Source organism: Paraburkholderia ribeironis (assembly GCF_900019265.1).
In the GTDB taxonomy this organism is placed as follows: domain Bacteria; phylum Pseudomonadota; class Gammaproteobacteria; order Burkholderiales; family Burkholderiaceae; genus Paraburkholderia; species Paraburkholderia ribeironis.
Genome location: NZ_CYGX02000010.1, coordinates 112835 through 170505 on the forward strand (window position 1 = coordinate 112835; position 57671 = coordinate 170505).

Genomic DNA, 57671 nt, shown 5'->3' on the forward strand with positions numbered 1-57671 from the left:
ATCGCCACGCCGAGCGCAATCACGCGCGGCAGGATCAGCCGCAGGCCGTGCGGAATGCCCATCACGCGCATCGCGTCGAGCTCCTCGGTCACGCGCATCACGCCGATCTGCGCGGTGATCGCCGAGCCCGAGCGGCCCGCCACGAGAATCGCCGAGAGCACCGGGCCGAGTTCGCGAATCACCGCCAGTCCGAGAATATTGACGATGAACTGGTTCGCGCCAAACAGCCTCAGCTGCTGCGCGGACAGATAGCTGAGCACGATGCCGATCAGGAACGCGACCAGCGCGGTGATCGGCAACGCCCGCGCCCCCGCGTTGTAGACGTTCGCCGAGATCTCGGTCCACGGCGTCATGACGGGCTTGCGCACGATCGTCAGCAAATCGAGCACGAAGCGCCCGAGCATGGCGACGCCGCCGTACAGATGCTCGATGAACGAGAAGATTGCGAGGCCGAGGCGCGTAAACGGGTCGAACTTGACGACCGGTTCGGCCCTCTCGCGCGCCGTGTCGAGCAAAGCGATACGCTCGAAAATGTCGCGCTGGGTATCGGTGAGCTCAGTGTCGGGCGGCATCTTGCGGCCCCACACGCGCCACAGCGCCTGGCCGCCGACGTGGTCCATCCTGTCGATGCGCGACAGGTCCCACTGGCCGATGCCCTGGGCGCCGGTCAGCGAGCGCAACTGCGGGATCACGTGCCCGGTGTCGCGGTCGCGCGCAAGCGCGAGCGCCGTCCACTGGCCCGACAGACGGACGATCTTGCCTTGGCTGCCAGCCGCGACTTCAAGGCCGGGCGGAGTGTCGTAGTTCAAGGATCGCGAGAATCTGATGATCGGATTAGGGGCAATTGTAGCGAACGCGCGGCAGATGAGCCGTGCTCAAAACGCCGTCGAGGTCGCTATCGCTACAATATCCGCTATGAACGCCTCCAGGACTCCCCCCAAGGCCGCCGCGGTTGCAACCGGAACCGACTGGCGCATCGACCGCGAGCGCGCCGTTGCGCTATTCGGCCCGCACGCGCATGACTGGCCGATCGAAATCGTCGAGGAAACCGGCTCGACCAACGCCGACCTGATGGCCCGTGTCAAAGCGCTGCCGCGCAAAGCCGGCGCGCTGCCGCGGCCGATCGTGCGGGTCGCGTATCTGCAAACCGCCGGCCGCGGCCGGCGCGGTCGTCCGTGGTATGCGGAGCCCGGCAATGCGCTGCTGTTTTCCGTGGCGTGCGTGCTGCCGCGTCCGCTCGAAGGGCTGGCGGGCCTGAGCCTCGCGGTCGGCGTCGCGCTGGTCGACGGGTTGCGCTCGCTGCCGGTCGCCGGTCCCGGCCAGATCGCGCTGAAGTGGCCGAACGACGTGCTGCTCGAAGGCGACAAGCTGGCCGGCATCCTGATCGAAACCGCGTGGAGCACCGAGCACGCGAGTGCCGTGGTGATCGGTATCGGCACCAACGTGAAGGGCGCCGACGAGCTCGCCGCCAAGGTCGGCGCGCACAACGCCGAGGTGCCGCCGCAGGCGCGCGGCACCGTGCCGACCGCGCTGCAACGCGCGCTGCCCAACGCCAACCTGACCGACACGCTCGCCGCCGAACTGAACGCGCTCGAACCCGCCTTGCAGCGCTTCGGCGCCGAGGGCTTCGCGCCCTTCCAGGCGCGCTGGAACGCGGTGCACGCCTACGCGGGCCGCGAAGTCGTACTGCTGGAACAAGGCGAGGAACTGGCGCGCGGCGTGGCAGCCGGCGTCGACGAACGCGGCCAACTGCTGCTCGACACCGCCGCCGGCCGCCAGACCATTGCGACCGGCGACGTCTCGCTGCGTCTGGCCGACGGTGCCGCATGACGAGCAGCGCGCCTTATCTGTTGATCGACGCAGGCAATAGCCGGATCAAGTGGGCGCTCGTGCGTGCGGACCGCACGCAGCTCGCGGCCGGCGCATTGACACATGGCGGCGCCGATCAACCGGACTGGTCGAACTTGCCGAAGCCGGGCAGCGCATGGTTATCGAATGTTGCCGGCGAAAGCGTCGCCGCGCGGGTCGCCGCGCTGCTCGACGCGTACTGGCCGCAACTGCCGCTCACGACGATCCGTGCGTGCGCGCAGCAATGCGGCGTGACCAATTGCTACACCACCCCGCACGCGCTCGGCAGCGATCGCTGGGCCGGCATGATCGGCGCGCACGCGGCGTTTCCCGGCGAACATCTGCTGCTTGCAAGTTTCGGCACGGCGACCACGCTCGAGGCATTGCGCGCGGACGGCTGCTTTATCGGCGGGCTGATTGCGCCCGGCTGGACGCTGATGATGCGCTCGCTCGGCGAGCACACGGCGCAACTGCCGACGCTCGACGCAGCCGCCGCACGCGGCCTGCTCGATGCCGACAGCGCGCCGGCCGCGTCGCGCCGCGGCCCCTTCTTCGCCACCGACACACCGCGCTCGCTGTCCGCCGGATGCACGCTGGCGCAAGCCGGCCTGATCGAACGGATGTGGCGCGACTTGCAGGATGAGTGGCAGGTGCCGGTGCGGCTCGTGGTCAGCGGCGGCGCCGTGGATGAAGTGGCGAGCGCGCTCAAAGTGCCGCATACTCGCCACGATTCGCTCGTGCTGTCCGGCCTCGCGGTGATCGCCGCCGAGCACGCGGCGCAACACGGCGCGTGAAGCGCGGCCCTGCAAACAATAACGGTTCAACTTCTTCTGGACGGGACATCCAATAATGCTTCGCTGGCCGATCGCCATTCTGTTTCTTGCCAACATGCTGGCATTCGTCGCGGTGCGCGGCGTATTCGGCCCGTCGCCGACGGCCGGTGGCCGCGAGCCTAATCACCTGAACCGGCAGATTCATCCGGAGTGGTTGCGAGTGCAGCCGGTCTCCGCTGCCGAAGCGGTCGATCAGGCGGTCGTCGGCGGCCCGGCGCCCTCAGCGCCGATCGCGGCGTCGGCGTTGCAGTAGTTGCGGTAGTTGCAGCAGCGAGGAAGTTTCGAGCGGACGACGGCGCCGGCGCCATCGCGTCACGCGATACCTCAACGCTATGCGCTCAGCGGCAGTCAGCCCTGCGTGCGGACCTTCTTTAGCAGGGCGGTGGTCGAGCGGTCGTGCTCGAACGGAATGGCCAGTACCTTGCCGCCCCAGCCCCGCACGATGGCCGACTCGGGCAACACGTCCATATCGTAGTCGCCACCCTTGACGAGCACGTCCGGCCGCAGCGCCGAAATCAACTCGACGGGCGTCTGCTCGCCGAAACAGACCACATAGTCGACGCTTTCGAGCGCCGCCAGCAACGCCATCCGGTCGGCCTCGTTATTGATGGGCCGGTCATCGCCTTTGCCAAGCATGCGCACCGACGCATCGCTATTCACGCCGACGATCAGGCAAGCGCCCAATGCCCTCGCATCGGCCAGATACGTCACGTGCCCGCGATGCAGGATGTCGAACACCCCGTTGGTGAACACCACCGGCGCACTCAACGAGGGACGCAGTTGCACCAGTGCACCGCGCGTCAGAATCTTGCGTTCGAAAATAGCAGCCATGACAGAGTCGGAAAGAGAAAAAAGCCGTCACGATACACGGCGCGCGCCATCAAGCAAAACGGTCCGGCAAGCTCGCGCCCGCCAGACCGTTTCCCATACCGTAGACCTGTTCGCAGCAGACGCGCCAAAGCACATCTGAAGCCGCGAACCCGGATCACGAACTCAATCTCGTCAAGCCGGTTGTTCAGCCGACTTCTGCTCCGCCTGCAAGCGCGCCACCACTTCCTTGCGATAGCGGTTCAGTTCCTGCGCCGTGTTGAACGTGCGCTCGAACAGGATCGACAGGTTATGCAGGATGCGCTCGACTACCTTCTTTTCCCAGCCGTCGTCGAAACGGATCTGCTCGTCGAGCCAGCGCTCGAGCCACTCCGGGTCCGGCAGACGCGATTGAATCGTGTCGCGCGGGAACAGCGCCTGATTCACGTGCAGGTTGGTGGGGTGCAGCGGCTTTTCCGTGCGGCGCGCCGATGCCATCAGGACACCGATCTTCGCGAACGCGGCGCGTGCGATGTCGCCGGTTTGCGCCATCGCTTTCTTCATGTAGCGCAGATATGCGCCGCCATGACGCGCTTCGTCGCGCGAAATGGTTTCGTAGATATGCTTGATGACCGGCTCCGTGTGCCATTCGGCCGCGCGGCGATACCAGTGATTCAGACGGATTTCGCCGCAGAAATGCAGCATCAGCGTTTCGAGCGGCGGCGCCGGATCGAACTCGAAGCGCACCGCATGCAGCTCTTCTTCGGTTGGGACCAGTTCCGGCTTGAAGCGACGCAGATACTCCATCAGCACCAGCGAATGCTTCTGTTCTTCGAAGAACCACACGCTCATGAACGCGGAAAAATCGCTGTCGTGATGGTTGTCACGCAGAAACATTTCCGTGGCGGGCAGTGCCGACCATTCGGTGATCGCGTTCATCTTGATCGTCGCGGCCTGCTCGTCGGTCAAGAGCGATGCATCGAACTTGTCCCAGGGAATGTCTTTCTCCATGTCCCATCGAACGGATTCGAGCGATTTATAAAGTTCCGGATAAAGCATGGTGTTCATAGTCCCACCCCTGTTCTGCGCATACTGTGTGTGTCTGTCACTGCTACGTGTAGCACTTTTTTGCTCACGACGAACGAACGCCCTGCTCGTCGGCCAACATTGAATTTTACGCGGTAATCGGGCGCCCAGATGCACTGTGCGGCAAGAAGTCCGGCATTTTTGCGCCAGCGCGGCTAACCGTCAGTTATGCGCAACGAGGCCAACCGTGGGTGAGGGATGTCCTATGCCTGAGGTTGAGCCAGTCTGCGATGAAAACCGCACCGCCCAGCCCTGCACCGGTGGTACCGGCGGCAAACGAAGCAAGGGCGGCTGGATTGGTTGTTTTCAGCGTACGCCCAAAAGCCAAGTAAAGCTTACACGATGATAGCACGCTGATTTCGCCGATTCGCCGCTCCGACAGCCGCAAGTCCGCTGCCCGCTTGACCTCTCTCAATAAAGCGCGCGATCGCGCAGTGTGACGGGCAATTGGGGGCAAAACCATGACAAGCGGCGAATTATTCATGTGGTGTCGCACCGGAATGCGAGGCTTCACACCTTGGCGCATGGCTTGCCCCGCCGCCTTGCAGCCTCGTCTCAAGCTGGCTTTTTCGCGGTCGACGCGTTCACATTCGCGCCACTCGTGCGTTTCGCGGCCGTCGATGCGCGCTTCGCCGCGGGTCGCTTGGCGGCAGGCCCGGCGCTTTGAGCCGGCGCACGCGGCGGGTCGGTCGCTGCCGCGGCGCCTGAGCTGGCGCCGGGATTACCGGACCCCGCGGGCTTCGCTGCATCCGGCGCCGCGCCGGTTGCAGCGCCGCTCGCCGCCGCAGCCGCCGCCGGCTGCGTCATCGCGAACTGGGCGATCTGGTTGAACTGCGATTGCAGCAAATTCCACCATGCGGATGCGTCGAACGCAGGCGTAGCGGGCGCTTGCGTTTCGCCGTTGGCCGATGCAGCAGAAGCAGCAGAAGCAGCGCTGTTAGCGGGAGCCGCGGCTTCGGCGGCCGGCGCCGTCCGATGCGGCCAGCCGCTCGCTGGCGCGGGACTCGGCGCGGCGGACGCCGCGGCCGGTTGCGCCATCGACGACTGCGCGAACGCGCCAAACGCGCGCAGGGTCGCGACCGTTGCGCGCTGCACCTCGAGCGCCTGAATCGCGGACTGCAGCATGCTCAGATTCAGCTTGAGCCATTGCTCGACCGCGCGCATGTCGGTGATGCGCTTGTCGAGTTCCTCGACATTGGTGAGCGGCGCCATCATGTCGGACATCATCGACAGCGGCGGTCCGAGACCGCTGCCCGGTTGCCCACCGGTCAGCGCGGAGCCGAACGGCGAGAGTCGCATCATGTCCCACATGCGATCGAGCATTTCAGCGGGCGGAAAACCTGGAAAGCCGGGAAAGGGCGGCGTGGTGTCAGTCGTGTCGGTCATGTGTGTCGCCTCGCTGCATAAGGGGATGGAATGAGCGCCGTGCCGCACGCGTTTGCTTCGATCATACCGTGCGCGGCATGCGTTCAGGACTACTCGTCGCCTGCCGTATCAGCGCCGGACGATGGCTGCGGCTGTGCACGCCAAGGGTCGGCCGCGCCGAAATCGGGCGCGCGCCGCTCGCGCAGCGAATTCACGCCTTCACGCACATCCGGGCCGGCGAAGCCCATGAATTCCAGCGCGAGTGACGTATCGAACGCCGGTCCCGCCGACCGCAGCCAGTTGTTCAACGCATATTTGGTCCAGCGAATCGCCGTTTGCGAGCCGTTGGCCAGTTTTTGCGCCACTTCGAACGCTTTGGGCAGCAGATCGTTTGCGTCGACGGCCAGCGACACGAGGCCGATACGCTCGGCCTCTTCGCCGCTCACCGGCTCGCACAGCATCAGGTAGTACTTGGCCTTCGCCATACCGCACAGGAGCGGCCAGACGATCGCCGCATGATCGCCGGCGGCCACACCCAGACGCGTGTGACCGTCGATGATGCGCGCCGTCTTCGTCGCGATGGAAATGTCGGCGAGCAGGCCGGCCACGAGTCCCGCGCCGACCGCCGGACCGTGCATCGCCGAGACCACCGGCTTGCTGCAATTGATCACGTTGTAGACGAGGTCACGCGCCTCGCGCCACACTCGTGCGCGCACATCGAAGTCGCTCGCCATGTCTTCGACCAGTTGCAGATCGCCGCCAGCCGAAAAGCCCTTGCCCTCGCCGCGAATGATCGCGACCCGCGTGTCCGGGTCGCGATCGATGTCGCGCCAGATCTCGGCGAGTTCGAAGTGCATCCGCGCGTCGGCGGTGGCGAGCCCACTTTTGTTCGCGCCCTCGCCGCTCATCACGACTTCGAGCACGCCATGCGGATGCCGATGCAAGCGCAGCGACCGGTAGTGAGCGTAATAAGCGTCGTTACTGTGTGGTGCCTGTGGTGCCTGAGACATGATGAGCCATCCGTGTATCGCTGAATCTGTTGAACCGGGGCCGTGTCGAACGGCGCATGCATCACGACTTCAACGCGACTGATAAACCCACTTCGCATTCCTGATTTCGACCATCACGCGCGCTCGTTGATCGAGCCCGAGATGGTCGGTGGCACTCATGTTGACCACGCCGTTGGTGTCCGCGAGACCGGGCGTCGCTTCGAGCGCGTCGCGCAGCGCGCGGCGGAATTCCGGCGTGCCCGGTGCGCCCGCCTTCAGTGCCAGCGGCACGGCATGGTTGAGCAAGGCGCCCGCATCGTACGTGTATGAGCCGAACGCCGAGACGCTGCCCGGTCCGCGCAGCGCCTCGAAGCGCGCGATGTAGTCGAGCGCGAGGCGCTTCGCGGGATGATCCGCCGGCAATTGCGCGGCCACCAGCACCGGGCTCCCGGGCAGGAAGGTGCCGTTGCAATCGGCGCCGCACACGCGCAGGAAATCGTTATTGCCGACGCCGTGATTGTGATAGATCAAGCCTTTATAGCCGCGCTCGCGCAGCGTTTTCGGCGGCAGCGCGGCAGGTGTGCCGGCGGCGCCGACCACCACCGCATCGGGATGGGTCGCGAGGATTTTCAGCACCTGGCCGGTCACGCTCGGGTCGGTGCGATTGAAGCGCTCGCTCGCCACCATGTCGATGTGATGCAGTTGCGCGAACTTCGCGACTTCGGCGTAGAAGGTCTCGCCGAGCGCATCGGCCTGGCCGATGAACGCGATGGTTTTGACGCCATGCGTGCTCGCGTGTTCGGCGATCGCCGACGCCATCATCGCGTCGGTCTGCGGGGTCTTGAACACCCAGCGGCGTTTTGCATCGACCGGCTCGATGATTTTCGCCGACGACGCCAGCGAGATCATCGGCGTCTGGCCTTCGGCGACGACGTCGATCATCGCCAGCGAGTTCGGCGTGATCGACGAACCGATGATCGCGTCGACGTGATTCTCGGAGATCAGCTTCTTGGTGTCCTGCACGGCCTGGGTCGTGTCGGACGCATCGTCGAGCACGATGTATTCGACGCTCTGCCCGCCGATCTGTTTGGGCAGCAGCGCGACGGTGTCGCGTGCGGGAATACCGAGCGACGCGGCCGGCCCGGTCAGCGACAGCACGAGGCCGATCTTGACCTGCGCGAACGCTAGCGCGGGCAACGCGCCTGCAAGCGCCGTGCATAGCATGACGGCGCGACGCGCGAGCCGGCCACGCGCTCTGCTCATACCCGGGCTCGCGCTCTGACTCGCGCTCACGCTCGACGCGCTGGCGCGTCGGCTGCCAGATTCAACGGACTCCCATTGCGGCATGCTGTCTCCTCACGTCGGTTATTCGTTTTGATGTGCTACCGATGTTCTGCTCACGCGCCGCCGCGCACGAGTCTCGATATGCTGCGGCGCGCGGCCACTCCAGCCACTCCGGCCATGCCGCCGCGCCAGTCAGTGTAGCCGCGCGCCGTGGCAGCGGCATCGGGCGAAACCCTTTCGATTCGCACACGATTCGCACACCGCAAGACTTGCGCGCGGCTGGCGCCCAGGCCTCGGGCCTCAGCACGCACGCCGCACGCCGCATGCCGCCCATCAGCAAGGCTTCAATCCAGCGGCGCGATGCTCTGGTCGATCGAACCGAAAATCGATTTGCCCGCTTCATCGAACATTTCGATCTTCACGGTATCGCCGTATTTCATGAACTCGGTTTGCGGTGCGCCGTGCTCGATGGTTTCGAGGCAGCGCTTCTCGGCGATACAGCAGTAGCCGCGCTTTGCGTCCTTGTTCGACACCGTGCCCGAGCCGACGATGGCCCCGGCGCGCAAGTTGCGCGTTTTCGCTGCGTGCGCGATCAGTTGGCCGAAGTGAAACACCATGTCGGTGCCGGCGTCCGGCTGGCCAACCTTTTTGCCGTTCCAGTGGACGATCATCGACCGGTGCACGCGGCCTTCGCGCCAATGTTCGCCAAGCTCGTCGGGTGTGACCGCGACCGGCGCGAACGAGGTGGCCGGCTTGCTCTGAAAAAAGCCAAAGCCCTTCGCGAGTTCAGCGGGAATCAGGTTGCGCAGCGAGACGTCGTTGACGAGCGTGATCAGGCGCACGCTTTTGAGCGCCTGGTCGGGCGTGGCGCCCATCGGCACGTCGCTGGTGATCACGGCGACTTCCGCTTCGAAGTCGATGCCGAACGCTTCGGACGCGCACGGCACATCGTCTTTCGGGCCGATAAAGTCGTCGCTGCCGCCCTGGTACATCAGCGGATCGGTCCAGAATTCCGGCGGCATCTCCGCGCCCCGCGCACGCCGCACCAGTTCGACATGATTCACGTAGGACGAGCCGTCGGCCCACTGGAATGCGCGCGGCAGCGGCGCCATGCATTCGCTCGCGTCGAACGCGAAGGTGTTGCGTGCGCGGCCCTGATTGAGCGCGTCGTACAGCTCGTGCAGTTGCGGCGCGTAGAAGGCCCAGTCGTCGAGCACGCGCTGCAACGTGGGCGCAATCGCGTCGGCGACGGCCGCGGTGTGCAAGTCGCGAGACACGACGATCAGTTGGCCGTCGCGCGTGCCGTCCTTCAGCGTGGCAAGTTTCATAGAGAAGTGAACCGTGGTAGTGACGATGGAGGGAATCTATTTTACGATGGTGAATCGGCGTAGCCCAAGCGGACGTCGGGGTGGCACACGCGCACGCCGGCAGTGCAGCACCGGTTTCGGTTGCAGTGCCCGATGGCGGGCGCGGTGTGTCGGCGCGGTGGCTCGGCCCGGTGGCTCGGCCCGGCTCGGCCCGGCTCGATGCGGTTCGATGCGGCTCGATGCGGTTCGCGAACCGCACGGTCCGGTGCCGCTCGCGAGCAACGCCATCACGCGCCGCAGCCTATTTCTCTCACCGTCTTTTGAACGCGCCCCGTGCGCCTCGCTCATGTCTTCAACTGTCCGCTCCGGCACGACCCGAACGCACGCCGACAACACCCGCGCCGACCCGCTCGATGCCCCTGACGCCGACGACAACAACGACAGCCTCGAGGCCGGCGACGAGAAGTTGCGCTCGGGCATCCAGTCGATCGAGGTCGGCTTCAGATTGCTCGACGTGCTGACCCACGAGCCGCGCGCAATGATGCTGCGCGATCTCGCGCAACGCGCCGGCATGAGCCCGGCGAAAGCGCATCGTTATCTGGTGAGTTTTCTGCGACTCGGAGTCGTGGCGCAGGACCCGCTGTCGGGTCGTTATGAACTAGGCGGCTTTGCATTGCAACTGGGGCTCGCGCGCCTGGCTCGCGTCGACGGCGTGAAGCTCGCGCGTATCGCGCTCGCCGAACTGCGCGACCGGCTCGATCTCACGGTCGGCATCGCGGTCTGGGGCAACCAGGGGCCGACCATGGTTCACTGGATGGAATCGAGCTATCCGGCGAAGGCGTCGCTGAAACTCGGCGACGTGATGCCGCTGCTGAGTTCCGCCACCGGCCTGCTGTTCGCGGCGTATCTGCCGGCGAGCAAGACCGCTGCGATGCTCGAACGCGAGCTGGCCGACTCGCGCCGCTCGGCGCATCACGGTGGCCCGCGCACGCGGGAAGAAGTCGACGCGCTGCTGGCCGAGGTGCGGCGGCACGAAGCGGCGCGCGTGGAAGGCATGTTGCTGCCCACCATCCACGCGTTCAGCATGCCCGTGTTCGACTCGACCGGTGAACTCGCACTCGGCCTCGTTGCGCTCGGTCATGAAGGCGCGTTCGATATCCGCTGGGGCGGCGAGATCGATACGGCGCTGCGCGACTGCGCGCAAAAGCTCTCGTATGAGCTGGGGTATAGTGCCGCGCCGCGTCACGAAAGTGAATGACGCGATGCGCTGGGTGCGATTCGGTCGCCGGCGCTCGAACGTGCAGTCGGCGATGTTGCGCTGCGTGTGGTGTTCTACGCGGTGGTTTGCTCGTGGGGTTTGCGCGTGCGGCTTGCCCGTGTTATCACCGGGAGGAACATCGCGCGCAACCAGGCGGTCGAATCCGTTCGCCGCTGCTTTCGCGTGTGTGCTTTAGCATCATGTTGTAGCGAGCGTTTTGCGCAGTGATCGCCGCCGCGCAAGCGAGATACCGAGCCCTCTTCAATCCCGACACATTCTGCCCATACCCGATTAACCGCCGATGTCCTCAGCCCCCGCCACCCACCGCTCCGATCGCCTGCCGCCCAATGGGCCACGCGAGCCGCACGGTGGCGCGCGCACGTCGCGGTGGATCGCGGTGCTGCTGGCGGTTGCCGTTCTGCACTGGCTCGCCGCACAGTGGTTCGAGCGCAATCGCGCGTCGCTCAGTCCGGCGGACCACGAGCACGTGCCGGTGCAGGTCGCGCTGCTGACACCCGAGCGGATCGAACGCAAACCCGCTGGCGCCGCTCCACCCGCACCGGCGCCAGCACCCGCCCGCAAGGCGGTGGCGCGCCCACCGCGCGAACATGTGTTGACCGCGCTACAGCCGGCGAGGCACGCCGAGCCGCCGGCTGCGGCTGCGGCATCGGACGCGGTGGCGAGCGCGCCAGCCGCAACGGCCGGCCCTCACGCGAACGACGCGAGCGCGAGCGCCACCAGCACGGCCAGCGCGCCCGCTACCGCCAGTGCGCCGCAAGCGTCGCCTGGCGTGAAGTTTTCGGTGCCGCCATCCGCGGAATTGCAGTACGACACGTTCTACAACGGCGTGCGCAACCAGCCCGGCACGATTCACTGGACCAGCAGCGCGCAAAGCTACGAGATGGTCGTCACCGTGCCGCTGCCGTTCGTCGGCGCATTCGTCTACTCGAGCCATGGCCGTATCGATGCATTCGGCCTCGCGCCGGATCAGTACATCGAAAAGCGCGGCCATCGGGCGGAAGACATTGCGATCTTCAATCGCACCGATAAAAACATCGGCTTCACGCGCACACCCGCCACGTTGCCGCTGCCGGACGGCGCTCAGGACCGCTTCAGCATGGTGATGCAACTCGCCAGCCTGGTGCGCGGCGACCCCACCGTCTACAAGCCGGGTGTCACGCGGCAGTTCTTCGTGGTCGATAGCGATAGCGGCGAAAACTGGCCGGTCGAGACGATTGGCGACGACACCATCCGCACGGCCCAGGGCTACCTCGAAACGCGTCATTTCAAAAGGCTGCCCCGCCATGACGGCGACATGCGCCGCATCGACGTGTGGCTCGCGCCGTCGCTCGGCTGGCTGCCGGCACGTATCGTTCAGACCGAACCGAATGGCACGCAATTCGAACTAATGTGGCGCGGCAAGCTCGCTCTCGACAGCGCGGGCTCGTCTGGCGGCGAGGGCAATGACGCTGACGCCGGCGGTTCGCCCTCTGCTTCGGCTTCGGCTTCGGCTTCGGCTTCGGCTTCGGCTTCGGCTTCATCTTCAGCTTCGCCTGCGCAATCGCCTGCGCAATCGCCATCGCCTGCGCCATCGCCGGACAATTCGACCAGCGCCGCGCCTGCTGCTCCATCGGCAATCGCGCCCGGCACCAGCGCTGCCGCACCGGTCGATTCGACCGAGCCCGTCATCATCAAACCCTGATCGCCCAGACCTGCTGCGCAGACCTGAACAGGGGCTCAAACAGATCGTCGAAACTTCGTCGACAACGCTGACTCGCAGTACCTGGTGCAACCGTTTGCGCGCGTGCAGCACAGATGACACAAAGTGCGTCAACCGTTGTCATCGAAACGGGACATCGCGCGAACGGATTCCTCCACCGCGTTCCCTTCAAGGAGCCCGCATGAAAGTGAACATCAACGGTATCGAAACGCGCTACGTGCTGAGCAATGAGGGCGGCGGCCCGTGGCTGACGTTCATCCATCAACTCGGCGGCGACCTGTCTGTCTGGGATCAGCTTGCCGGCTATTTCCGCGACGACTACACCGTGCTGCGCTATGACGTGCGCGGCCACGGCAAGACGGCGGTATCGGCTCAGCCGTTCGGCGTCATCGATCTGTCACGCGACCTGGCCGCGCTGCTCGATGCGCTCGATGCCCCCACGACCCATCTGGTCGGCATGTCGATGGGCGGCATGATCGCGCAGCAGTTCGCACTCGAGCACCCTGCACGCCTCGACAGTCTGACGATTGCCGACAGCAGCGCCGGGACGCCGCCGGAGGCGCGCTCCATGTGGGACCAACGTGCCCGTGCAGTGCGCACGGACGGCATGGCGACGCTGGTGTCTGCGACGTTGAGCCGGTGGCTGACGCCCGACTTCCAGGCAGCACATCCCGAAGCGGTCGAGCCGATCCGCGAAGTGCTGACGCAGACGTTGCCAGAAGGCTACGCGATGGCCTGCGAAGCGCTGCGCGATTTCGACGTCCGCGGTAAGCTGGCAAACATACGGTGCCCAACGTTGACCGTGGCGGGCCGCCACGATGTGGGCACGCCGCCTGCTACTACGCAGGCAATAGCAGACGCCATCGAAGGCGCACAGTTCGAACTGCTCGACGCCGCTCATCTCGCGCCCATCGAGCAATCTCACCGTTTCGCTGCACTGCTTGAAACGTTTCTTGAAAAGCCGGTCTAACCGGTAGGTTCGGAGGTTTTACGAGCGTCAATCCGGACCCACCCCTTGAATTCCACGTCACACGCTCCACCTATGGTGCAGAACCGGCCAGGAGCCAACGGAAATAAGGAGTGTCGCCATGCAAATGATCTACAACAGCCCCAACTATTGTGTCGTCGAGTTTCCGCCGCAGGAAGGTCAACTGGCCATGAAGTCGGGTGGCTACGAGATCGTCGACAAGAACATGCAACGCGAAATCTACATCGACGGTGCAATGGCGGCGCGTTTTCGCGAGCACGTGCAGAAGCTGATCGAAGGGGAACCCACGCTGGACGAGGTCGACGAATTTCTCGGTCAGTTCGATGTTCTGATGCAACAACCCGTGATCCTTCACTAACCACAGGGTTTGGCTTAACGTTTTTGGCGACCTACATCGACCGCGCCGTCCGGCCCCACCGGCGGCCCTTATAAGGCGGTCAGCATCAATCATACGGCCCCGCAGGCGTTTGCCTCGCCGGGCCGTTTTCTTTGGAGCCCGCGTTGACCGGCTGATGGTCCCGCCCGTTCCCCAGCTCCTCTCGGGCTCGGCCCCCGGTCATTCGCCTTTCGCGTTATCTTTCCCATCGAGCCCTCGTCCCGCCCGCCCGGCGTGACGGCTTCGCCCGCGCCGGGCGGATCCGCCCGGCAGCGGCTACAATGACAGGCTTCCCGAAAACGCCGGCGCAAGCCCTCGTCCGCCATGAACCAGCCTGCTCAAACCGCCACGCCAGTCCGTCCCGAGGTCGCCTACACGCGCGCCGCGGCACTCCCCGCGCTGCTCAAGTCGCGCATCCTGATCCTGGACGGCGCAATGGGCACGATGATCCAGCGCTACAAGCTCGATGAAGCCCGTTATCGCGGCGAGCGTTTCAAGGACTATGGGCGCGACGTCAAAGGCAACAACGAGTTGCTGTCGATCACCCAGCCGCAGATCATCGCCGAGATTCATGAGCAGTATCTGGCGGCGGGCGCGGACATCATCGAAACGAACACGTTCGGCGCGACCACCGTGGCGCAGGCGGACTACGGTATGGAAGCGCTTGCGGTCGAGATGAATCTCGCCTCGGCGAAGCTTGCACGCGCCGCGTGCGACAAGTATTCGACACCCGACAAGCCGCGCTTCGTGGCCGGCGCAATCGGACCGACGCCGAAGACTGCGAGCATTTCCCCGGACGTGAACGATCCGGGCGCGCGCAACGTGACCTTCGACGAACTGCGCGCGGCCTACTACGAGCAGGCGAAGGCATTGCTCGATGGCGGCGCCGATCTGTTCCTCGTCGAGACCATCTTCGACACGCTCAACGCCAAGGCCGCGCTGTTCGCACTCGACGAACTGTTCGAAGACACCGGTGAGCGTCTGCCGATCATGATTTCGGGCACCGTCACGGACGCCTCCGGCCGCATTCTGTCGGGCCAGACCGTCGAAGCATTCTGGAACTCGCTGCGGCACGCCAAACCACTCACGTTCGGTCTGAACTGCGCGCTGGGCGCCGCGTTGATGCGCCCGTACATCGCCGAACTGGCGAAGCTCTGCGATACCTACGTGTCCTGCTATCCGAACGCCGGTTTGCCGAATCCGATGAGCGACACGGGCTTCGACGAATTGCCCGCGGATACCTCGGGACTGCTGAAGGAATTCGCCGAGGCCGGTCTCGTGAACATTGCCGGCGGCTGCTGCGGCACGACGCCGGAGCACATCGCGGCGATCGCGCAGGCGCTTGCCGAAGTCAAGCCGCGCCAATGGCCGAACCAGTATCGCGACGCCGCCTGAGCCTGGCGGCCTGCACACCGGCCGCCGCTTTCGCGACATCGCAGCAGACGCACCAAGCCGTATCAAGCCGCACCCCGTCGCACCTCAACGCAAGCAATCGACTCGCACATACGCCATGACCGATCACACCATGCGCCTTGCCGGCCTCGAGCCGTTCAACGTCACGTCCGGGACGCTCTTCATCAACGTCGGTGAACGCACCAACGTGACCGGCTCGAAAGCGTTCGCGCGAATGATCCTGAACAACCAGTTCGACGAGGCGCTCGCGGTCGCGCGCCATCAGGTCGAAAACGGCGCGCAGGTCATCGACGTCAACATGGACGAGGCGATGCTCGATTCGAAAGCAGCGATGGTGCGCTTCATGAATCTGATCGCGTCGGAGCCGGACATCGCACGCGTGCCGATCATGATCGACTCGTCGAAGTGGGACGTCATCGAGGCGGGTCTGAAGTGCGTGCAGGGCAAGGCGATCGTCAACTCGATCTCGCTGAAGGAAGGCGAAGACGCGTTCCGCCATCACGCGAACCTGATTCGCCGCTACGGCGCGGCCGCCGTGGTGATGGCGTTCGACGAGCAAGGCCAGGCCGACACCTTCGAGCGCAAGACGCAGATCTGCAAACGCTCCTATGACGTCCTCGTGAACGAAGTCGGCTTCGCGCCGGAAGACATCATCTTCGACCCGAACATCTTCGCGATTGCCACCGGTATCGAAGAGCACAACAACTACGCCGTCGACTTCATCGAGGCGACGCGCTGGATCAAACAGAACCTGCCGTACGCGAAGGTGAGCGGCGGCGTGTCGAACGTGTCGTTCTCGTTCCGCGGCAACGACCCGGTGCGCGAGGCGATTCACACCGTGTTCCTCTATCACGCGATCCAGGCGGGGATGGACATGGGCATCGTCAATGCGGGCCAGCTCGGCGTGTATGCGGAGCTCGACGCGGAATTGCGCGAACGTGTCGAAGACGTGGTGCTAAACCGCCGCGAGGACAGCACCGACCGGCTGCTCGAAATCGCCGACAAGTACAAGGCCGGTGGCGCGAAGAAGGAAGAGAACCTCGAGTGGCGCAACCAGCCGGTCGAAAAGCGCCTGTCGCATGCGCTCGTGCATGGCATCACCAACTTCATCGTCGAAGACACCGAGGAAGTGCGCGCGAGGATCGCCGCCGAGGGTGGCCGTCCGATCAACGTGATCGAAGGCCCGCTGATGGACGGCATGAACATCGTCGGCGACCTGTTCGGTCAGGGCAAGATGTTCCTGCCGCAAGTCGTGAAATCGGCGCGCGTGATGAAGCAGGCCGTCGCGCATCTGATTCCGTTCATCGAGGAAGAAAAGAAGCAGTTGGCCGCGGCCGGCGGCGACGTGCGCGCGAAGGGCAAGATCGTCATCGCGACCGTGAAGGGCGACGTGCACGACATCGGCAAGAACATCGTGTCGGTGGTGCTTCAGTGCAACAACTTCGAAGTCGTCAACATGGGCGTGATGGTCCCGTGCAACGACATTCTCGCGAAGGCGAAGGTCGAGGGCGCGGACATCATCGGGCTCTCGGGGCTGATCACGCCGAGCCTCGAGGAGATGGCCTACGTCGCATCGGAAATGCAGCGCGACGACTACTTCCGCGTGAAGAAGATCCCGCTCCTGATCGGCGGCGCTACCACCTCGCGCGTGCACACCGCGGTGAAGATCGCGCCGCATTACGACGGTCCGGTGGTGTATGTGCCGGACGCGTCGCGCTCGGTGTCGGTGGCGTCGAGTCTCCTGTCCGACGAAGGTGCCGCGAAGTACCTCGACGAACTGAAGGCAGACTACGACCGCATCCGCGATCAGCACGCCAACAAGAAAGCCCTGCCGATGGTCACGCTCGCCGAAGCGCGGGCGAACAAGACCAGGATCGACTGGGCCAATTACCAGCCGGTCAAGCCGAAGTTCATCGGCCGCCGCGTGTTCAGGAACTTCGACCTGAATGAGCTCGCGAACTACATCGACTGGGGCCCGTTCTTCCAGACATGGGATCTCGCCGGCCCCTACCCGGCGATCCTGAACGACGAGATCGTCGGCGAATCGGCACGGCGCGTGTTCTCGGACGGCAAGTCGATGCTCGCGCGTCTGATCCAGGGCCGCTGGCTGCAAGCCAACGGCGTGATCGCGCTGTTGCCGGCCAATACGGTGAACGACGACGACATCGAAATCTACACGGACGAATCGCGCTCGGAAGTCGCGCTGACGTGGCGCAATCTGCGCCAGCAAAGCGTGCGGCCGGTGGTGGACGGCGTGATGCGACCGAACCGGTCGCTCGCCGACTTCATCGCACCGAAGGACTCAGGCATAGCCGACTACATCGGCATGTTCGCGGTGACGGCGGGCCTCGGCGTCGACGTGAAGGAACAGCAGTTCGAAAAGGATCACGACGACTACAGCGCGATCATGCTGAAGGCGCTCGCCGACCGCCTGGCCGAGGCCTTCGCCGAAGCGCTGCATGCGCGCGTGCGGCGCGACCTGTGGGGTTACGCGAACGCCGAATCGCTCTCCAACGACGATCTGATCGCCGAAAAATATCGCGGCATCCGCCCGGCGCCAGGCTATCCGGCCTGCCCGGACCACCTCGTGAAGCGCGATATGTTCGACGTTCTGCAAGCCGGCGAAATCAGCATGAGCGTGACCGAATCACTGGCGATGCTGCCGGCGGCCAGCGTCTCGGGCTTCTATCTGGCGCACCCGGACAGCACCTATTTCTCGGTCGGCAAGATCGGCGCGGACCAGCTCGAAGACTACGCACAGCGGATGTCGCTGTCGAAAAAAGACGCCGAGCGCGCGTTGGCACCGTTGCTATAAGCCTTGTGGCGGGAAACCCACCATATCGGATCTGAAAGGCTGAATATTTGCGGCAGCGTAATTTTCGGCTTTGTAGACTGAACCGGTTTTATCCCGCCAGACGCGGCCAGAACGCGTCGGCTCGTCCAATTGCAGTCGCCCACGGAGAAAATCGTATGAAGAAGAAGACGCTGACGCTGTTATTGACTGCTGTTTCGCTTGCGGCGGGCGCCTCGGCGGCGCTGGCGCAGCCCGCTGCGCCAGGCGGCGCCAGCCCGGTGAGTTCATATTCGCCACCGACCGAGAAACACGTCAAGAAGCCGAAGAAACAGCCAATGAAAAAAGCTGCGTCGGCTCCGATGGCCGCTCCGGCTGATGCCGCCAGCCAGTGAGCACGGTTGGGTCGGCCGGTTCAGACCTTTGAACGACGAAGAGCCCGCAGCGAGCGGGCTCTTTTCATTGGTGCGCCGAAGTTGGCGTCAGGCTTGGCGCGAGGGTCAGCGTTGACGGACGCGGCAGGCGCACGCCCCGAGCCGCGATCAAAGTCCCCAGACAATGTCCGCGTTGCCCTTCTGCGCGGCGCGCAGCATGTCGAGGAACGGATACGCGCGCTGCGCGAGCCCCGGCGGAATCTCGTGTGGCTCGTGGCCCTCTTCGCCTTCGTGGAAATGGCCTTCGTGCTCAGCACGTTCCTGCTTGTCGACGGCGATGGCCGCTTCGAGTTTGGTGATGGCCGGGCCCAGTTCGTCGTGCGTGATGACGCCGCGATGACCAAGCCGCTTGCCGACAATGCCGACCAAATAATTTGCCAGGTTCTCCAGCATGATGACATCTGGGCAGGCGCGGCATTTGAAAGTAATCAGCATGACTGCTCCCTTTTTCGTTATGTCGGATGGACGCTCGAGCACACCGAACGCGGCGGCCGGCGCGCGTTACGTCGACTCGCCGATCAGGCGCGGCGGCCAGGACCCATGCCGGGCATCTCATTGAACATATTAGCACCTGCTAAAATCCGTCTGGACGGAAAAGCGCGCCGCGCTGCGCGCGGCGAAGCGCGAGCAGCGTTGCAGGCCCGGCAGGCCGCAACCTCGCATGCCGCGGCAGCCGACGCCACTGCAAGCTGCCGTGCACCGCTTACCGCGTCGCACGCAACATGCCTGATGGCGTGCCCGACGTGCCCGATGCGCCCGATGCGCGGCGGCGGGCGCATCGCCACTTGCCACGCTTCTGATGAATCGGCCGCGCCTGCCGCGCGGCCGGCGCCTCTTCCGCATCACCGGATTGCCTCACTGGACTCGCAACAAGCATGCTGCCCGCACATAAACATACCCTCGAAACACTGTTCGCCGACACGGTCAAGCAAGTCGCGCTGGCCTCGCTTGGCGCGACCGAAGCCGCGTTCGTGTCGCCCACCATCACGCTGGAACGCCCCAAGGTCGCCGCGCATGGCGACGTCGCATGCAATGTGGCGATGCAGCTTGCCAAGCCGCTGCGCGCCAATCCGCGCCAGCTGGCGCAACAGATCGTCGAAGCGCTGCTCGCCCAGCCGCAGGCCAGCGGCCTGATCGAAACCGCCGACGTGGCCGGCCCCGGCTTCATCAACCTGCGCCTCACGGCCTCGGCCAAGCAGGCGGTGATTGCCGCCGTGTTCGCCGAACAGGCCGCGTTCGGCCGCTCGCAACGCGACGCCGGCAAACATGTGCTGATCGAATTCGTGTCGGCCAACCCGACTGGCCCGCTGCACGTCGGGCACGGCCGTCAGGCCGCGCTCGGCGACGCGCTCGCGAACGTGCTGGCCTCGCAAGGCTGGGACGTGCATCGCGAGTTCTACTACAACGACGCCGGCGTGCAGATCCACACGCTCGCGCTGTCGACCCAGGCACGCGCCCGTGGCCTCGCTCCCGGCGACGCAGGCTGGCCGGCGTCGGCCTACAACGGCGAGTACATCGCCGAGATCGCGAACGACTATCTGGCCGGCGCCACGGTGGCCGCGAGCGACGGCGAACCCGTCACCGGCGCGGGCGACGTCGAAGACCTCGAGGCGATCCGCCGTTTCGCCGTGGCGTACCTGCGTCGCGAACAGGACATGGACCTGCAGGCATTCGGCGTGAAGTTCGACCAGTACTACCTGGAGTCGTCGCTGTACACGGAAGGCCGGGTCGAGAAAACCGTCGAGGCGCTCGTCGCCGCCGGCACGACCTACGAGCAGGATGGCGCACTCTGGCTGCGCACCACCGACGACGGCGACGACAAAGACCGCGTGATGCGCAAGACCGACGGCACCTACACGTACTTCGTGCCGGACGTCGCCTATCACGTCGCCAAGTGGGAACGCGGCTTCACCAAGGTCATCAACGTCCAGGGCTCGGACCACCACGGCACGATCGCGCGTGTGCGCGCCGGCCTGCAGGGTCTCGGCATCGGCATCCCGAAGGGCTATCCCGACTACATCCTGCACAAGATGGTCACGGTGATGCGCAACGGCGAAGAGGTGAAAATCTCCAAGCGCGCCGGCAGCTACGTGACGGTGCGCGACCTGATCGAATGGTCGGGCGGCGCGCTGCCGGGCTCGGAAGCGGCGGTCGATCTGATCGACGAGGCAACCATTCGCCGCGGCCGCGATGCCGTGCGCTTCTTCCTGATTTCACGCAAGGCCGATACGGAATTCGTGTTCGACATCGACCTCGCGCTCAAGCAGAACGACGAAAACCCGGTGCACTACGTACAGTACGCGCACGCGCGGATCTGCTCGGTCATCGCCGAATCCAAGGCGCGCTACAACATGGACGAGACCACGCTCGCCAACGTCGACGTGGCGCCGCTCACCAGCGAACGCGCGATGGCGCTGCTGAACAAGCTCGCGGAATTCCCGGACATGCTGCAACACGCGGCCGACGAACTGGCGCCGCACGCGGTCGCGTTCTACCTGCGCGATCTCGCCGCGGAATTCCACTCGTTCTACAATGACAAAGCCGAACGCGTGCTGGTCGACGACGCGGCCGAACGCAATGCGCGCGTCGCGCTGCTTGCGGCCACGCGTCAAGTGTTGGCGAACGGTCTCGCGACGATCGGCGTCTCCGCTCCCGTCAAGATGTAACTCCTCCGGCGCAACATGCACGCGGCCGTCGTTATAATCGATGGCCGTTCCAGGATTCTTTTTGCAGGTGATTCGTACGATGGCAAAACCACGCCGCACAACAAAGCAATCGAAGCAAACCGGGGGCACTTTTCTCGGCATCGTGCTGGGCCTGATCGTCGGCCTTGCGATCGCGGTAGTGGTGGCGCTGTATATCACCCGTGCGCCTACGCCGTTCGTCTCGAAAGTGGCGCCGCCCGCGGCGCCGGACACCGGCGCGAGCCAGCCACAATACGACCCGAACCGTCCGCTGCAAGGCAAGACGCCAGGTCAGCCGGTCCCGCAGGCCGCGCAACCGGCGCCGCCGAACACCGCGCCGGGCCAGACCAATTCGCAGACCCAGGCGGGCATGCTCGAAGAACCGCAGATCGTCGAAGTGCCGCCGTCGGGCGCCACGTCGAACGGTACGGCGGTGGCGCCGAAGCCGTCGCAGGAAAACGAGACCGGCACGGCCGCCGCGCCAGCGAAGAAGCCGCAAGGCTCCAGCGCACCGGCCGCCACCGCGGCAGGCTCCGCGCCGAAGGGCACCATGGTCGCCAACGTCAAGCCCGGCTCGAACGCGGCACCGGCGCCGGCGCCGCTCGACGCGAACACCGGCTACTTCCTGCAAGTGGGCGCGTACAAGACCGCGGCCGACGCCGAACAGCAGCGCGCGCGTCTCGCGTTCCAGGGCTTCGAATCGAAGGTCACGCAGCGCGATGCGGGCGGCGTCACGTACTATCGCGTACGCATCGGGCCGTTCTCGAAGTTCGAAGACATGAATTCGAGCCGCCAGCGTCTGTCCGACGCGGGCGTGGATACCGCCGTGATCCGCTTCACCAAGCAGTAAATAAACGGTAATCGCCGGCCTGCGCCGCGCGCCGAACTATCGACGCGCAGCGCATGTCACACGCCGATGGACGATTCAAACGTCCCATACCGAATCCGCCAACGGTGACGGGCACTTGTGTGGCGCCACCGCTCTACCGCTTACCTGGGTCAATACACACATGAAAAAACTGCTGAGCATTCTGTTCCTCTCGCTGGGTCTGGTTGCCGCCACGGCGCAGGCTTCGCCGAGCGCGCCGGTGTCGGGCAAGGACTACACCGTGCTGGCCACGCCGCAACCTACCGACACGCCGGCCGGTAAGATCGAAGTTACCGAATTCTTCTGGTACGGCTGCCCGCATTGCAACGAGTTCGAACCGTACCTCGAAGCGTGGGTCAAGAAGCAGGGTCCGGACGTCGTGTTCAAGCGCGTGCCGGTCGCCTTCCGCGACGACTTCATACCGCACTCAAAGATGTTTCATGCGCTCGACGCGCTCGGCGTCGCCACGCAGCTCACGCCGAAAATCTTCAACGAAATCCACGTCAACAAGAACTATCTGATGACGCCGGAAGAGCAGGTCAAATTCCTCGCGAAGCAGGGCGTCGATCCGAAGAAATACATGGAGGCGTATAACTCGTTCTCGACGCAAAGCGCGCTGCAGAAAGACAAGAAGCTGCTCGAAGACTACAAGATCGACGGCGTGCCGACGCTGTCCGTGCAAGGCAAGTATGAAACCGGTCCGGCCGCGACCGGCACCTTGCCGGGCACCCTCCAGGTGCTCGACTATCTGGTGGCGCAAGTGCGCACCAAGAAGATGTAAATGCAGGGACGAGACGCCGGAATGAGTTCACCGCTGAAGGTTTTCATTACCGGCGCCTCGAGTGGCATCGGCCTCGCGCTCGCTGACGAATATGCCCGGCGCGGCGCGATTCTCGGCCTCGTTGCCCGTCGCGGCGACGCCCTCGCCGCCTTCCAGCAGTCCCATCCGCACAACACCGTCTCCATCCACGCCGTCGACGTGCGCGACGCCGAGGCGCTCGCCGAAGCGGCCGCGCAGTTCATCGCGCAACACGGCTTGCCCGACGTCGTGATCGCCAACGCCGGCGTCAGCCGCGGCGCGCTCACCGGTCACGGCGATCTACGCACCTTCCGCGAAGTGATGGACATCAACTACTTCGGCATGGTCGCCACCTTCGAGCCGTTCGCCGCCGCGATGGCCGCCGCGAAGCGTGGCACGCTGGTCGGCATCGCCAGCGTCGCCAGTGTGCGTGGCTTGCCGGGTTCGGGCGCGTATAGCGCGTCGAAGTCGGCGGCACTCAAGTATCTCGAGGCGTTGCGCGTCGAGATGCGGCCGTGCGGTGTCGGCGTGGTCACCATCGCGCCCGGCTATATCCGCACGCCGATGACCGAACACAATCCGTACAGGATGCCGTTCCTGATGGACGCCGACCGTTTCGCGGCGAAGGTCGCACAGGCCGTTGCGCGCCAGACGGCTTTCGCGGTGTTCCCGTGGCAGATGCGCATCGTCGCGATGTTGCTGCATGTGCTGCCGCGCTGGCTCTACGACCGCGTGTTCGAACGCGCGCCGCGCAAGCCGCGCGCCGCCGTCGAGTAAATCATGCAGCCCCGTGCGGTCGATGCAGCCGGCGTCGCGCACGAAACAGCGGGTGCCGGCGCGCGCATCGTCTCGCTGGTGCCGAGCATCACCGAAACCCTCTTTGCGCTCGGCCTCGACACGCAGATCGTCGGGCGCACCGGCTTTTGCGTGCATCCACACGACAAGGTGCGCGAGGTCCCCAAGGTGGGCGGCACCAAGGCCGTCAAGCTCGATGCGATTCGGGCGCTGCGCCCCACCCATCTGATCGTCAATATCGACGAAAACGTACGCGACACCGTCGAGCAGTTGCGCGCCTTCGTGCCGCACATCGTGGTCACCCATCCGCAGACACCGCAGGACAATCTGCGTCTGTACGCGTTGCTCGGCGCGATTTTTGATCGTATGCAGCAGGCGCAGCGACTGGGCGACGCGCTCGAAGCGCGGCTGCGCGAAGCCGCGACGCGCAGTTTCGCCGCGCAAAACGTGCTGTATCTGATCTGGCGCGATCCCTGGATGGGCGTGGCGCGCGATACGTATATCGCCGCGATGCTGCGGCTCGTGAACTGGCAAACCCTGCCCGACGTGCGAGGCGGCGTCGCGGGCGCCGCGCGTTATCCGCTGCTCGATTTCGACAATGCACCCTGGCTTGCCGATGTCGACCGCATCCTGCTGGCGAGCGAGCCGTATCGCTTCACGCGCACGCATCGCGATACGCTCGCGCGGGATGCGCGGCTCACCGGCAAGCGCATCGAATTGATCGATGGGGAAATGGTGTCGTGGTACGGCGTGCGGGCGATTGAAGGCATCGGCTACCTGCTGCGGCAGGCGAGCGCGCCATGACACCCGAACCCCGCAACCATATGGATATGCGGATTATGTTGTTGTCGCCGCCATCGCCCTTCGATAAGCTTTCGCGAAGGCCGCAACGCGCATGCCCGGATCAATCGGGCCAGGCGCAAGCGCCGCAAACGTATCACAATCGGGACGGCGTCAACGCCAGTACCACGTCGCCGGAATAACCACACAACCGGACGCACTGCCTGACTGCGCTCGTTATGGGAGAACCTATGCGCTTCAAACTGCTCGCAGCCGCCGTACTGTTCACGACGCCCGCGCTCGTGCTCGCCAAACCGCTGACCGTCTGTACCGAGTCGAGCCCTGACGGCTTCGACGTGGTGCAGTTCAATTCGCTCGTCACGACCAATGCATCGGCCGACGTGATCTTCAATTCGCTGGTCTCGTTCGACGAAGCCGCGAAGAAAGTGGTGCCGGCGCTGGCCGACAGGTGGGAGGTGAGTGCCGACGGCCTCACCTACACGTTCCATCTGCGCCCGAACGTGCAGTTCCAGACCACCGACTACTTCAAGCCCACCCGCGCGCTGAACGCCGACGACGTCATCTTCACGTTCGACCGCATGCTCAACGACAGCAATCCGTGGCACAAGGTGGCGGGCGCGAGCGGTTTCCCGCATGCGCAGTCGATGGGCCTGCCGAAGCTGATCAAGTCGATCAGCAAGGTGGACGACAACACGGTCAAGTTCGAACTGAACACGCCGAACGCGACCTTCGTGTCGATTCTGACCATGGGTTTCGCGTCGATCTATTCGGCTGAATACGCCGACCAGTTGCTCAAGGCAGGCAAGCAGGCCGATCTGAACGCACAGCCGATCGGCACCGGTCCGTTCACGCTGAAGAGCTATACGAAAGACGCGGTGATCCGCTACGACGTGAATCCGACGTACTGGGGGCCGAAGCCGAAGATCGAGCGCCTGATCTACGCGATCACGCCGGACGCCACCGTGCGGGCGCAGAAGGCCAAGGCGGGCGAATGTCAAATCGCGCTGTCGCCGAAGCCGCAGGATCTCGCCGACGCGAAGCAGGACAAGTCGCTCGCGATTGTGCAAACGCCGGCGTTCATGACCGCGTTCGTCGCGTTGAACACGCAGAAGAAGCCGCTCGACAACCAGAAGGTGCGCGCCGCGCTGAACATGGCGTTCGACCGCACCACGTATCTGAAGGCCGTGTTCGACAACACTGCGACGCCGGCCGTGAACCCGTATCCGCCGAACACGTGGAGCTACAACCACTCGATCAAAGGCTGGCCATACGATCCGGTCAAGGCGAAGAAGCTGCTCGCCGACGCCGGCTATCCGAACGGTTTCGAAACGACGATCTGGGTGCGTCCGAACGGCAGCGTGCTGAATCCCAATCCGAAGGCCGGCGCCGAAATGCTGCAGGCCGACTTCGCGAAGATCGGCGTGAAGGCGGACGTGAAGGTGATCGAATGGGGCGAGCTGATCAAGCAGGCCAAGCAAGGCCAGCATGACTCGCTGTTCATGGGCTGGGCTGGCGACAACGGCGATCCGGACAACTATCTATCGCCGCTCTTCAGTTGCAACGCGGTGAAGTCGGGGATCAACTTCGCCCGCTTTTGCGACCAGGATCTGGACAAGCTGATTGCCGACGGCAAGGCCACGCCGGATATCGCCAAACGCACCAAAGCGTATGAAGCGGCGCAGCAGATCATCCACGACGAGGCGCTGTGGATTCCGCTGGGGTATCCGACCGCCGCGGCGATCACGCGCACGAATGTGAGCGGCTATCACGTGAGTCCGTTCGGACGACAGAACTTTGATACGGTGGCAGTGCAGTAGTCGGCCACGATGCTTGAGGGCTTGAGGGCTTGAGGGCTCGAAGGCCGTCGAGGCCCGCAAAAAAGCCCGGTTGCGCAACTTGCGCAACCGGGCTTTTTTTAACCACTCCGAAGAGCGGCCTGCAAGCAGACGGGCACGAAGCCCGTCACATTCACACGGTCAATCGTCCAGCAACGACAGATCGCGCACCGCGCCTTTGTCCGCCGACATGACCAGCTTCGCGTACGCCTTGAGAGCGCCGGACACCTTGCGCGGGCGCTGCTTGACAGGCTTCCACCCTTTCGCGTTCTGCTCCTCGCGGCGGCGCGCCAGTTCCTCGTCGGACAGCAGCACGTCGATCGTGCGGTTGGGAATGTCAATGCGGATCTTGTCGCCATCGCGCACAAGGCCGATCGCGCCGCCGGCCGCCGCCTCGGGCGAGCAGTGCCCGATCGACAGACCCGACGTGCCGCCCGAGAAGCGGCCATCCGTCAGCAGCGCGCAGGCCTTGCCCAGGCCCTGGGACTTGATGTAGCTCGTCGGGTACAGCATCTCCTGCATGCCCGGGCCGCCTTTGGGGCCTTCATAGCGCACGATCACCACATCGCCGGCCTTGACCTTGTCGTTGAGGATGTTCTCCACCGCCTCGTCCTGCGATTCGGTGACGTGAGCCGTGCCCTCGAACACGAGGATGCTCTCATCCACCCCTGCCGTCTTCACCACGCAACCATCGAGCGCGATGTTGCCGGTCAGCACTGCCAGACCGCCTTCCTTGGAAAACGCGTGCTCGTACGAGCGGATGCAGCCCTCGGCACGATCCAGGTCGAGGCTCGGCCAGCGCGTGTCCTGGCTGAACGCCACCTGCGTGGGAATGCCGGCCGCGCCAGCCAGGTAAAAGGTCTTGACGGCTTCGTCCTGGGTGCGGGTGATGTCCCACTGATCCAGCGCGTCCTTCATCGTCGTGGCGTGCACCGTGGGCACGTCGGTGTGCAGCTTGCCGGCGCGCTCCAGCTCACCGAGGATCGCCATGATGCCGCCCGCGCGATGCACGTCCTCGATGTGGTACTTGTTGGTGTTGGGCGCCACCTTGCACAGCTGCGGCACGATGCGCGAGAGACGGTCGATGTCCGTCATCGTGAAGTCGATGCCTGCCTCACGCGCGATCGCCAGCAGGTGCAGGATGGTGTTGGTGGAACCGCCCATCGCGATGTCCAGCGTCATGGCGTTCTCGAACGCCTTGAAGCCCACCGCACGCGGCAGAATGCGCGTTTGTTCCTGCTCGTAGTACTCGCGCGCCAGTTCCACAATGCGGCGGCCAGCGCGCTTGAAGAGCTGCTCGCGGTCGGCGTGCGTGGCCACCACCGTGCCATTGCCGGGCAGCGAAAGGCCCAGCGCCTCGGTGAGGCAATTCATCGAGTTAGCCGTGAACATGCCCGAGCACGAGCCGCAGGTCGGGCACGCGGAGCGTTCCACCTCGGCCACGTCGGCGTCCGAATAGGCCTTGTCGGCGGCGATCACCATCGCGTCCACCAGGTCGAGCTTCTTGAACTCGATGGTCCCGGTGGCGGGGTTGGCGAGGCGCGTCTTGCCCGCTTCCATCGGCCCGCCGGAGACGAAGATCACCGGGATGTTCAGGCGCATCGCGGCCATCAGCATGCCGGGCGTGATCTTGTCGCAGTTGGAGATGCACACCATCGCGTCGGCGCAGTGCGCGTTGACCATGTATTCCACCGAGTCCGCGATGATGTCGCGGCTGGGCAGCGAATACAGCATGCCGTCGTGGCCCATCGCGATGCCGTCATCGACGGCGATGGTGTTGAACTCCTTGGCGACGCCACCGGCGGCCTCGATCTCACGCGCGACGAGCTGGCCCAGGTCCTTCAGGTGCACATGTCCCGGCACGAACTGGGTGAACGAATTGACCACCGCGATGATCGGCTTCGAAAAGTCTTCGTCTTTCATGCCGGTGGCGCGCCACAGGGAGCGCGCGCCCGCCATGTTGCGGCCGGCGGTGGAGGTTTTGGAACGGTATGCGGGCATTGTGGTTGCTGTAGAAATATCGCAGATAGGAAGCGGGCCACGGAATAAAGGCCCCTCGCGCGCCCGTGCGAACAACCTTTTGAGCCGCGCTCTGGGCAAACCCGGCGATTATCCCACACCCCCTTGAGGTGCGCGGCCCAAGGGTTGCGCGCCTCGAAACGGCGCGCAACCCGTAGTGGACGAACAAGCTTTTATCGACGCATCGAGCCCGTCACGCCGCCGCGAAACGAATCACGCCGTCCGCGTCCTGCGTGCGCTTCAGTTCGCCGGCGAGCCAGAGCAGATGCAGGTGCGCGAGCGCCTCACCCATCGCGAACGTCATCTGATGGATGTCGAGCTGGCGCTTGAACATCAGCGGCACGATATCCGCGGCGCTGCGCGGTTTTTCCGCGCACGCTTCGCGCACTTCGGCGAGCCGCGCGTCGTGATGCTCACGCAATTGCCGGATGCGCGTATGCACGCCGCGAAACGGCTTGCCATGCGACGGCAATACCAGCGTGTCCTCGGGCATCGCCTCGTAGCGGCCGAGCGACTCCAGATACAGCGCGAGCGGCGTGCCTTCCGGTTCGATGTCGAACACCGACACGTTGGTCGAGATGCGCGGCAGCACCATGTCGCCTGAGATCAGCACGCCGGTCTCTGCACAATGCAGCGCGCAGTGCTCCGGCGAGTGGCCGAAGCCCGTCACCACCTGCCACGTCTTGCCGCCGATCTTCACGCCATCCGCTTCGCGCAGACGCCGGTATTGCGCCGGAATCTCCGGCACCAGGCTCGTGTAATAACTCTTGCGATTGCGCAGGTTCTCGAGCGAATCCGGGTCATTCAGACCGTGTCGCGCGAAATGCCGCGCCGCGGACTCGCCGCCCGCGTTTGAACCGTCGCCGGTGGCCATCACGCGAGCCTGCATGTATTCGCCGAGCGTCATCCACAGGCGTGCGTCCCAGCGCTTCCTGTCGCCGCCGCTGCAGATCCAGTGCGCGAGGCCAATGTGATCCGGATGGCAGTGCGTGACGATCACGCGCAGCACAGGCAGGCCGTCGAGCAGCGAGTCGAACACGGTCTCCCAGTTCTGCTTGATGGTGTCCGACGTGATGCCGCAATCCACCACCGTCCAGCCCTGCTGGCCGTCGATCTCGTCGCGCAACAGCCACAGGTTGATGTGGTCGAGCGCGAAAGGCAGCGGCATGCGCAGCCAGAACACGCCGGGCGCGACTGCCAGCGCCTCGCCCGCTTGCGGGAGGTTATCGTTGAATGGGTATTGGAGTTGGTGTTCGAGTGCATTCATGGGGGGTGTCTTCCTCCGTCGGCCATCCGGCATGGCGAGGTGTGCGATGCCGGTCGGCGTGGTTATGGCGCGCTGGCCATATCGCGCCGTGGGTGCAGCAATGGTTGCGTTCAGCTCAGGTTGACGATAACGTAAACGTCGATTCTATCGTTCAATCCGATTTTTTGCCCGACCACGAGATGCTCCGATGAACACGCAATACACGATCACCGAGCTCGCGCGGGAATTCGACGTCACGCCACGCGCGATCCGCTTCTACGAAGATCAGGGTTTACTCGCGCCGAGCCGCGAGGGGTCGAGCGGTTTGCGGCGCGTCTATTCGGGCCGCGACCGCACGCGGCTGAAGCTCACGCTACGCGGCAAACGGCTCGGCTTCACGTTGTCGGAAATCCGCGATCTGCTCAATGTGTACGAGTCGCCAACCGATACGGTGCCGCAACTGCATGCGTTCCTTGCCACGGTGACGCGTCATCGCGAAGTCCTCGAGCGTCAGCGCGAAGACCTCGACGCGACGCTCGAAGATCTCGCGCAATACGAAGCCCAGGCACGCGCGCTGCTCGAAGGCGGCACACGCGAAGCCAAGCCCGCATGAGCGCGAGCGACGTAAATATTTTTTGCTGCAAGTTGCGCCGCTTAAGGCATGCCAAACTGACGCATTGAGCGGAGTTAGTCTGAACGTCGGCGAACGCCTGACAACGCCTGGCAGGCGTCGAGGCACAAGCCGAGCGGCGCGATGCGTCGCGAGCCCACCCGGACGATACAATCACGGGTGTCTTCACGACATGGGACGAATGCACGGTCGACATGAATCACTTCCCTAAACTGCTGTCGTCGCAAATCGGCTTTGACGTCGCCCAGACGATGCTCGAAGGATTCGACCGGCATTACCGGATCTTTCGCGACGCCGCGATTCACGCCAAGACGCTCTTTGAAGCCGGCGACTGGCATGGTCTGCAAAGGCTCGCACGCGAGCGCATCACCTCGTACGACGAGCGCGTCGAGGAATGCGTCGAACTGCTCGAAGACGAATACGACGCGGAGAACATCGACGACGAAGTGTGGCAGCAGATCAAGCTGCACTACATCGGGCTGTTGACCACGCACCGCCAGCCCGAGTGCGCGGAAACGTTTTTCAATTCGGTGTGCTGCAAGATTCTGCACCGCTCGTATTTCAACAACGACTTCATTTTCGTGCGCCCGGCGATCTCGACCGAATACCTCGAGAACGACGAACCTGCCGCGAAGCCGACCTTTCGCGCGTATTACCCCGGCAAGGACGGTCTGGCCGCGACGCTCGAACGTATCGTCACGAACTTCCAGCTCGATCCGCCGTTCGAAGATTTGCCGCGTGACGTCGGCTGCGTGGTGCAGTCGATTCGCGACGCGTTCGGCGTATTCGACGAAGCGCCGAACTTCCAGATTCATGTGCTTTCGTCGCTGTTCTACCGGAACAAGGCGGCGTATATCGTTGGACGGATCATCAACGGCGACGCGCTGCTGCCGTTCGCCCTGGCGCTGCGTCATGTGAAGCCGGGCGTGCTCGCGCTCGACACGGTGCTGCTCAGGCGCGAGCAACTGCTGATCATCTTCAGCTTCTCGCACTCGTATTTCCTCGTCGACATGGAAGTGCCGTCGGCATACGTCGAATTTCTCGGCACCATCATGCCGGGCAAGCCGAAAGCGGAAATCTATACGTCGGTGGGCTTGCAGAAGCAGGGCAAGAATCTGTTCTATCGCGACCTGCTGCATCATCTGTCGCATTCGAGCGATCAGTTCATCGTCGCCCCCGGCATCAAGGGGCTCGTGATGCTGGTGTTCACGCTGCCGTCGTTCCCGTACGTGTTCAAGCTGATCAAGGACAGCTTTCCGCCGCCGAAGGACACCACCCGCGCGAAGATCCAGGAGAAATATCAGCTCGTCAAGCGGCACGATCGGCTCGGCCGCATGGCCGACACGCTCGAATATTCGAGCGTCGCGTTGCCCGTGTCGCGGCTCGACGATGCACTCGTGCGCGAACTCAAAAAGGAAGTGCCGTCGCTGATCGAACACGAAGGCGACAATCTGGTGATTCGCCATATGTACATCGAGCGCCGCATGGTGCCGCTCAATCTGTTCCTGCAAAACGGCAACGACGACGACATCGAGCACGGCATCAAGGAATACGGCAATGCGGTGAAGGAGCTGATGCAGGCCAACATCTTCCCCGGCGACATGCTGTACAAGAACTTCGGCGTGACGCGTCATGGCCGCGTCGTGTTCTACGACTACGACGAAATCGAATATCTGACCGACTGCAACGTGCGCGCGGTGCCGGCGCCGCGTAATGAGGAAGACGAAATGTCAAACGAGCCGTGGTACTCGGTCGGACCGCACGACATTTTCCCGGAGACGTACGGCACGTTCCTGCTCGGCGACCCACGCGTGCGCCGCTCCTTCATGCAGCATCACGCGGACTTCTTCGATCCGGCGCTGTGGCAAAAGCACAAGGATCATCTACTGAAAGGCGAACTGCCCGACTTTTTCCCGTACGAAAGCAACGTGCGCTTCTGCGTGCGCTATCCCGAACGCTTTGCCGCGGCGGCCTCGCATGCAGCGGCGGCCCCGGATACGGATACGCCTACAGACGGGCGCAACGCGCGAGCGGCGTGAAGCGCATGCGCCGCTTGCATCGCTGAACGCATCGTCCGAACCCGCATCGTCCGAACTTATGTAACGACTCGACCGGTCAATCGGTCGAGCAACCGCCCAGACGCATCATGAACACGAACGTTTCCTCCTCTTCCCATCCGCTCTCGCATCTGTTCGACAACAACGATGCGTGGGTCGCCCGCAAGCTGTCCGAGGACCCCGAGTACTTCTCGCGTCTCGCCGATCAGCAGACGCCGGAGTATCTGTGGATCGGCTGCTCCGATTCGCGTGTGCCGGCCAACCAGATCATCGGCCTGCCGCCGGGCGAAGTGTTCGTGCACAGGAACATCGCCAACGTGGTGGTGCATACCGATCTGAACTGCCTGTCGGTGATCCAGTTCGCCGTCGATCTGCTGAAGGTCAAGCACATCATGGTGGTCGGCCACTATGGCTGCTCGGGCGTCGGCGCGGCGCTGCACGGGCGTCGCGTGGGTCTCGCCGACAACTGGCTGGCGCATGTGCAGGACGTGCGCGCGAAGCACGCCGCGCTGATCGAGGAATGGCCGATCGGCGAAGCGCGGCATCGGCGGCTGGTCGAACTGAATACGATCGAACAGGTGGTGAACGTGTGCCGCACCACCATCGTCATCGACGCGTGGGCGCGCGGCCAGGACCTGACCGTGCACGGCTGGGCGTACGGCGTACACGACGGCAAGCTGCGCAATCTCGGCATGACGATCAACGACCCCGCCGCGCTCGATGCGACGTACCGCGATTGCGTGGCGGCGGTGTCGGCGAACGGCGCGCGCAACGCGGAGAACGACGTGGTCGCCGCCGATGCGGCGCAACTCGGTGATGTGCCGGCAGTCATCGAAGGTGTGATCAAGGAGCTGAAACATGAGTGAGACGAACATGAGCGATAAGCAAACCGCAGCGCAGGCTGATCCGATTGTCATCGTGAGCGTCGCGCGTACGCCGATGGCGGCGTTGCAGGGCGATTTCGCGTCGCTCACCGCGCCGCAACTGGGCTCGGTGGCGATCGAGGCCGCCGTGCAGCGCGCGGGCCTGAAGCCCGAGCAGATCGACGAAGTGGTGATGGGCTGCGTGCTGCCCGCCGGCCTCGGCCAGGCGCCCGCGCGCCAGGCCGCGCTCGGTGCCGGCTTGCCGCTCGCCACCGGCTGCACCACGGTGAACAAGATGTGCGGCTCCGGCATGCGCGCGGCGATGTTCGCGCACGACATGCTGGCCGCGGGTTCGGCCGACGTGATCGTCGCGGGCGGCATGGAGAGCATGACCAACGCACCGTACCTGCTGCCGAAGGCGCGTGGCGGCATGCGCATGGGCCACGGCCAGGTGCTCGACCACATGTTCTACGACGGTCTTGAGGACGCCTACGAGAAAGGCCGTCTGATGGGCACGTTCGCCGAGGAATGCGCGGCGTCGTTCGACTTCACGCGCGAGGCGCAGGACGCGTTCGCGCTCGAGTCGCTCAACCGTGCAAAGCGCGCCAACGAAGACGGCTCGTTCGCGTGGGAAATCGCGCCGGTGAAAGTCCCGGGCCGCAAGGGCGAGCTCACCATCGAGCGCGACGAGCAGCCGTTCAAGGCCAACCTCGACAAGATTCCGACGCTCAAGCCCGCGTTCAGCAAAACCGGCACCGTGACGGCGGCCAACTCGTCGTCGATTTCCGACGGCGCCGCCGCGCTCGTGATGATGCGCGAATCGACCGCGAAGCGTCTCGGTGTCGCGCCGATCGCGCGGGTGATCGGCCACTCGACGTTCGCCCAGGAACCGGCGAAGTTCACCACCGCGCCGGTCGGTGCGATTCGCAAGCTGTTGGAGAAGAACGGCTGGCGCGCCGACGACGTCGATCTCTACGAAGTCAACGAAGCATTCGCGGTGGTAACGATGGCCGCGATGAAGGAACACCATCTGCCGCACGAGAAGGTCAACGTGAACGGCGGCGCTTGTGCGCTCGGCCATCCGATCGGTGCATCGGGCGCGCGGATTCTCGTTACGCTGATCGGCGCGCTGAAGAAGCGCGGCGGCAAACGCGGCGTCGCGACGCTGTGCATCGGCGGCGGCGAAGCGACGGCGATGGGCGTCGAACTGGTTTAACGCGTGATGCGCGGTGTCTAACGGAGCGAGGTATTCGATGAAGACAGTGTTGATCGTCGGTGCGTCGCGTGGCATCGGCCATGAGTTCGTGCGGCAATACCGCAAGAGCGGCTGGCGGGTGCTCGCCACCGCACGCGACGGCGCCGCGCTCGACGCGTTGAATGAACTCGGCGCGCAAACCTTCGCGGTCGACGTGACCGCGCCCGAGGAAATCGCCGCGCTCGGCTGGAAGCTCGACGGCGAACGGCTCGATGCGGCGATTCTGGTGTCGGGCGTGTACGGTCCGCGCACTGAAGGCATCGAGACGATCACGGCTGAAGACTTCGACCATGTGATGCAGACCAACGTACGCGGTCCGATGCAACTGATGCCGATCGTGCTGCCGCTCGTCGAAGAAGCCGGCGGCGTCTTCGCGGTGATCTCGAGCAAGATGGGCAGTATCGCCGACGCGAGCGGTACGACCGGCTGGCTGTATCGCGCGAGCAAGGCCGCGCTGAACGACGCGTTGAAGCTCGCGTCGCCGCAGGCGCGGCGCGCCACGTGCGTATCGCTGCATCCCGGCTGGGTGCGCACCGACATGGGCGGCCCCCAGGCGGCGATCGATCCCGCGCGCAGCGTCGCCGGCATGCGTGAGGTGCTCGCGCAGGCCGCGGCCGCCCGCGAAGCGTTCAATGGCCGTTTCTATCAATACGACGGCACGCAGCTCGACTGGTGAGGAGACACGTCCATGGTGCTTGATCAGGATCACGTGATGGTCCGCGACGCGCTGCGCACGTTCGTGAGCGAAGCGATCACGCCGCAGGCCGCCACATGGGACCGCGAGCGCACGTTCCCGCAGGACGTGCACCGGCAACTCGCCGCACTCGGCGCCTATGGCGTGCTGGTGCCCGAAACGTACGGCGGCGCCGGCATGGACGCGCTGGCGCTCGCGCTGATCCTCGAAGAGATTGCCGCCGGCGACGGTGGCACGTCGACGGCCATCTCCGTCAACAACTGCCCGGTGTGCAGCATCCTGCTGAGCTTCGGCAACGACGCACAGAAGCGCGCCTGGCTGACGCCGCTCGCGCGTGGCGAAATGCTCGGCGCGTTTTGCCTGACCGAACCGCAAGCCGGGTCCGACGCGTCCGCGCTGCGCACCACCGCGACCCGCGACGGTGACGCGTACGTGCTGAACGGCGTCAAGCAGTTCATCACGAGCGGCAAGAACGGCCAGGTCGCAATCGTGATGGCGGTGACCGACAAGACGGCGGGCAAGCGCGGCATCAGCGCGTTCATCGTGCCGACCGATACTCGCGGCTACGTCGTCGCGCGACTCGAGGACAAGCTCGGCCAGCATTCGTCGGATACGGCGCAGATCGTGTTCGAAGACTGCCGCGTGCCGGCCGCGAACCTGATCGGCGCGGAGGGTGAGGGCTATCGGATTGCGCTGTCGGGGCTCGAAGGCGGTCGCATCGGCATTGCGGCCCAAAGCGTCGGCATGGCACGCGCCGCGTTCGAAGCCGCATTGAGCTACGCGAAGGAACGCGAGAGCTTCGGCGCGCCGCTTTTTTCGCACCAGGCGGTGCAGTTCCGTCTCGCCGACATGGCGACGCAGCTCGAAGCGGCGCGTCAATTGATCTGGCACGCCGCCGCGTTGAAGGACGCCGGCCGGCCATGCCTCACGGAAGCCGCGATGGCCAAGCTGTTCGCCTCCGAAGCCGCCGAACGCATCTGTTCGGCGGCACTGCAGATTCACGGCGGCTACGGGTATCTGAGCGACTTTCCAGTCGAGCGGATTTACCGTGACGTGCGCGTGTGCCAGATCTACGAAGGCACCAGCGACATTCAGAAAATCTTGATCGCTCGCGGTCTTAATTGAGCGCTTGATGAATAAAACATTGCTGTCATTGCAACGACCCGTCGACTGTCCCTGCGGGGGCGCTACGCCCGGACAGCGCGGCAGCGCCAAAGTGCCCCGCTTCGCGCAATGCTGCGGCCGCTATATCGACGGCGGTGATGCCGCGCCGCGCGCACTCGAACTGATGCGCTCGCGCTACAGCGCGTATGTGGTCGGTGCAACGGATTATCTGCGCGCCACCTGGACGCCGCACACCTGCCCCGCCGATCTCGACGCGAACGCCGCGTCGCCCGACGCACCGCGTTGGCTCGGACTGCAAATCAAGGCATTCGCCGAAAGCGACGCCAATCATGCCACCGTCGAATTCATTGCCCGCTACAAAGTGGGCGGACGCGCGCACCGGCTGCACGAGCTGAGCCGCTTCGTGCGCGGCGACGACGGCCGCTGGCGCTATGTCGACGGTGATGTCGGCGAATAGCGGGCGCCCCTTTCGAAGCCTTTCACGGCATAGCGGTACGCATTGCGCGAAATTCAATTAAGGCCCTCATTACAGGGCCTTTTTCTCGTGTTGGCCCGACACCACAGCCCCCTGCAAACGCCGCCGGCATGACCCCGAGAGACACCGGCGAGTCCCGTCTGGCGCGGCTCTACGAGCCCCGATGCGTTGGCGGCAATTTTTTCGTCCCGGGTTCTCCTTGATTGCACAAAACAAAATTGTCGTGCCAGGATGAGGCTGTTGCTTCATGACGTCACATTGCGAGAGCCAGCCAATACGGCTCAGCAAAATGCGCAGGAGGCCTGTCGATCACCCAACCATATGGGATCGGCGGCGGCTCCGGTCAGCATGCGTGGCGCTCATCATCGGCGCGTGGGGTCGCGTCGGCCGTTTGGGTTTATCTCGTGCGATCTCGATTGGCGTACGTGCGCTTCGCGCACTGCGTACGCGTGTGTTTTTGTTTGTCGAAAATGCCGACGAAAGGCAAATGTCAGCGGCGCATCCGGCAAACAGACATCACGATGTTCGGGGCAGGTTTTGGAGGCGGGTGCGTCAATGGTGTTCAGCAAGATTCTGACGAAGTGTGCGGTGATCTGTGTAGCGGCGACATGCGCTATCGCAGTCGCGCACGCCGATCCGCTCGCCGACACCCAGGCAGGACCGCTGACACGCGCGCACGTACCGCGCATCGCGCTCGACGACGACGTCTACCTGCCCACCGCGCACCTGAACGAGCAGATCATCCGCGTGCCGGTCGACGCTGCCGGCACGGTCACGCTCGAAACGACGATTTACAAACCGGACGGCGCAGGCCCGTTCCCGATGATCGTCTTCAACCACGGCAAGATTCCTGGCGATCCGCGCACGCAGGAACGCAGCGATCCGCGGCCGTTCGCACGCGAATTCGTCCGCCGCGGCTACGTGGTGGTGGCGCCAAACCGCCAGGGCTTCGGCCATTCGGGCGGCGTGTATGAGCAGGATGGTTGCGATGTCGAACGCAATGGTATCGGCCAGGCCGGCGACGTGGCCGCAACCATCGACTACATGTCGAAGCAGCCTTACGTGGATGCGAAGCATATCGTCGTGGCCGGCACCTCGCACGGCGGTCTCGCGACGATCGCCTACGGCACCGAGGCGGCGCCGGGCGTGCGGGCATTGATCAATTTCTCGGGCGGCTTGCGGCAGGATGCCTGCACCGACTGGCAAGGCAACCTGACGCGCGCATTCGGCGCGTATGGCGAGAAGACGAAGGTGCCGTCGCTATGGATGTACGGCGACAACGATTCGGTCTGGACCGCACCGCTGGTGGCGGGTATGTACGCCGCGTATGCCGCGCACAGCGTGAGCGCCAAGATGGTTGACTACGGCAGCTACAAGAACGACGCGCATCGGCTGGTTGGCGACCGCGATGGCGTGCATGTGTGGTGGCCGGCGGTCGAGGCGTTCCTTGCCCGCGTCGGCATGCCGACGGGTGTGCAATATCGGGTGTCCGATCCTTCGCAGCCGAAGGCGAGCGGCTTCGCCGCACTCGATGCGGTGGACGCCGTGCCGTATGTCGATGAAGCCGGGCGCAACGGGTACCGGAATTTCCTGCATCAGTATCCTAGCCGCGCGTTTGCCGTGTCGAACTCGGGCGCGTGGTCGTGGGCCGAAGGCGGCGATGATCCGATGTCGGTGGCGATCGCCAACTGCCAGAAACAGAGCGCCGATACTTGCCGCTTGTATGCGGTGGATAACACCGTCGTGTGGGGCGCCCAGTCTTCGCAGACGGCGGATGGTGGCGAATCGGCTGCTGGTGGTGCGGGTGAGGAGCAGCACGCGATCGCCAGTCGCGAGTAGGGTCGGCTTTTCGCCGTGCGCTAGCCGGCTTGTTTCAAACCGCACTCAATTTTCGACGCATCGCCAGGGCCAGGCCGATCACTCCGCCTCTCACCCTGTCTCTCGATACTGCCTCTCGCAAACGAACCCTCCGCTTTCCCTGGCAGCCCTATCTTTGACGCACCCCGTGCATAGCGGCAACGGATGATCACCGGTCGGTCATTGACGCAAGCCGCGCGAGCGGTGAGAGATTGTTCATATCGTTCGATTATCGCGCCACTCCCCTCTCGCCTCTCGAATACCAACGGTTCCTGCTCACGAAATTGGCGGGGTACAGCCACTTCATCACTCACTTGCCTATCCGCGAACCAGCGCTTCGTCGCCCCGCGGCGTCGACGAACGCAAGCGCTTCGTAAACGAAAAAGCCGAAAAAGCCTCGCTAGCGCTCAATTCCCGCCGATAACGGCCCACTACTTTGCCGTCGTCAACTCCGGCGATCGGCGACCTTCCGCCACCAACGCAAATCAGCTGCGCCGAACGGCATCGAACCCCGACGCCTCAAGCAAAAACGCCCTTCCGGTCCCTGGTGCGCAGCGCGAAATAAACCGCTAATCTCGACCCCGCACGCACGCCAAGGCCGTGCACCGCGCAACGAAAAAACGCATCTGGCGCAGTTCAAAAAAGCCTTAAAAGCCAACGGCGTGCAGTGGCAAAAAAGCACCTGGAGTACCTTTTGGAAAAATCAGCCGCATCGCCAATCGCATCGTCAATCGCCCCCGATGACTGGGTCGCCCGCAGCCTGCGCGCCGTGTGGCACCCCTGCACCCAGATGAAACACCACGAGCGCCTGCCGCTCGTGCCCATCGCTCGCGGTCAAGGCGCGTGGCTCTACGATCGCACCAATCATCGCTATCTGGACGCGATCAGCTCATGGTGGGTCAACCTGTTCGGTCACGCGAACCCGCGCATCAACGCGGCGTTGAAAGACCAGCTCGACACGCTCGAACATGCGATGCTCGCAGGCTGCACGCACGAACCGGCCGTCGAACTCGCGGAACGCCTCGGCGCGCTCACCGGCAATACGCTCGGTCATGCGTTCTTCGCGTCCGATGGCGCGTCCGCCGTCGAAATCGCGCTGAAGATGAGCTTCCACACGTGGCGCAATCAAGGTTTCGCCGACAAGCAGGAATTCGTCTGCATTGCCAACAGTTATCATGGCGAGACCATCGGCGCGCTCGGCGTCACCGACGTCGCGCTCTTCAAGGATGCCTACGATCCGTTGATCCGTCACGCGCACGTCGTGGCGTCGCCCGATGCGCGTCTCGCGCAAGCGGGTGAAACCGCGGCCGACGTTGCGCGCCGCGCGCTCGATCATGTTCGCTCGCTGTTCGAAGCGCGCGCCGCCAAAATCGCCGCACTGATCGTCGAGCCGCTCGTGCAATGTGCGGCCGGCATGGCGATGCACGACGCGTCGTATCTCGCCGGACTGCGCGCGCTGTGCGATCAATATGGCGTGCATCTGATCGCCGATGAAATCGCCGTCGGCTGCGGCCGCACCGGCACCTTCTTCGCGTGTGAGCAGGCCGGCATCTGGCCGGACTTCCTGTGTCTGTCGAAAGGCATTAGCGGCGGCTACCTGCCGCTTTCGATCGTGCTGTCGCGCGACGAAATCTTCGCAGCCTTCTATCACGACGACACTGCGCGCGGCTTCCTGCACTCGCATTCGTACACCGGCAATCCGCTCGCCTGCCGCGCGGCGCTCGCCACGCTCGATCTGTTCGCGAGCGACGACGTCCTCGCCAGCAACGCGCGCAAGTCCGCGAAACTGCGGACCGCGCTCGCGCCGCTCGCCGCGCATCCGCAGGTGCGCAATCTGCGTCAGTGCGGCACGATCTTCGCGTTCGACGCAGTGATCGACGATCCTCAGCACGCCAAAACTTTTTCGCGCCGCTTCTTCGCAAACGCATTGCAGCGTGAACTGCTGCTGCGCCCGATTTCCACCACGGTGTATCTGATGCCCCCTTACATTCTCGACGACGAAGAACTCGCGCTGCTCGCGTCGCGCGCTCACGAGAGCTTCGAAGCCACGCTCGCGGAGGCCCGCTGATGCACTTGCTCGACACACTCGTTCAAGGGCTGAAGGAGCTCGACGAACGCGGCCTGCGCCGTCGCCGCCGCACCGCCGACACGCCCTGCGCCGCGCACATGACGGTCGACGGCCGCGCGATGATCGGCTTCGCGAGCAACGACTATCTCGGCCTCGCCGCGCATCCGCAACTGATCGAAGCAATCGCCGAGGGTGCGCGCCGTTATGGCGCAGGCAGCGGCGGCTCGCATCTGCTCGGTGGTCACTCGCGCGCACACGCGCAACTCGAGGACGATCTAGCGGAATTCGCCGGCGGCTTCGTGGATGCCCCGCGCGCCCTCTATTTCAGCACCGGCTACATGGCCAATCTCGCGACGCTCACCGCGCTCGCGGGCCGCGGCACGACGCTCTTCTCCGACGCGCTGAATCACGCGTCGCTGATCGACGGCGCGCGTCTGTCCCGCGCCGACGTGCAGATCTATCCACACTGCGATATGGAAGCGTTGAGCGCGATGCTCGACGCGTCGGATGCGGACGTCAAGATGATCGTGTCCGATACGGTGTTCAGCATGGACGGTGACATCGCGCCGCTGCCGCGCCTGCTCGAACTCGCGGAAAGGCACGGCGCCTGGCTGGTCGTCGACGACGCGCACGGCTTCGGCGTGCTCGGCCCACAAGGCCGCGGCGCGATCGCACAAGCCGCGCTGCGCTCGCCGAACCTGATTTCCATTGGCACGCTCGGCAAGGCGGCGGGCGTCTCGGGCGCGTTCGTCGCGGCGCATGCAACCGTGATCGAATGGCTCGTGCAGCGCGCACGCCCGTACATCTTCACCACGGCGTCGGTGCCGGCCGCCGCGCATGCCGTGTCGGCGAGCCTGCGCATCATCGGCGGCGAGGAAGGCGATGCGCGCCGTGCCCACCTTCAGCAGCTGATCCACCGCACACGCGCGATGCTGAAAGCGACACCGTGGCTACCCGTCGATTCGCACACCGCCGTGCAACCGCTGATCATCGGTGCGAACGACGCCACGCTCGAGATCGCAGCCACGCTCGATCGCGCCGGCCTGTGGGTGCCCGCGATCCGTCCGCCGACCGTGCCGACCGGTACCTCGCGTCTGCGCATTTCGCTGTCCGCCGCGCATTCGCAAGCAGACCTGGACCGCCTCGAAGCGGGTCTGCAACAACTCGGAGCGCGTGCGGCATGAATGGGACGAGTCACACGCAAGGCGCGCTGTCCTTGTTCGTTACCGGCACCGATACGGAAATCGGCAAGACGTTCGTGTCGTCGGCACTGCTGCGCGGCTTCGTTCGCGAAGGCCTGCAAGCCGCCGCGATGAAGCCGATCGCCGCGGGCGCATTCGAACTGAACGGCGTGCTGCATAACGAAGACGCCGATCAACTCGACGCCGCGTCGAACGTCCTGTTGCCGCCCGCGATACGCACGCCCTATCTGCTGAAGGAACCAGCCGCACCGCACATCGCGGCCGCGCTGGAACACGTCACGTTCGATCTCGCGCATATCGTCGAGTGCCATGCGCAAGCGGTGCAGCGTGCGAACATCGTGGTCGTCGAAGGTGTCGGCGGTTTTCGCGTGCCGTTGACCGCCACGCAGGACACCGCCGACCTGGCGATCGCGCTGAACCTGCCGGTGGTGCTAGTGGTCGGCATGCGGCTCGGCTGCATCAGCCATGCACTGCTCACCGCCGAAGCGATCGCCGCACGCGGGCTCACGCTCGCCGGCTGGGTCGCGAACCGCATCGATCCGGACATGACGTTCCCCGACGAAAACATCGCGTCGATCCGCGAGCACCTCGCGCACGCATACGACGCGCCGCTCCTGGGCATCGTGCCGCATCTGAGCCCGGCTTCGCCCGACCTCGCGGCGCAGCGGCTCGACATCAACCAGCTCTTGCAGACGCTGCGCCACGCGCAGCGCTGATCTCCATCACATCCATCCATGAGGATTGACCCCATGACACAACTCAACATCGCTCCGACGCCAGCCGACGCCAGCAACACTCCCAACAACGCCGCCATCGGCGCGAAGCCGATCGCGCGCTGGCGTGTCGCCGACATCGTCGCGCTGTACGAACTGCCGTTCAACGACCTGATGTTCCGCGCACAGCAGACGCATCGCGAGCATTTCGACGCGAACACCGTGCAACTGTCCACGCTGCTGTCGATCAAGACCGGCGGTTGCGAAGAAGATTGCGCGTACTGTCCGCAGTCGGTGCATCACGACACGGGCCTGCAAGCTGACAAGCTGATGCCCGTCGACGAAGTGCTCGCCGCCGCGAAGGCCGCCAAGGAGAACGGCGCGACGCGCTTCTGCATGGGCGCCGCGTGGCGCAATCCGAAAGATCGCCACCTCGAACCGATCAAGGACATGATCCGCGGCGTGAAGGCGATGGGTCTCGAAACCTGCGTGACGCTCGGCATGCTCGAAGCGCATCAGGCGCAAGGTCTGCGCGAGGCGGGCCTCGACTACTACAACCACAACCTCGACACGTCGCCGGAGTTCTACGGCCAGATCATTTCGACGCGCACCTACCAGGATCGTCTCGACACGCTCGAACGCGTGCGCGATGCCGGCATCAACGTGTGCTGCGGCGGCATCGTCGGGCTGGGTGAGTCGCGCCGCGAACGCGCCGGGCTGATCGCGCAACTGGCGAACATGGAGCCGTATCCGGAATCGGTGCCCATCAACAATCTGGTGCAGGTGGAAGGCACGCCGCTGACCGGTACTGAGGCAATCGATCCGTTCGAATTCGTGCGCACCATCGCCATCGCCCGCATCACGATGCCACGCGCGATGGTGCGGTTGTCCGCGGGCCGCGAGCAGATGAACGAGGCGTTGCAGGCAATGTGTTTCCTCGCCGGCGCGAATTCGATTTTCTACGGCGACCAGTTGCTGACCACCAGCAACCCGCAAGCGGAAGCCGACCGCAAACTGCTGGAGCGCCTCGGCATTCGTGCCGAGGCCGCGCAGCAGTTGCCGCTGGATCAGAACGGCTGCGAGCATGGCTGCCAATAAACACAGCGCGCACGGCGCCCATGGCGCGCCGAACTGAACGTCTGCGTTGCGCGCGGTAAACGCACGTCGATAAAAAAAGGCTGCCCCGTCTTTCTTCGAGGCAGCCTTTCGCTTTTGACACCGCGCTACAGCTTTACTTCCGGTCGACGATGATCTGATCGAACGTCCCGCCATCGGCGAAATGCGTTTGCTGTGCTTTCTGCCAGCTGCCGAACATCTCTTCGACAGTGAAGGTTTTGATCGGCTTGAACTCGGCCGCGTGCTTCGCCAGCACGTTCTTGTCGCGCGGACGCAGATGGTGCTGCGCGATGATTTCCTGCGCGGCCGGCGACCACAGATAGTCGAGGTACGCCTGCGCCTCCTTGCGCGTGCCGCGCTTATCGACCACCTTGTCGACGATCGACACCGGCGGCGCCGCCAGCAGGCTCACCGACGGATACACCGCTTCGAAACTGCCCGCCCCCACGCCCGAGCCAATCAACGACACCTCGTTTTCGAACGTCACCAGCACATCGCCGATATCGCGTTGCGTGAACGTGGTCGTCGCGCCTCGGCCGCCCGTGTCGAGCACCGGCACATTCCTGAAGATCGCCTTTTCGAAATCGAGCGCCTGCGCGTCGGTGCCGCCGTGCTGCTTGCGATAACCCCACGCGGCCAGATACGTATAGCGGCCGTTGCCCGCGGTCTTCGGATTGGGGATCACCACCTGCACGCCGGGTTTCGTGAGATCGTCCCAGTCCTTGATGTGCTTCGGGTTGCCCTTGCGCACGAGGAACACCATCGTCGTGGTGTACGGCGCGCTGTCGTTCGGCAGTCGCGCTCGCCAGTTGGCCGGCACCAGTTGCCCCTTCTCGGCGAGCAGATCGATATCGTTGGGCTGGTTCATCGTTACGACGTCGGCCTGCAGACCTTGCAGCACCGACAGCGCTTGCGCGCTCGACGCGCCATGCGACTGCCGGACCGACACGGTCTCGCTGCCCTTCTGCTTGTACGCGGCGACGAAGCTCGCGTTGATGTCCTTGTACAACTCGCGCGTCACGTCGTACGACACGTTGAGCAGCGACGCGTCGGCCTGTGCCGTCGGCACGCCGCCAAACGCGAGCATGATTGCCGTCGTGCCGGCCGCCAACCAGCGCGATGTCCCCCTCTTGCCTGCCATCTTTTTTCCCGCCTATCTATGATGAAATTCGGTGGCCGCACCCACGTGCGGCGTGAAGCGGGATTCTAACGGATTGCTTATTTGCTCCGTGGCGCGCGTCGTGGCCGCTCACACGAACGCGTGTTGCGCGGCCTCGAAGGTCTCTTCGCGAAAGCGCAGCGGCGCCGCGCAATGCATGAGCGTATCGACGAAATACTTGGCGCGCGGCCATGGGCCGAAACCCGCCGCGGTGTTGATATGCCCCGCGTCGCCGAGATTGACGAACGCACTGCCCAGGCGGTGCGCGAGATCGCGCGAACCGGCAAGCGGCATCCACGGATCGGTTTCGCTGCCGATCAGGATCGACGGCACGCCAAGACGCCGCGCGTCGAACGCTCCAGCGGACGCGAATTTTTGCGGACTCGCGGGCGCCACGAATAGCACGCCGACCACGTCATTCGCATACGACGCCTGCTGCAGCGCATGCGCGGTCGCGAGGCAGCCGAAGCTATGCGCGGCCAGCACGAAGGGCCCGCGCTCGTGCGCGAGCAGATCGCGCAGCGACTTCGCCCACCGCGCGAGATCCGGCGCGTCCCAGTCGGCCTGCTCGACCCGCAGCGAACGCGCGAATTGCCGCTCCAGCCACGTTTGCCAGTGCGCGCCTTCGCTGCCGTGCAGGCCGGGGACGGTGACGAGTCGCGGCGGCCATGTCGATTTCGTGCATGAAAACATCTGTGCCTCGCAGCGGGAATCCGGGGAGTCATTGTCTCGCTGAAGGGCCAGTGGACGAACCAAGTTTTTGTGCTTTGGTTATGGGCAAGTGCGTGGGGCAAATGCCAGGGTCACGGCGCGGAGTCGCTGCGCGGGCTCACTATGAATAATCGGCGAGTTCATGCGCTCGCAAACGCATCGATGAACACGGTCCGCTGCAACGCGCGCCCAGCGCCGAAACCGCACACCCGTTCGCAAACGCACGCGATCCGCGTCGAAAAAGTAGAATGGAGCCTATTCTTAAGGCCAGGAGGCTCCATGCAGCAAGCGTCGTCCGCAGCGCCGCAGCTGTCGTACCGTGGCGTCCTCGTCATCCGCCTCGATCACGCAGACGCCTTTCGGACCGTATGAAAATCATCTTCTACTCGCCGCATGACGACGCCACCGCGTGGCTGCGCGACTTCGCCCGCGCGCTGCCCGAGGCCGAGTTGCGCGAATGGCAACCGGGCGACGCCGCCCCGGCCGATTTCGCGGTCGTCTGGCGACCGCCGCGCGAGATGCTGGCCGGTCGCGACGACCTGCGCGCGATTTTCAATCTTGGCGCAGGCGTCGATGCGATCCTTGCGCTGGAGCATGAGCAACCCGGTACGTTGCCGCGCAACGCCCAGTTGATCCGCCTCGAAGACACCGGCATGGCGCCGCAGATGGCCGAGTACGTGACGCACGCGGTGCTGCGCTACCTGCGCCGCTTCGACGAATATCAGACGTTGCAAGGCGAACGCCGCTGGGCGGTGCTCGATCCGCATCCGCGCGAGACCTTCACGGTCGGCGTGCTCGGGCTCGGTGTGCTCGGCGCGCAGGTGGCGCAAGCGGTCGCGGCGTTCGGCATGCCGGTGCGCGGCTACAGCCGCGGCGCGCGGCAGGTCGACGGCATTACGACGTTCGCGGGCGAAACGCAGTTCGACGCGTTTCTCGACGGCGTGAAGGTGCTGGTGAATCTGCTGCCGCATACGGCCGATACCCGCGACGTGTTGAATGCGCGCACCTTCGCGAAGCTTGCGCGCGGCGCGTATCTGATCAACGTCGCACGCGGCGCTCATCTGGTCGAGGCGGATCTGCTCGATGCGCTCGCGAGCGGCCAAGTCGCCGCCGCCACGCTCGACGTGTTCCGCGATGAACCATTGCCCGCCGATCATCCGTTCTGGCGGGAGCCACGCATCACGATCACGCCGCACATCTCCGCGCTGACGCTGCGTGAAGAAAGCGTCGAGCAGGTCGCGCGGAAAATCAATGTGCTGGTGCGCGGCGACATTGTGAGCGGGGTGGTGAATCTGGAACGCGGATACTGATACCCTCGTAACGAATTGAATGAGCCGCCACGTGCGGGCAACTATCTTGCATCGGACCAGAGTAAGCGCTGAAGCGCTAACGCTGGTCGACCGCTGAGGGCCTGGAGTAAGCGCTGAAGCGCTAACTCCAGTCAAACCTCAGCATGGGACCAGCGTAAGCGCTGAAGCGCTAACGCTGGTCGACACAGGAGACAAATCATGGCCTTACCGCAGCAAGTAAAAATCGTCGAAGTCGGCCCACGCGACGGACTGCAGAACGAAAAAGAATTCGTACCCACCGCGACCAAGATCGAGTTGATCAACCGTCTGTCGGCGGCGGGTATCCGCAACGTCGAAGCGGCGTCGTTCGTGTCGCCGAAATGGGTGCCGCAGATGGCCGACGGCGCCGAGGTGATGGCCGGTATCGAACGCCGGCCAGGCACGATCTACTCGGTGCTCACGCCGAACCTGCGCGGCTTCGAAGGCGCGCTGGCCGCGCATGCCGACGAAATCGTGATCTTCGGCGCCGCCAGCGAAGCGTTTTCGCAGAAAAACATCAATTGCAGCATCGCGGAGAGCATCGCGCGATTCGCACCGGTCGCCGAGGCGGCGAAACAGCACGGCGTGCGGATTCGCGGCAGCGTATCGTGCTCGCTCGGCTGTCCGTACCAGGGCGAGGTGCCGGTGGCGTCGGTGGTGGATGTGGTCGAGCGCTTCGCGGCGCTCGGCTGCGACGAGATCGATATCGCCGATACCATCGGCGTCGGCACGCCGAAGCGCACCCGCGAAGTGTTCGAAGCGGTGACGCGCGTGTTTCCACGCGAGCGTCTGTCGGGCCATTTCCACGACACCTATGGCCAGGCGCTCGCGAACATCTACGCGGCGTTGCAGGAAGGTATCGTGATTTATCACGCGTCGGTCGCAGGGCTCGGCGGCTGTCCGTATGCAAAGGGCGCAACCGGCAACGTCGCGACCGAAGACGTGCTGTATCTGATGAACGGCCTGGGCATCGAGACTGGCATCGACCTCGCGCAAGTCGTCGCGATCGGCGATTTCATCTCAACGTCGATCGGCCGGCCCAATGTGTCGCGCGCCGGCAAGGCGCTGCTCGCAAAGGCGCGCAGCGAAGCGGCCAACTGCGTCTGACATGTGCCGGCCACGCTCACCAGAACGTTCCCCCATCAATCAGGACTCGAAACGATGACCGTCCACGCGTCTTCCGAATCAGACTCTCTCGCCGCGCTGCCCGAATCGGCGCGCCGCGTCGCGCTGTTGCTGCGCGAACGCGGTCACGCGGCACAAATCGTGATGCTGCCGGAAACCGGCAAGACTTCCGCCGAAGCCGCCGCCGGACTCGGCTGCTCGGTGGCGCAGATCGCCAAGTCGATTCTGTTTCGCCGCCGCGAAGACGACGCGCCGGTGCTGGTGGTGGCGAGCGGCGCGAATCGCGTCGACGAAAAGAAGGTGGCCGCGCAGGTTGGTGCGATCGGCCGTGCGGACGCCAAGTTCGTGCGCGAGAAGACCGGCTATGCAATCGGCGGTGTCTGTCCGATCGGTCACGCCACCGAGCCGGTCACGCTGATCGACGCCGATCTGCTCGCACTCGACAGCCTGTGGGCCGCCGCCGGTCATCCGCATGCGGTGTTCAATCTGACGGCGCAGGAACTGATCGCGCTGACGGGCGCGCCGGTGGTGGACGTGGCGCTGCGCGAGACCGCGTGACGCGATGACCACCCGCATGGATCACGAAGACGACGAGGGCGCCGTGCTGTCGCCGTGCATCAGCGTGTGCAGGATGGATGCGACGACAGGCTGGTGCGAAGGGTGTCTGCGCACCATCGACGAGATTGCGGGCTGGTCGTCGTTCGACGACGACGCGAAGCGCGCGGTGTGGGATGCGATCGAGGTGCGCCACGCGGAGTACATGGCGAAGCACGCGAAGGGAGTGCAATGAACGCCCCGCCGCGCATCGTCACGGTTGGCGAGACATTCAGTTCGACGCTCGAATTGTCGGCGGACTCCGTGAAGTCGTTCGCCACGCTCGTCAACGACCTCAACCCGCTGCATCACGACGAGAACTATGCCGCGCAAAGCCGCTTTGGTGGCCTGATCGCGTCGGGCACGCAGCCGACCGCGCACTTCATGGCGCTGCTGGCGACGCATTTCTCGACCTACGCGCAACCGCTCGGTCTCGAGTTCGATATCAAGCTGAAGAAGGCCGTCCATGCGCACGACACGCTGACCATCCGTTGGCACGTGCGCGACGCCTACTGGAAGCCCAGCCTGAACGGCGATCTGACCCATCTCGATGGCACCGTCGTGAACCAGCGCGGCGACACGGTGCTGGTCGGCAGCTCGACCATCCTCGTGATGCCGAAGCCGGAAACGTCCGCGCACGGGCACGGGCACGGGCACGCTCGCACATCATGACCACGTTGCCGGCATCGATCCGGGTCTTCGAACGCGGCTGGCTTTCGTCGAACAACGTACTGCTAATCGACGACGCATGCGCTGCGCTCGTCGACACCGGCTATGCGTCGCACGCGCCACAAACGCTCGCGCTGGTGCAGCAGACGCTCGGCATGCGGCCGCTCGATCTGATCGTCAATACGCATCTGCATTCGGACCACTGCGGCGGCAATGCGCTGTTGCAAACGACATGGCCGTGCCGCACTCTGATCCCCGCGTCCGAAGCCGACACCGTGCGTGACTGGGACGAAACGCGCCTCAGCTTTCGCGCGACCGCTCAGACCTGCGAGCGCTTTCGCTTCACCGGCACGATCGCGCCCGGCTCGCAGTTGCGGCTTGGCGGGCTTGACTGGCAGGTGCTCGGCGCACCCGGCCACGACCCGCATTCGCTGATGCTGTACTGCGCGCACGAGCGCATCCTGATCAGTGCGGATGCGCTGTGGGAAAACGGCTTCGGCGTGATCTTTCCGGAGCTGGAAGGTGAAAGCGGGTTCGCTGAACAACAGGCCGTGCTCGACGCTATTGCCAGGCTCGACGTGCGCGTCGTGATTCCTGGCCACGGGGCGCCGTTCACGACTGTCGAACAGGCGCTCGAGCGGGCCTTTTCGCGCGTTGCGTGGTTGCGTGGCGATCCCGTGCGCAATGCAAAGAATGCGTTGAAGGTGCTGATCGTGTTCAAGCTGCTCGAAGTCCGCGCGATGAGCTTCGATACGCTGCTGGACATGCTCGACAGCGCGGCCGTGATGCGTGCCGCCGCGTCGATGCTCAAACCGCGCAGCGAATGGCCGCCGCTGGTGAGCGAGATTATCGGAGAATTGGCGGTGGCAAGCGGGCCGCTGCGAGTCGACGGCTCGCGCATCGTCGCACGCGATGCGTGACGCGCTGGCGGTGCTGCCAACACGTGCCCTCGCATGGTAAAGACCTGTGAGACACAAAGGGCTACGCGGGCCGCGCGCAACCCGTGCAACGCAAAACCGTCGCCCCAAAAAGAAAGCCGCTCAACCATCCAGGCGAGCGGCGCAAATTCTGTTGGACGTGATCAGCGTCGCCATGAATGATACGCGTGGCGGTTTTTTCACCGCATCGGTGATTTCCCTACAGAAGTTTGACGCTACGCTTCAAAGCTGCATACACGTTGGCTCGAAAGCTCCGCCCTCACGCGGCTTAGGCGTCATTGGTCGGCCAATATGAACAATGGCACCCGCACGTTATTCGGGAATCCATAGTATTTGCCATTGTGTCGCCGATACGGCATCCATCAAGTCGACGAAAGACGCTTCTGCGGCACGATCCGCCAGCCGAGATTGACACCGGCTGCCGCCAGCAGGATCAGCACCGCGCCGAGCACCTGAATCCACGCGAGCGTCTGCCCAAACGCCACCCGGTCGACGATGATCGCCACCACCGGATAGATGAACGACAGCGCGCCGGTCATCGACGTCGGCAGCTTCTGGATTGCGCCGTACAGCAACACATACATGAGCCCGGTATTGACGACGCCGAGCACGACGAGTTCGAGCCATTGTGCGCCGCTCGCCGGCAACGCGTCGAAGCGTACGAACGGCGCAAGCATCACCACGCCGAGGGACACCTGGATCAACGCGATCAGATGCGGAGGCGTGCCCTTGAGCCGCTTCGTAATGATCGACGACACCGCGTACATTGCTGCCGCGCCCACCGCATACGCGACGCCGATCAGATATTGACCGGGCACCGCCAGCACCGCCGGCTCGACCTTCACGACGAACACGAGGCCGATGAACGCGACCACCAGCCAGACCACCGTCGACGCGCCAATGCGCTCGCGAAACACCAGCGCCCCAAGCGCGACCAGCATGAAGGGCTGGGTGTTGTAGACGGCGGTCGCCATCGAAATCGACGCTCGCGAGTAGGCAGCGAACAGCAGCACCCAGTTGATGACAATCGCCGCGCCGCCCAGCAACGCGAGGCCGATCATCTTCCACGAGAACAGCCGGCGCCGGAAGAGCCCCAGCACGGCGCACACGAGCGCCAGCGTCGCGCCGCCGAAAATACAGCGGAAGAACACCACATTGAACGGGCTTTGCTGCGACGACACCACCAGCCAACCGATGGTGCCCGACATCAGCATCGCCATGGTCATCTCCGCAGCTCCCCGGCGAATTTCGTTTGACGCCATGATTCGATCCTCAGATTGATTCCTGCATGAAGAGCAGTGTAATAAATCCGTTCGCTCGAATACATGGCTAAACTTAAGCCTTGTCCCCGTCAAGCCTAATTATCGAAGGCCACGATGACCAAACGCCTTGCTGGTTCCGCACCCGCCTCGCTCGACGACACCGACCGCGCGCTCCTGGCCGCGCTCGCCGAGGACGCCCGTCAGCCGGTCAGCGAACTGGCGCGGCTCGTCGGACTGTCGGCGCCGAGCACGGCCGAACGCATCCGCCGGCTCGAAGCGCAAGGCGTGATCGAGCGCTTCACGGTGCAGATCGAGCCGCGTGCGCTCGGCTTCACGTTGCAGGCAATCGTGCGCGTGAAGCCCTTACCCGGTCAGTTGCATCTCGTGGAGGAGGTGATCCGGCGCATTCCGGAGTTCGTCGAATGCGACAAGGTGACGGGCGACGATTGCTTCATCTGCCGTCTGTATCTGCATTCGATCGAACAGCTCGACGAGATTCTGTCGAAAGTCACCGAGCGCGCGGAGACCAGCACGGCGATCGTCAAATCGACGCCGGTCGCGCGCCGCCTGCCGCCGCTCGGTTGAACGACGCGCATGGCGAGCTCAGGTAGCGCATGAAGGAAGCAGCTCGGGGTTCCCTCTACGCTTCGAACTACTGCTCGAACGCTTCGAAGAAAGACAGCATCTCGGCAAGCAGTTCGTCCGGTGCCTCTTCGGGAATGTAGTGACCGCAGGACAACGAACGGCCGCTCACGTCGCGCGCCACGTGACGCCATTCGGCGAGCGCGTCGAAGCATTTTTCGATCACGCCCTTATCACCCCACAACACGCGCACCGGACAGCCGATCCTGTGGCCGCGCTCGATGTCGGCACGGTCATGGTCGAGGTCGATGCTCGCCGACGCGCGATAGTCTTCGCACATCGCATGCACCGCGCCGGGTTGCGCAAGCGCCGAGCGATACGCATCGAGCGCGGCGGGTTCGAACGGCGCCAGCCCCGCGTGACGGCTGCCCATCACTGCATCGACGTAAGCGGCGGGGTTTGCGCCGATCAACGTTTCAGGCAGCGGCTCCGGCTGGATCAGGAAAAACCAGTGGAAATAGTGCGTCGCGAACGTGCGGTCGGTGGCCTCGTACATCGCGAGCGTCGGTGCGATGTCAAGCAGCATCAGACGCTCGACCGCATCGGCGTGATCGAGCGCCATCCGGTGCGCGACGCGTGCGCCGCGATCGTGCGCGCACACGAGGAATCGTTCAAAGCCGAAATGGCGCATCACGGCGACCTGATCGGCGGCCATCGCGCGTTTCGAATACGGCGTGTGCGCCGCGTCGCTCGGCGGCTTGCCGGATGCGCCGTAGCCGCGCAGATCGGTCGCGATCACCGTGAAGTGTTCGGCCAGTCGCGCGGCGCAGCGCTGCCAGATCAGGTGCGACTGCGGATGGCCATGCAGGAGCAGCAGCGGCGGCCCTGCTCCACCCTTCACTCCGAAAATATCGACATCGCCCACGGCGACGCGAAAAAGCGTGAAATTCTCGAAGGCCATGGCGTTTCACTCTGGTCGTTTATGAGTGAGTGCATTGTAGAAGCCGGAGATGTACGCGCGGGGTTGGATACCCCACGCAGACATAGAACCTGAACACTCCTTCCAACCGGCTCCAAACGAACCTGCCAGCGCCGGCAGCACGCTTCGCCTATAATCGAACGATCGTTCTTAAAATTGTCGGGTGGCCTTGGCCGATGCGGGCCGGCATCGTAGCGGCAGCGACAATTGCCCGCTTCGACACGCCGCAAGCCGTGTGCCGCTAAACTCATCAAACGCCGGGCGCTCAACGCCGCACCGGTCCGCCTAAATCAGGAGACTCGCACCATGGCATTGCCCGCCGTCCTGCAGAAACTTGCGCTGCCTGTCGTCGCTTCACCGATGTTCATCGTCAGCTATCCCGAACTCGTGCTGGCCCAATGCAAGGCCGGTATCGTCGGCTCGTTCCCGGCGCTCAATGCGCGCCCGGCGGAGCTGCTCGACGAATGGCTCACGCAGATTCAAGCGCAACTCGCCGAACACAAAGCGACGCACCCCGATGCGATCATCGGACCGATCGCCGTCAACCAGATCGTCCATCAATCGAATACGCGGCTCGAACATGACGTGCGTGTGTGCGTCGAACACAAGGTGCCGATCTTCATCACGAGCCTGCGCGCACCCGCACGCGAAATCATCGACGCCGTGCACAGCTATGGCGGTATCGTGCTGCATGACGTGATCAATCTGCGCCATGCGCAGAAGGCGCTGGAAGCGGGCGTCGATGGTCTGATCCTGGTGGCGTCGGGGGCCGGCGGCCATGCGGGCACGACCTCGCCGTTCGCACTGGTCGGCGAAGTGCGGCGCATCTTCGACGGCCCGATCGTACTGTCGGGCTCGATCGCCAACGGCGGCTCGATTCTCGCGGCCCAGGCGATGGGTGCGGACCTCGCGTACATGGGCACGCGCTTCATCGCGACCAGGGAAGCGCACGCGGTCGAAAGCTACAAGCAGGCGATCATCAACTCCACGGCGTCGGACATCATCTACACGAACCTGTTTACCGGCGTGCATGGCAACTACATCCGCGAAAGCATCGTGAACGCGGGGCTGGACCCGGACGCGCTGCCGGAATCGGACAAGACCAAGATGAACTTCGGCAGCGACAAGGCGAAGGCATGGAAAGACATCTGGGGCGCGGGCCAGGGCGTCGGCATGATGGACGACGTGCCGAGCGTCGCCGAGCTGGTGCGGCGTTTGTCGAATGAATACGACGACGCGAAGGCGCGGCTCGGGATCGCGCGCTGAGTTTCACGCTGACTTGGTTGAGTCCGGGCGCGGGCTCGAGATGCCCGCGCAATGCTCGTGGCTGCGGCGCGCTTCGAATGTTGAGCCGTAGTAGCGCTTGGAGCAGCGCTTGAAGCGCCGCTGCAAAGCAATTGCGCGGCTGCAGTGGCTGCAGTGGCTGCAGTGGCTGCAGTGGCTGCAGTGGCTGCAGTGGCTGCAGTGGCTGCAGTGGCCATAGTGGCCATAGCGGCTATCGCAGCTACATATTGCGGCGGTACTGCCCGCCCACTTCAAACAGCGCGTGGGTGATTTGCCCGAGCGAACACACCCGCACCACGTCCATCAACACCGCGAACACGTTGTCATCGTCGATCACCGCGCGCTTCAGACGTTCGAGCGCCGCGGGCGCTGCATCGCGATGCCGGGTCTGGAAAGCACTCAGCCGTTTCAACTGACTCTGTTTTTCAGACTCGGTGGAGCGGGCCAGCGCAATCGGCTGCGGCGCTTCATGCGGATGCGCGCTCAAAAATGTGTTCACGCCGACGATCGGATACGAGCCGTCATGCTTGCGATGCTCGTACAGCATCGACTCGTCCTGGATGCGCCCGCGCTGATAAGCGGTTTCCATCGCGCCGAGCACGCCGCCACGTTCGGTGAGCCGGTCGAACTCGGCCAGCACGGCCTCTTCCACCAGATCGGTCAGCTCGTCGATCACGAAGCTGCCCTGATTCGGGTTCTGATTTTTCGCGAGCCCCCACTCACGGTTGATGATCAACTGGATCGCCACCGCACGGCGCACCGAATCCTCGGTGGGCGTGGTGATTGCTTCGTCGAATGCATTGGTGTGCAGCGAGTTGCAGTTGTCGTAGATCGCGATCAGCGCCTGCAGCGTGGTGCGGATGTCGTTGAAGTCGATCTCCTGCGCATGCAGGCTGCGGCCCGAGGTCTGCACGTGATACTTGAGTTTCTGGCTGCGTTCGTTCGCGCCGTAGCGCTCGCGCATCGCGATCGCCCAGATGCGCCGCGCGACCCGGCCCAGCACCGTGTACTCGGGGTCCATGCCGTTCGAAAAGAAGAACGACAGGTTCGGCGCGAAGTCGTCGATCGACATGCCGCGCGCCAGATAGGCCTCGACATACGTGAAGCCGTTGGCCAGCGTATAGGCAAGTTGTGAAATGGGGTTCGCGCCGGCTTCGGCGATGTGATAGCCGGAGATCGACACCGAATAGAAATTGCGCACGCCGTGCTCGACGAAGTACGCCTGAATATCGCCCATCACCTTCAGGCTGAATTCGGTCGAGAAAATGCAGGTGTTCTGGCCTTGGTCTTCCTTCAGGATATCGGCCTGCACGGTGCCGCGCACGTTTTCCAACGCCGTGCGACGCGTCGCGGCGAGTTCGTCTTCCGTCAGCGCGCGGCCCTGGCTCTGCTCGACGCGCGCAATCTGCTGATCGATTGCGACGTTGAAGAACATCGCAAGGATGGTCGGCGCCGGGCCGTTGATCGTCATCGACACCGAGGTTTGCGGTGCGCACAGGTCGAAGCCGTCGTACAGCGCTTTCATGTCGTCGAGCGTCGCGACCGACACGCCCGAATTGCCCACCTTGCCATAGATGTCCGGGCGTTCGTGCGGTTCTTCGCCGTAGAGCGTGACTGAATCGAAGGCGGTCGAAAGACGTTTGGCCGGCATGCCCTCGGAAAGCAGCTTGAAGCGGCGATTGGTGCGCTGCGGATCGCCTTCGCCCGCGAACATGCGGGTCGGGTCTTCGTTTTCGCGGCGGAACGGGAATACGCCTGCGGTGAAGGGGAAGTAGCCCGGCAGATTGTCGAGCATCAGCCAGCGCAGAATGTCGCCGTGATCGACGAATTTCGGCAGCGCGACCTTGCGGACTTCGGAGCCGGAGAGCGTCGTCACGGTAAGCGCGGTGCGGATTTCGCGGTCGCGAATGCGCACGATGTGTTCGTCGCCGGAATAGGCGGCCACGGTGTGTGGCCACGTGTCGAGCAGATGGCGCTCGCGTTCGCCGAGCGCCGCGTTGCGCTGGGCGATCAGCGCGTCGAGGGCGGCGGTGCCTCGTGAGCGCGCGTTTGGGTTTGCGTTTGGGCTTTCGCTCACGTTTGTGCCGGTGATTGCACCCGGGTTTGCACTTGCGCTGGTTTCTGCGTTTGCATCTACGCTTGCATGTACGCTTGCACCCGCGATTGCACTAACTCCCGCATCAGCACCTGAGCCAGCAATCGCATCTGCGTCTGCACCTGCGCTTGTACCTGCGCTTGTACCTGCGCTTGCACTGACACCTGCATCAGCACCTGGGCCAGCAATCGCATCTGCATCTGCATCTGCATCTGCACCTGCGTTTGCACTGACACCCGCATGAGCACCTTGGCCAGCACCCGCACCAGCACCCGCCTCACCCAGCATGCGACGCGCCTCAACCAGTTGCCAACGCTCGCGCGCTATACGCGCCTGCTCGTCGGCCCGTGCGCGGTAAGCGTGGACCGTCTGCGCAATATCGGCCAGATAGCGCACGCGCGCAGGCGGCACGATCGCGTTGCGGCCGCTCGAAAAGCGCAGGCCATCGGGCGTCGGTAGACGGCCACCGCCCGCACGCAAGCCGTGCTCGCACAGCGCGTCGGCGAGGTGCCGATACAGCGCGGTCACGCCGTCGTCGTTGAAGCGCGAGGCGATCGTCCCGAACACCGGCATCGCGTCAGGTGATCTGGCGAAGTCGGCGCGATTGCGCTGCACCTGCTTCGCGACATCGCGCAATGCATCCGGCGCGCCCTTGCGATCGAACTTGTTGATCGCGACGAAGCCCGCAAAGTCGAGCATGTCGATCTTCTCGAGCTGGCTAGCCGCGCCGAACTCCGGCGTCATCACGTACAGCGATTCGTCGACGAACGGCACGATCGCGGCATCCCCCTGCCCGATGCCGGATGTCTCGACGATGATCAGATCGAAGCCCGCCGCCTTGCACAGCATCAGCGCGTCGGGCAGCGCGTCGGAGAGTTCTCTCGACGCTTCGCGCGTCGCCATCGAACGCATGTAGACGCGTGCGCCACCGCCCCAGTCGCCGATCGCGTTCATCCGGATGCGATCGCCGAGCAGCGCGCCGCCGGACTTGCGCCGCGACGGATCGATCGCGAGCACGGCGATGGTCAACGCGTCGCCGTAGTCGAGCCGGAAGCGGCGGATCAGTTCATCGGTGAGCGAAGATTTGCCGGCGCCGCCCGTGCCGGTGATACCGAGCACGGGAATCCTGGCCGCTTTCGCGAGGGCCGTCAGTTTTTCGCGGCTGGCCGGATCGACGCCGCCTGTTTCGAATGCGCTGATCAGTTGCGCGAGCCGGCGGAACACGAGCGATGCCGGGTCGGGGGTGTTCAAAGTGTGCGCCACAGTTGCAGTATCGCTATCCGACCCACGGACCGCACGGCCCGCCTCGCTCGATCCACTCGCCGCACCAGACGCGTCGCGCA

General features: G+C 64.4%; 52 protein-coding genes (2 of these 52 running past the window's edge). 37 read left to right on the forward strand and 15 right to left on the reverse strand.

Features of this window, described 5'->3' with window-relative positions; translation table 11 throughout:
* Positions 1-809 carry the 5' portion of an MlaE family ABC transporter permease gene (locus BN2475_RS05265; RefSeq protein WP_094778496.1) on the reverse strand. 325 nt of this gene lie to the left of the window's left edge, so the window shows 809 of its 1134 coding nt (coding positions 1-809); its start codon is at positions 807-809; its stop codon lies beyond the left edge, outside the window.
* Between the two features lie 106 nt (positions 810-915).
* On the opposite strand from BN2475_RS05265, the gene BN2475_RS05270 reads away from it, so the two are divergent.
* The 3 genes from BN2475_RS05270 to BN2475_RS05280 are packed head-to-tail and all read left to right on the forward strand — an operon-like array spanning position 916 to position 2934.
* Positions 916-1830, forward strand: coding sequence for a biotin--[acetyl-CoA-carboxylase] ligase (locus tag BN2475_RS05270; RefSeq protein WP_094778497.1), 915 nt, complete (start codon positions 916-918; stop codon positions 1828-1830).
* Entirely contained in the window at positions 1827-2642 is an 816-nt protein-coding gene (locus BN2475_RS05275; RefSeq protein ID WP_094778498.1) for a type III pantothenate kinase, read from the forward strand. The genes BN2475_RS05270 and BN2475_RS05275 overlap by 4 nt, the downstream gene beginning before the upstream one ends.
* 55 nt (positions 2643-2697) lie before the next feature.
* Entirely contained in the window at positions 2698-2934 is a 237-nt protein-coding gene (locus BN2475_RS05280) for a hypothetical protein (protein WP_094778499.1), read from the forward strand.
* A 95-nt stretch (positions 2935-3029) separates the two neighbouring features.
* On the opposite strand, the gene rfaE2 is transcribed toward BN2475_RS05280, so the two are convergent.
* The 6 genes from rfaE2 to BN2475_RS05310 form a co-directional block, all read right to left on the reverse strand.
* Positions 3030-3512 (reverse strand): D-glycero-beta-D-manno-heptose 1-phosphate adenylyltransferase, encoded by a 483-nt coding sequence (gene rfaE2, locus BN2475_RS05285; RefSeq protein ID WP_094778500.1) that lies wholly within the window; start codon positions 3510-3512, stop codon positions 3030-3032.
* Positions 3513-3683: 171 nt separating this feature from the next.
* A complete protein-coding gene (locus BN2475_RS05290) occupies positions 3684-4556 on the reverse strand; it encodes a ferritin family protein (protein WP_094778501.1) in 873 nt (290 codons plus the stop codon).
* A gap of 573 nt (positions 4557-5129) precedes the next feature.
* Positions 5130-5960 carry a PhaM family polyhydroxyalkanoate granule multifunctional regulatory protein gene (locus tag BN2475_RS05295; protein ID WP_094778502.1) on the reverse strand — a complete coding sequence of 277 codons (831 nt, stop codon included), beginning with the start codon at positions 5958-5960 and terminating at the stop codon, positions 5130-5132.
* A gap of 89 nt (positions 5961-6049) precedes the next feature.
* A complete protein-coding gene (locus BN2475_RS05300; protein WP_094778503.1) occupies positions 6050-6949 on the reverse strand; it encodes an enoyl-CoA hydratase/isomerase family protein in 900 nt (299 codons plus the stop codon).
* A 69-nt stretch (positions 6950-7018) separates the two neighbouring features.
* On the reverse strand, positions 7019-8191 hold the full coding sequence (locus BN2475_RS05305) for an ABC transporter substrate-binding protein (RefSeq protein ID WP_425435473.1): 1173 nt from the start codon (positions 8189-8191) through the stop codon (positions 7019-7021).
* Between the two features lie 365 nt (positions 8192-8556).
* Complete coding sequence (locus tag BN2475_RS05310; protein WP_094778505.1) at positions 8557-9540, reverse strand: fumarylacetoacetate hydrolase family protein; 984 nt, start codon at positions 9538-9540, stop codon at positions 8557-8559.
* 325 nt (positions 9541-9865) lie between these two features.
* Between BN2475_RS05310 and BN2475_RS05315 the strand changes: the two genes are divergently transcribed.
* From BN2475_RS05315 to BN2475_RS05345, 7 genes are all read left to right on the forward strand, one after another.
* Positions 9866-10777, forward strand: coding sequence for an IclR family transcriptional regulator (locus BN2475_RS05315; protein WP_094778564.1), 912 nt, complete (start codon positions 9866-9868; stop codon positions 10775-10777).
* Positions 10778-11078: 301 nt separating this feature from the next.
* Positions 11079-12479, forward strand: a complete 1401-nt coding sequence (locus BN2475_RS05320; protein ID WP_094778506.1) for a DUF3108 domain-containing protein — start codon at positions 11079-11081, stop codon at positions 12477-12479.
* 199 nt (positions 12480-12678) lie between these two features.
* Positions 12679-13467: an alpha/beta fold hydrolase gene (locus BN2475_RS05325; RefSeq protein ID WP_094778507.1), complete on the forward strand. Its 789-nt coding sequence runs from the start codon at positions 12679-12681 to the stop codon at positions 13465-13467.
* 118 nt (positions 13468-13585) lie between these two features.
* Positions 13586-13843, forward strand: a complete 258-nt coding sequence (locus BN2475_RS05330; protein ID WP_094778508.1) for a BTH_I0359 family protein — start codon at positions 13586-13588, stop codon at positions 13841-13843.
* A gap of 342 nt (positions 13844-14185) precedes the next feature.
* A complete protein-coding gene (locus BN2475_RS05335; RefSeq protein ID WP_094778509.1) occupies positions 14186-15256 on the forward strand; it encodes a homocysteine S-methyltransferase family protein in 1071 nt (356 codons plus the stop codon).
* Positions 15257-15317: 61 nt separating this feature from the next.
* Positions 15318-18089 carry a methionine synthase gene (gene metH, locus BN2475_RS05340; RefSeq protein WP_281254182.1) on the forward strand — a complete coding sequence of 924 codons (2772 nt, stop codon included), beginning with the start codon at positions 15318-15320 and terminating at the stop codon, positions 18087-18089.
* Positions 18090-18244: 155 nt separating this feature from the next.
* Positions 18245-18460, forward strand: a complete 216-nt coding sequence (locus tag BN2475_RS05345) for an acid-shock protein (RefSeq protein WP_094778511.1) — start codon at positions 18245-18247, stop codon at positions 18458-18460.
* Positions 18461-18607: 147 nt separating this feature from the next.
* Here the strand turns inward: BN2475_RS05345 and BN2475_RS05350 are convergent, their stop codons facing one another.
* The gene (locus BN2475_RS05350; protein ID WP_094778512.1) at positions 18608-18934 is read right to left on the reverse strand and encodes a DUF1840 domain-containing protein; all 327 of its coding nucleotides are present in this window, start codon (positions 18932-18934) and stop codon (positions 18608-18610) included.
* Between the two features lie 440 nt (positions 18935-19374).
* Here BN2475_RS05350 and argS point away from each other — a divergent pair, with 440 nt between their 5' ends.
* The 6 genes from argS (at position 19375) to BN2475_RS05385 (ending at position 26263) form a co-directional block, all read left to right on the forward strand.
* Positions 19375-21165 (forward strand): arginine--tRNA ligase, encoded by a 1791-nt coding sequence (gene argS / locus BN2475_RS05355; protein ID WP_094778513.1) that lies wholly within the window; start codon positions 19375-19377, stop codon positions 21163-21165.
* 61 nt (positions 21166-21226) lie between these two features.
* Positions 21227-22033 carry an SPOR domain-containing protein gene (locus BN2475_RS05360; RefSeq protein ID WP_094778565.1) on the forward strand — a complete coding sequence of 269 codons (807 nt, stop codon included), beginning with the start codon at positions 21227-21229 and terminating at the stop codon, positions 22031-22033.
* A gap of 160 nt (positions 22034-22193) precedes the next feature.
* Positions 22194-22832, forward strand: a complete 639-nt coding sequence (locus tag BN2475_RS05365; RefSeq protein ID WP_094778514.1) for a thiol:disulfide interchange protein DsbA/DsbL — start codon at positions 22194-22196, stop codon at positions 22830-22832.
* A 21-nt stretch (positions 22833-22853) separates the two neighbouring features.
* Positions 22854-23627, forward strand: coding sequence for an SDR family oxidoreductase (locus BN2475_RS05370; protein ID WP_094778515.1), 774 nt, complete (start codon positions 22854-22856; stop codon positions 23625-23627).
* A gap of 3 nt (positions 23628-23630) precedes the next feature.
* A complete protein-coding gene (locus BN2475_RS05375) occupies positions 23631-24449 on the forward strand; it encodes a helical backbone metal receptor (RefSeq protein ID WP_094778516.1) in 819 nt (272 codons plus the stop codon).
* 227 nt (positions 24450-24676) lie between these two features.
* Positions 24677-26263 (forward strand): ABC transporter substrate-binding protein, encoded by a 1587-nt coding sequence (locus tag BN2475_RS05385; protein ID WP_094778518.1) that lies wholly within the window; start codon positions 24677-24679, stop codon positions 26261-26263.
* A 159-nt stretch (positions 26264-26422) separates the two neighbouring features.
* Here the strand turns inward: BN2475_RS05385 and ilvD are convergent, their stop codons facing one another.
* A complete protein-coding gene (gene ilvD, locus BN2475_RS05390; RefSeq protein ID WP_245841148.1) occupies positions 26423-28240 on the reverse strand; it encodes a dihydroxy-acid dehydratase in 1818 nt (605 codons plus the stop codon).
* On the opposite strand from ilvD, the gene BN2475_RS35280 reads away from it, so the two are divergent.
* Positions 28152-28409, forward strand: a complete 258-nt coding sequence (locus BN2475_RS35280; RefSeq protein ID WP_245841149.1) for a hypothetical protein — start codon at positions 28152-28154, stop codon at positions 28407-28409. The genes ilvD and BN2475_RS35280 overlap by 89 nt on opposite strands.
* 84 nt (positions 28410-28493) lie before the next feature.
* Here BN2475_RS35280 and BN2475_RS05395 read toward each other — a convergent pair whose 3' ends face one another.
* Positions 28494-29567: an MBL fold metallo-hydrolase gene (locus BN2475_RS05395; protein WP_094778520.1), complete on the reverse strand. Its 1074-nt coding sequence runs from the start codon at positions 29565-29567 to the stop codon at positions 28494-28496.
* A gap of 187 nt (positions 29568-29754) precedes the next feature.
* Between BN2475_RS05395 and BN2475_RS05400 the strand changes: the two genes are divergently transcribed.
* The 12 genes from BN2475_RS05400 (at position 29755) to bioB (ending at position 43584) form a co-directional block, all read left to right on the forward strand.
* A complete protein-coding gene (locus BN2475_RS05400) occupies positions 29755-30159 on the forward strand; it encodes a MerR family transcriptional regulator (protein ID WP_094778521.1) in 405 nt (134 codons plus the stop codon).
* A gap of 212 nt (positions 30160-30371) precedes the next feature.
* Positions 30372-32216 (forward strand): bifunctional isocitrate dehydrogenase kinase/phosphatase, encoded by a 1845-nt coding sequence (gene aceK / locus BN2475_RS05405; protein WP_094778522.1) that lies wholly within the window; start codon positions 30372-30374, stop codon positions 32214-32216.
* Positions 32217-32323: 107 nt separating this feature from the next.
* The gene (can, locus tag BN2475_RS05410; protein ID WP_094778523.1) at positions 32324-33100 is read left to right on the forward strand and encodes a carbonate dehydratase; all 777 of its coding nucleotides are present in this window, start codon (positions 32324-32326) and stop codon (positions 33098-33100) included.
* Entirely contained in the window at positions 33093-34313 is a 1221-nt protein-coding gene (locus tag BN2475_RS05415) for an acetyl-CoA C-acetyltransferase (protein WP_094778524.1), read from the forward strand. The genes can and BN2475_RS05415 overlap by 8 nt, the downstream gene beginning before the upstream one ends.
* A 37-nt stretch (positions 34314-34350) precedes the next feature.
* A complete protein-coding gene (locus BN2475_RS05420; RefSeq protein WP_094778525.1) occupies positions 34351-35028 on the forward strand; it encodes an SDR family oxidoreductase in 678 nt (225 codons plus the stop codon).
* 12 nt (positions 35029-35040) lie between these two features.
* A complete protein-coding gene (locus BN2475_RS05425) occupies positions 35041-36171 on the forward strand; it encodes an acyl-CoA dehydrogenase family protein (RefSeq protein ID WP_094778526.1) in 1131 nt (376 codons plus the stop codon).
* A gap of 7 nt (positions 36172-36178) precedes the next feature.
* On the forward strand, positions 36179-36628 hold the full coding sequence (locus tag BN2475_RS05430) for a YchJ family protein (protein ID WP_094778527.1): 450 nt from the start codon (positions 36179-36181) through the stop codon (positions 36626-36628).
* Positions 36629-37201: 573 nt separating this feature from the next.
* Positions 37202-38485, forward strand: coding sequence for a dienelactone hydrolase family protein (locus BN2475_RS05440; protein WP_094778528.1), 1284 nt, complete (start codon positions 37202-37204; stop codon positions 38483-38485).
* 712 nt (positions 38486-39197) lie between these two features.
* Positions 39198-40571 (forward strand): adenosylmethionine--8-amino-7-oxononanoate transaminase, encoded by a 1374-nt coding sequence (gene bioA / locus BN2475_RS05445; RefSeq protein WP_094778529.1) that lies wholly within the window; start codon positions 39198-39200, stop codon positions 40569-40571.
* Positions 40571-41755, forward strand: coding sequence for an 8-amino-7-oxononanoate synthase (bioF, locus tag BN2475_RS05450; RefSeq protein ID WP_094778530.1), 1185 nt, complete (start codon positions 40571-40573; stop codon positions 41753-41755). Before bioA ends, bioF begins: the two co-directional genes overlap by 1 nt.
* Entirely contained in the window at positions 41752-42489 is a 738-nt protein-coding gene (gene bioD, locus BN2475_RS05455; RefSeq protein ID WP_094778531.1) for a dethiobiotin synthase, read from the forward strand. Before bioF ends, bioD begins: the two co-directional genes overlap by 4 nt.
* A gap of 33 nt (positions 42490-42522) precedes the next feature.
* Positions 42523-43584 carry a biotin synthase BioB gene (bioB, locus tag BN2475_RS05460; RefSeq protein WP_094778532.1) on the forward strand — a complete coding sequence of 354 codons (1062 nt, stop codon included), beginning with the start codon at positions 42523-42525 and terminating at the stop codon, positions 43582-43584.
* 133 nt (positions 43585-43717) lie between these two features.
* Here bioB and BN2475_RS05465 read toward each other — a convergent pair whose 3' ends face one another.
* Together BN2475_RS05465 and BN2475_RS05470 are read right to left on the reverse strand one after the other, a co-directional pair.
* Complete coding sequence (locus BN2475_RS05465; RefSeq protein ID WP_094778533.1) at positions 43718-44743, reverse strand: sulfate ABC transporter substrate-binding protein; 1026 nt, start codon at positions 44741-44743, stop codon at positions 43718-43720.
* A 108-nt stretch (positions 44744-44851) separates the two neighbouring features.
* Entirely contained in the window at positions 44852-45454 is a 603-nt protein-coding gene (locus BN2475_RS05470) for an RBBP9/YdeN family alpha/beta hydrolase (protein ID WP_094778534.1), read from the reverse strand.
* 386 nt (positions 45455-45840) lie between these two features.
* Here BN2475_RS05470 and BN2475_RS05475 point away from each other — a divergent pair, with 386 nt between their 5' ends.
* The 6 genes from BN2475_RS05475 (at position 45841) to BN2475_RS05500 (ending at position 50108) form a co-directional block, all read left to right on the forward strand.
* Positions 45841-46782 (forward strand): 2-hydroxyacid dehydrogenase, encoded by a 942-nt coding sequence (locus BN2475_RS05475; RefSeq protein ID WP_094778535.1) that lies wholly within the window; start codon positions 45841-45843, stop codon positions 46780-46782.
* Positions 46783-46980: 198 nt separating this feature from the next.
* Complete coding sequence (locus BN2475_RS05480; protein WP_094778536.1) at positions 46981-47907, forward strand: hydroxymethylglutaryl-CoA lyase; 927 nt, start codon at positions 46981-46983, stop codon at positions 47905-47907.
* Positions 47908-47961: 54 nt separating this feature from the next.
* Positions 47962-48483, forward strand: coding sequence for a YbaK/EbsC family protein (locus tag BN2475_RS05485; protein WP_094778537.1), 522 nt, complete (start codon positions 47962-47964; stop codon positions 48481-48483).
* Between the two features lie 4 nt (positions 48484-48487).
* Positions 48488-48715 (forward strand): DUF1289 domain-containing protein, encoded by a 228-nt coding sequence (locus tag BN2475_RS05490; protein WP_094778538.1) that lies wholly within the window; start codon positions 48488-48490, stop codon positions 48713-48715.
* Positions 48712-49191: a MaoC family dehydratase gene (locus BN2475_RS05495; RefSeq protein WP_094778539.1), complete on the forward strand. Its 480-nt coding sequence runs from the start codon at positions 48712-48714 to the stop codon at positions 49189-49191. Before BN2475_RS05490 ends, BN2475_RS05495 begins: the two co-directional genes overlap by 4 nt.
* Positions 49188-50108 (forward strand): MBL fold metallo-hydrolase, encoded by a 921-nt coding sequence (locus BN2475_RS05500; RefSeq protein ID WP_094778540.1) that lies wholly within the window; start codon positions 49188-49190, stop codon positions 50106-50108. Before BN2475_RS05495 ends, BN2475_RS05500 begins: the two co-directional genes overlap by 4 nt.
* Before the next feature lie 380 nt (positions 50109-50488).
* Here the strand turns inward: BN2475_RS05500 and BN2475_RS05505 are convergent, their stop codons facing one another.
* Positions 50489-51388 (reverse strand): DMT family transporter, encoded by a 900-nt coding sequence (locus tag BN2475_RS05505; protein WP_094778541.1) that lies wholly within the window; start codon positions 51386-51388, stop codon positions 50489-50491.
* Positions 51389-51502: 114 nt separating this feature from the next.
* Here BN2475_RS05505 and BN2475_RS05510 point away from each other — a divergent pair, with 114 nt between their 5' ends.
* Positions 51503-51973 (forward strand): Lrp/AsnC family transcriptional regulator, encoded by a 471-nt coding sequence (locus tag BN2475_RS05510; RefSeq protein ID WP_094778542.1) that lies wholly within the window; start codon positions 51503-51505, stop codon positions 51971-51973.
* A gap of 67 nt (positions 51974-52040) precedes the next feature.
* On the opposite strand, the gene BN2475_RS05515 is transcribed toward BN2475_RS05510, so the two are convergent.
* A complete protein-coding gene (locus tag BN2475_RS05515; protein ID WP_094778543.1) occupies positions 52041-52931 on the reverse strand; it encodes an alpha/beta fold hydrolase in 891 nt (296 codons plus the stop codon).
* A gap of 324 nt (positions 52932-53255) precedes the next feature.
* On the opposite strand from BN2475_RS05515, the gene BN2475_RS05520 reads away from it, so the two are divergent.
* Positions 53256-54215 carry an NAD(P)H-dependent flavin oxidoreductase gene (locus BN2475_RS05520; protein WP_094778544.1) on the forward strand — a complete coding sequence of 320 codons (960 nt, stop codon included), beginning with the start codon at positions 53256-53258 and terminating at the stop codon, positions 54213-54215.
* Between the two features lie 238 nt (positions 54216-54453).
* Here BN2475_RS05520 and BN2475_RS05525 read toward each other — a convergent pair whose 3' ends face one another.
* Positions 54454-57671: the 3' portion of a methylmalonyl-CoA mutase family protein gene (locus BN2475_RS05525; protein WP_094778545.1), read on the reverse strand. The gene runs 586 nt beyond the window's last position; the window shows 3218 of its 3804 coding nt (coding positions 587-3804); the start codon falls outside the window, past its right edge; the stop codon is at positions 54454-54456.

Coding starts and splice junctions, on each gene's coding strand:
- BN2475_RS05500 (WP_094778540.1), top strand. CDS start 49,188: ATGACCACGTTGCCGGCATCGATCCGGGTCTTCGAACGCGGCTGGCTT.
- BN2475_RS05345 (WP_094778511.1), top strand. CDS start 18,245: ATGAAGAAGAAGACGCTGACGCTGTTATTGACTGCTGTTTCGCTTGCG.
- BN2475_RS05420 (WP_094778525.1), top strand. CDS start 34,351: ATGAAGACAGTGTTGATCGTCGGTGCGTCGCGTGGCATCGGCCATGAG.
- BN2475_RS05485 (WP_094778537.1), top strand. CDS start 47,962: ATGACCGTCCACGCGTCTTCCGAATCAGACTCTCTCGCCGCGCTGCCC.
- BN2475_RS05385 (WP_094778518.1), top strand. CDS start 24,677: ATGCGCTTCAAACTGCTCGCAGCCGCCGTACTGTTCACGACGCCCGCG.
- BN2475_RS05305 (WP_425435473.1), bottom strand. CDS start 8,191: ATGAGCAGAGCGCGTGGCCGGCTCGCGCGTCGCGCCGTCATGCTATGC.
- BN2475_RS05275 (WP_094778498.1), top strand. CDS start 1,827: ATGACGAGCAGCGCGCCTTATCTGTTGATCGACGCAGGCAATAGCCGG.
- bioD (WP_094778531.1), top strand. CDS start 41,752: ATGAATGGGACGAGTCACACGCAAGGCGCGCTGTCCTTGTTCGTTACC.
- BN2475_RS05475 (WP_094778535.1), top strand. CDS start 45,841: ATGAAAATCATCTTCTACTCGCCGCATGACGACGCCACCGCGTGGCTG.
- BN2475_RS05335 (WP_094778509.1), top strand. CDS start 14,186: ATGAACCAGCCTGCTCAAACCGCCACGCCAGTCCGTCCCGAGGTCGCC.
- BN2475_RS05320 (WP_094778506.1), top strand. CDS start 11,079: ATGTCCTCAGCCCCCGCCACCCACCGCTCCGATCGCCTGCCGCCCAAT.
- BN2475_RS05415 (WP_094778524.1), top strand. CDS start 33,093: ATGAGTGAGACGAACATGAGCGATAAGCAAACCGCAGCGCAGGCTGAT.
- BN2475_RS05510 (WP_094778542.1), top strand. CDS start 51,503: ATGACCAAACGCCTTGCTGGTTCCGCACCCGCCTCGCTCGACGACACC.
- BN2475_RS05425 (WP_094778526.1), top strand. CDS start 35,041: ATGGTGCTTGATCAGGATCACGTGATGGTCCGCGACGCGCTGCGCACG.
- BN2475_RS05290 (WP_094778501.1), bottom strand. CDS start 4,556: ATGAACACCATGCTTTATCCGGAACTTTATAAATCGCTCGAATCCGTT.
- rfaE2 (WP_094778500.1), bottom strand. CDS start 3,512: ATGGCTGCTATTTTCGAACGCAAGATTCTGACGCGCGGTGCACTGGTG.
- argS (WP_094778513.1), top strand. CDS start 19,375: ATGCTGCCCGCACATAAACATACCCTCGAAACACTGTTCGCCGACACG.
- BN2475_RS05310 (WP_094778505.1), bottom strand. CDS start 9,540: ATGAAACTTGCCACGCTGAAGGACGGCACGCGCGACGGCCAACTGATC.
- BN2475_RS05375 (WP_094778516.1), top strand. CDS start 23,631: ATGCAGCCCCGTGCGGTCGATGCAGCCGGCGTCGCGCACGAAACAGCG.
- BN2475_RS05350 (WP_094778512.1), bottom strand. CDS start 18,934: ATGCTGATTACTTTCAAATGCCGCGCCTGCCCAGATGTCATCATGCTG.
- can (WP_094778523.1), top strand. CDS start 32,324: ATGAACACGAACGTTTCCTCCTCTTCCCATCCGCTCTCGCATCTGTTC.
- BN2475_RS05400 (WP_094778521.1), top strand. CDS start 29,755: ATGAACACGCAATACACGATCACCGAGCTCGCGCGGGAATTCGACGTC.
- BN2475_RS05325 (WP_094778507.1), top strand. CDS start 12,679: ATGAAAGTGAACATCAACGGTATCGAAACGCGCTACGTGCTGAGCAAT.
- BN2475_RS05315 (WP_094778564.1), top strand. CDS start 9,866: ATGTCTTCAACTGTCCGCTCCGGCACGACCCGAACGCACGCCGACAAC.
- BN2475_RS05365 (WP_094778514.1), top strand. CDS start 22,194: ATGAAAAAACTGCTGAGCATTCTGTTCCTCTCGCTGGGTCTGGTTGCC.
- BN2475_RS05370 (WP_094778515.1), top strand. CDS start 22,854: ATGAGTTCACCGCTGAAGGTTTTCATTACCGGCGCCTCGAGTGGCATC.
- BN2475_RS05440 (WP_094778528.1), top strand. CDS start 37,202: ATGGTGTTCAGCAAGATTCTGACGAAGTGTGCGGTGATCTGTGTAGCG.
- aceK (WP_094778522.1), top strand. CDS start 30,372: ATGAATCACTTCCCTAAACTGCTGTCGTCGCAAATCGGCTTTGACGTC.
- BN2475_RS05295 (WP_094778502.1), bottom strand. CDS start 5,960: ATGACCGACACGACTGACACCACGCCGCCCTTTCCCGGCTTTCCAGGT.
- BN2475_RS05470 (WP_094778534.1), bottom strand. CDS start 45,454: ATGTTTTCATGCACGAAATCGACATGGCCGCCGCGACTCGTCACCGTC.
- BN2475_RS05430 (WP_094778527.1), top strand. CDS start 36,179: ATGAATAAAACATTGCTGTCATTGCAACGACCCGTCGACTGTCCCTGC.
- BN2475_RS05515 (WP_094778543.1), bottom strand. CDS start 52,931: ATGGCCTTCGAGAATTTCACGCTTTTTCGCGTCGCCGTGGGCGATGTC.
- BN2475_RS05490 (WP_094778538.1), top strand. CDS start 48,488: ATGACCACCCGCATGGATCACGAAGACGACGAGGGCGCCGTGCTGTCG.
- bioF (WP_094778530.1), top strand. CDS start 40,571: ATGCACTTGCTCGACACACTCGTTCAAGGGCTGAAGGAGCTCGACGAA.
- BN2475_RS05520 (WP_094778544.1), top strand. CDS start 53,256: ATGGCATTGCCCGCCGTCCTGCAGAAACTTGCGCTGCCTGTCGTCGCT.
- BN2475_RS05280 (WP_094778499.1), top strand. CDS start 2,698: ATGCTTCGCTGGCCGATCGCCATTCTGTTTCTTGCCAACATGCTGGCA.
- BN2475_RS05465 (WP_094778533.1), bottom strand. CDS start 44,743: ATGGCAGGCAAGAGGGGGACATCGCGCTGGTTGGCGGCCGGCACGACG.
- BN2475_RS05495 (WP_094778539.1), top strand. CDS start 48,712: ATGAACGCCCCGCCGCGCATCGTCACGGTTGGCGAGACATTCAGTTCG.
- ilvD (WP_245841148.1), bottom strand. CDS start 28,240: ATGGCGGGCGCGCGCTCCCTGTGGCGCGCCACCGGCATGAAAGACGAA.
- BN2475_RS05270 (WP_094778497.1), top strand. CDS start 916: ATGAACGCCTCCAGGACTCCCCCCAAGGCCGCCGCGGTTGCAACCGGA.
- BN2475_RS05300 (WP_094778503.1), bottom strand. CDS start 6,949: ATGTCTCAGGCACCACAGGCACCACACAGTAACGACGCTTATTACGCT.
- BN2475_RS05395 (WP_094778520.1), bottom strand. CDS start 29,567: ATGAATGCACTCGAACACCAACTCCAATACCCATTCAACGATAACCTC.
- BN2475_RS05480 (WP_094778536.1), top strand. CDS start 46,981: ATGGCCTTACCGCAGCAAGTAAAAATCGTCGAAGTCGGCCCACGCGAC.
- BN2475_RS05505 (WP_094778541.1), bottom strand. CDS start 51,388: ATGGCGTCAAACGAAATTCGCCGGGGAGCTGCGGAGATGACCATGGCG.
- BN2475_RS05330 (WP_094778508.1), top strand. CDS start 13,586: ATGCAAATGATCTACAACAGCCCCAACTATTGTGTCGTCGAGTTTCCG.
- bioB (WP_094778532.1), top strand. CDS start 42,523: ATGACACAACTCAACATCGCTCCGACGCCAGCCGACGCCAGCAACACT.